This window comes from Arthrobacter sp. efr-133-TYG-118, from assembly GCF_030209755.1.
GTDB lineage: Bacteria > Actinomycetota > Actinomycetes > Actinomycetales > Micrococcaceae > Arthrobacter.
In genome coordinates this window covers 1-57,671 of the sequence record NZ_JARVRH010000030.1, presented here as the reverse complement: position 1 = coordinate 57,671, position 57,671 = coordinate 1, and the positions used below count along the sequence as shown (strand labels likewise).

At 62.5% G+C, this 57,671-nt stretch carries 47 protein-coding genes and 2 pseudogenes (1 of these 49 running past the window's edge); 27 read left to right on the top strand and 22 right to left on the bottom strand.

Translation table 11 applies throughout. From position 1 onward, the window contains the following. On the top strand, window positions 1-2,914 hold the 3' portion of the coding sequence (gene uca / locus QRN59_RS21170; protein ID WP_284984420.1) for an urea carboxylase. It extends 785 nt beyond the left edge of the window; only the last 2,914 of its 3,699 coding nucleotides appear in the window; its start codon lies off the left edge, out of view; its stop codon occupies window positions 2,912-2,914. Next, the gene (gene atzF, locus QRN59_RS21165) at window positions 2,911-4,842 is read left to right on the top strand and encodes an allophanate hydrolase (RefSeq protein ID WP_284984419.1); all 1,932 of its coding nucleotides are present in this window, start codon (window positions 2,911-2,913) and stop codon (window positions 4,840-4,842) included. The genes uca and atzF overlap by 4 nt, the downstream gene beginning before the upstream one ends. 687 nt (window positions 4,843-5,529) lie before the next feature. Here atzF and QRN59_RS21160 read toward each other — a convergent pair. Next, window positions 5,530-6,378, bottom strand: a complete 849-nt coding sequence (locus QRN59_RS21160; protein WP_284984418.1) for a DeoR/GlpR family DNA-binding transcription regulator — start codon at window positions 6,376-6,378, stop codon at window positions 5,530-5,532. Window positions 6,379-6,630: 252 nt separating this feature from the next. On the opposite strand from QRN59_RS21160, the gene QRN59_RS21155 reads away from it, so the two are divergent. The 6 genes from QRN59_RS21155 to QRN59_RS21130 all read left to right on the top strand — a co-directional run bounded on the left by QRN59_RS21155 (window position 6,631) and on the right by QRN59_RS21130 (window position 12,921). Then, complete coding sequence (locus QRN59_RS21155) at window positions 6,631-7,920, top strand: ABC transporter substrate-binding protein (protein WP_284984417.1); 1,290 nt, start codon at window positions 6,631-6,633, stop codon at window positions 7,918-7,920. Window positions 7,921-7,985: 65 nt separating this feature from the next. After that, the gene (locus QRN59_RS21150) at window positions 7,986-8,939 is read left to right on the top strand and encodes a carbohydrate ABC transporter permease (protein ID WP_284984416.1); all 954 of its coding nucleotides are present in this window, start codon (window positions 7,986-7,988) and stop codon (window positions 8,937-8,939) included. A gap of 1 nt (window position 8,940) precedes the next feature. Further along, entirely contained in the window at window positions 8,941-9,834 is an 894-nt protein-coding gene (locus tag QRN59_RS21145; RefSeq protein ID WP_284984415.1) for a carbohydrate ABC transporter permease, read from the top strand. 45 nt (window positions 9,835-9,879) lie between these two features. Continuing rightward, window positions 9,880-10,743: a ketose-bisphosphate aldolase gene (locus tag QRN59_RS21140; protein ID WP_284984414.1), complete on the top strand. Its 864-nt coding sequence runs from the start codon at window positions 9,880-9,882 to the stop codon at window positions 10,741-10,743. Window position 10,744: 1 nt separating this feature from the next. Beyond that, window positions 10,745-11,935 carry an ADP-dependent glucokinase/phosphofructokinase gene (locus tag QRN59_RS21135; RefSeq protein ID WP_284984413.1) on the top strand — a complete coding sequence of 397 codons (1,191 nt, stop codon included), beginning with the start codon at window positions 10,745-10,747 and terminating at the stop codon, window positions 11,933-11,935. Further along, window positions 11,932-12,921: a class I mannose-6-phosphate isomerase gene (locus QRN59_RS21130; protein ID WP_284984412.1), complete on the top strand. Its 990-nt coding sequence runs from the start codon at window positions 11,932-11,934 to the stop codon at window positions 12,919-12,921. Before QRN59_RS21135 ends, QRN59_RS21130 begins: the two co-directional genes overlap by 4 nt. A gap of 107 nt (window positions 12,922-13,028) precedes the next feature. Here the strand turns inward: QRN59_RS21130 and QRN59_RS21125 are convergent, their stop codons facing one another. From QRN59_RS21125 to QRN59_RS21115, 3 genes are all read right to left on the bottom strand, one after another. Next, the gene (locus QRN59_RS21125) at window positions 13,029-17,870 is read right to left on the bottom strand and encodes an NAD-glutamate dehydrogenase (protein WP_284984441.1); all 4,842 of its coding nucleotides are present in this window, start codon (window positions 17,868-17,870) and stop codon (window positions 13,029-13,031) included. A 147-nt stretch (window positions 17,871-18,017) separates the two neighbouring features. Then, window positions 18,018-18,227, bottom strand: coding sequence for a hypothetical protein (locus QRN59_RS21120; protein ID WP_284984411.1), 210 nt, complete (start codon window positions 18,225-18,227; stop codon window positions 18,018-18,020). Window positions 18,228-18,466: 239 nt separating this feature from the next. Beyond that, window positions 18,467-18,937, bottom strand: a complete 471-nt coding sequence (locus QRN59_RS21115) for a hypothetical protein (RefSeq protein ID WP_284984410.1) — start codon at window positions 18,935-18,937, stop codon at window positions 18,467-18,469. Window positions 18,938-20,074: 1,137 nt separating this feature from the next. Between QRN59_RS21115 and QRN59_RS21110 the strand changes: the two genes are divergently transcribed. Further along, on the top strand, window positions 20,075-20,437 hold the full coding sequence (locus QRN59_RS21110) for a hypothetical protein (RefSeq protein ID WP_284984409.1): 363 nt from the start codon (window positions 20,075-20,077) through the stop codon (window positions 20,435-20,437). Window positions 20,438-20,449: 12 nt separating this feature from the next. On the opposite strand, the gene QRN59_RS21105 is transcribed toward QRN59_RS21110, so the two are convergent. After that, entirely contained in the window at window positions 20,450-20,857 is a 408-nt protein-coding gene (locus QRN59_RS21105) for a hypothetical protein (RefSeq protein ID WP_284984408.1), read from the bottom strand. A 318-nt stretch (window positions 20,858-21,175) separates the two neighbouring features. Between QRN59_RS21105 and QRN59_RS21100 the strand changes: the two genes are divergently transcribed. Next, a complete protein-coding gene (locus QRN59_RS21100; RefSeq protein WP_350225253.1) occupies window positions 21,176-23,020 on the top strand; it encodes a zinc-ribbon domain-containing protein in 1,845 nt (614 codons plus the stop codon). Between the two features lie 393 nt (window positions 23,021-23,413). Here QRN59_RS21100 and QRN59_RS21095 read toward each other — a convergent pair whose 3' ends face one another. The 4 genes from QRN59_RS21095 to QRN59_RS21080 form a co-directional block, all read right to left on the bottom strand. Further along, window positions 23,414-24,208 (bottom strand): HNH endonuclease, encoded by a 795-nt coding sequence (locus tag QRN59_RS21095; RefSeq protein WP_284984406.1) that lies wholly within the window; start codon window positions 24,206-24,208, stop codon window positions 23,414-23,416. A 46-nt stretch (window positions 24,209-24,254) separates the two neighbouring features. Next, window positions 24,255-25,733 carry an ATP-dependent nuclease gene (locus QRN59_RS21090; RefSeq protein ID WP_284984405.1) on the bottom strand — a complete coding sequence of 493 codons (1,479 nt, stop codon included), beginning with the start codon at window positions 25,731-25,733 and terminating at the stop codon, window positions 24,255-24,257. After that, window positions 25,730-26,062 (bottom strand): hypothetical protein, encoded by a 333-nt coding sequence (locus tag QRN59_RS21085; RefSeq protein WP_284984404.1) that lies wholly within the window; start codon window positions 26,060-26,062, stop codon window positions 25,730-25,732. Before QRN59_RS21085 ends, QRN59_RS21090 begins: the two co-directional genes overlap by 4 nt. An 80-nt stretch (window positions 26,063-26,142) precedes the next feature. Next, window positions 26,143-26,727 (bottom strand): hypothetical protein, encoded by a 585-nt coding sequence (locus QRN59_RS21080; RefSeq protein ID WP_284984403.1) that lies wholly within the window; start codon window positions 26,725-26,727, stop codon window positions 26,143-26,145. Window positions 26,728-27,230: 503 nt separating this feature from the next. Between QRN59_RS21080 and QRN59_RS21075 the strand changes: the two are divergent. Both QRN59_RS21075 and QRN59_RS21070 read left to right on the top strand, forming a co-directional pair. Further along, window positions 27,231-27,341 (top strand): annotated as a pseudogene (locus tag QRN59_RS21075) (esterase family protein); the annotation flags it as partial. A gap of 78 nt (window positions 27,342-27,419) precedes the next feature. Beyond that, window positions 27,420-27,686 (top strand): alpha/beta hydrolase, encoded by a 267-nt coding sequence (locus tag QRN59_RS21070; protein WP_284984402.1) that lies wholly within the window; start codon window positions 27,420-27,422, stop codon window positions 27,684-27,686. Window positions 27,687-27,727: 41 nt separating this feature from the next. Here the strand turns inward: QRN59_RS21070 and QRN59_RS21065 are convergent, their stop codons facing one another. After that, window positions 27,728-28,504: a DUF6994 family protein gene (locus tag QRN59_RS21065; RefSeq protein ID WP_284984401.1), complete on the bottom strand. Its 777-nt coding sequence runs from the start codon at window positions 28,502-28,504 to the stop codon at window positions 27,728-27,730. Window positions 28,505-28,685: 181 nt separating this feature from the next. Next, complete coding sequence (locus tag QRN59_RS21060; protein WP_284984400.1) at window positions 28,686-29,882, bottom strand: hypothetical protein; 1,197 nt, start codon at window positions 29,880-29,882, stop codon at window positions 28,686-28,688. Window positions 29,883-30,317: 435 nt separating this feature from the next. Between QRN59_RS21060 and QRN59_RS21055 the strand changes: the two genes are divergently transcribed. Both QRN59_RS21055 and QRN59_RS21050 read left to right on the top strand, forming a co-directional pair. After that, a complete protein-coding gene (locus QRN59_RS21055; protein ID WP_284984399.1) occupies window positions 30,318-30,998 on the top strand; it encodes a hypothetical protein in 681 nt (226 codons plus the stop codon). Window positions 30,999-31,482: 484 nt separating this feature from the next. Further along, window positions 31,483-32,802 (top strand): hypothetical protein, encoded by a 1,320-nt coding sequence (locus QRN59_RS21050; protein ID WP_284984398.1) that lies wholly within the window; start codon window positions 31,483-31,485, stop codon window positions 32,800-32,802. A 46-nt stretch (window positions 32,803-32,848) separates the two neighbouring features. On the opposite strand, the gene QRN59_RS21045 is transcribed toward QRN59_RS21050, so the two are convergent. Both QRN59_RS21045 and QRN59_RS21040 read right to left on the bottom strand, forming a co-directional pair. Further along, window positions 32,849-33,763, bottom strand: a complete 915-nt coding sequence (locus QRN59_RS21045) for an S-4TM family putative pore-forming effector (RefSeq protein ID WP_284984397.1) — start codon at window positions 33,761-33,763, stop codon at window positions 32,849-32,851. A 7-nt stretch (window positions 33,764-33,770) separates the two neighbouring features. Then, window positions 33,771-34,595: an SMODS domain-containing nucleotidyltransferase gene (locus QRN59_RS21040; protein ID WP_284984396.1), complete on the bottom strand. Its 825-nt coding sequence runs from the start codon at window positions 34,593-34,595 to the stop codon at window positions 33,771-33,773. 1,206 nt (window positions 34,596-35,801) lie between these two features. Between QRN59_RS21040 and QRN59_RS21035 the strand changes: the two genes are divergently transcribed. From QRN59_RS21035 to QRN59_RS21020, 4 genes are read left to right on the top strand one after another with little or no spacing between them, the layout of a single operon-like run. Continuing rightward, window positions 35,802-37,256 (top strand): DUF3375 domain-containing protein, encoded by a 1,455-nt coding sequence (locus QRN59_RS21035; protein WP_284984395.1) that lies wholly within the window; start codon window positions 35,802-35,804, stop codon window positions 37,254-37,256. Further along, window positions 37,253-37,903 (top strand): DUF4194 domain-containing protein, encoded by a 651-nt coding sequence (locus QRN59_RS21030; RefSeq protein ID WP_284984394.1) that lies wholly within the window; start codon window positions 37,253-37,255, stop codon window positions 37,901-37,903. Before QRN59_RS21035 ends, QRN59_RS21030 begins: the two co-directional genes overlap by 4 nt. After that, window positions 37,900-41,295 (top strand): ATP-binding protein, encoded by a 3,396-nt coding sequence (locus QRN59_RS21025; protein WP_284984393.1) that lies wholly within the window; start codon window positions 37,900-37,902, stop codon window positions 41,293-41,295. The genes QRN59_RS21030 and QRN59_RS21025 overlap by 4 nt, the downstream gene beginning before the upstream one ends. Continuing rightward, window positions 41,292-42,458, top strand: coding sequence for a Wadjet anti-phage system protein JetD domain-containing protein (locus QRN59_RS21020; RefSeq protein ID WP_284984392.1), 1,167 nt, complete (start codon window positions 41,292-41,294; stop codon window positions 42,456-42,458). Before QRN59_RS21025 ends, QRN59_RS21020 begins: the two co-directional genes overlap by 4 nt. A 758-nt stretch (window positions 42,459-43,216) precedes the next feature. Here QRN59_RS21020 and QRN59_RS21015 read toward each other — a convergent pair. From QRN59_RS21015 to QRN59_RS20985, 8 genes and pseudogenes are all read right to left on the bottom strand, one after another. Then, window positions 43,217-43,441 (bottom strand): hypothetical protein, encoded by a 225-nt coding sequence (locus tag QRN59_RS21015; RefSeq protein ID WP_284984391.1) that lies wholly within the window; start codon window positions 43,439-43,441, stop codon window positions 43,217-43,219. 33 nt (window positions 43,442-43,474) lie between these two features. Continuing rightward, complete coding sequence (locus tag QRN59_RS21010; RefSeq protein ID WP_284984390.1) at window positions 43,475-43,759, bottom strand: hypothetical protein; 285 nt, start codon at window positions 43,757-43,759, stop codon at window positions 43,475-43,477. Window positions 43,760-43,915: 156 nt separating this feature from the next. Next, the gene (locus QRN59_RS21005; protein WP_284984389.1) at window positions 43,916-44,638 is read right to left on the bottom strand and encodes a nucleotidyl transferase AbiEii/AbiGii toxin family protein; all 723 of its coding nucleotides are present in this window, start codon (window positions 44,636-44,638) and stop codon (window positions 43,916-43,918) included. Next, a complete protein-coding gene (locus QRN59_RS21000; RefSeq protein WP_284984388.1) occupies window positions 44,617-45,129 on the bottom strand; it encodes a hypothetical protein in 513 nt (170 codons plus the stop codon). Before QRN59_RS21000 ends, QRN59_RS21005 begins: the two co-directional genes overlap by 22 nt. Before the next feature lie 1,351 nt (window positions 45,130-46,480). Further along, entirely contained in the window at window positions 46,481-46,780 is a 300-nt protein-coding gene (locus QRN59_RS20995; protein WP_284984387.1) for a hypothetical protein, read from the bottom strand. A gap of 39 nt (window positions 46,781-46,819) precedes the next feature. Then, window positions 46,820-46,927: pseudogene (locus QRN59_RS24585) on the bottom strand (hypothetical protein); the annotation flags it as partial. Continuing rightward, window positions 46,903-47,103 carry a hypothetical protein gene (locus tag QRN59_RS20990; protein ID WP_284984386.1) on the bottom strand — a complete coding sequence of 67 codons (201 nt, stop codon included), beginning with the start codon at window positions 47,101-47,103 and terminating at the stop codon, window positions 46,903-46,905. The gene QRN59_RS20990 and the pseudogene QRN59_RS24585, both read right to left, overlap by 25 nt. 76 nt (window positions 47,104-47,179) lie before the next feature. Continuing rightward, window positions 47,180-47,446: an MBL fold metallo-hydrolase gene (locus QRN59_RS20985; protein WP_284984385.1), complete on the bottom strand. Its 267-nt coding sequence runs from the start codon at window positions 47,444-47,446 to the stop codon at window positions 47,180-47,182. A 201-nt stretch (window positions 47,447-47,647) separates the two neighbouring features. On the opposite strand from QRN59_RS20985, the gene QRN59_RS20980 reads away from it, so the two are divergent. The 7 genes from QRN59_RS20980 (at window position 47,648) to QRN59_RS20950 (ending at window position 53,900) form a co-directional block, all read left to right on the top strand. Beyond that, on the top strand, window positions 47,648-48,766 hold the full coding sequence (locus QRN59_RS20980; RefSeq protein ID WP_284984384.1) for an amidohydrolase family protein: 1,119 nt from the start codon (window positions 47,648-47,650) through the stop codon (window positions 48,764-48,766). Between the two features lie 30 nt (window positions 48,767-48,796). After that, the gene (locus QRN59_RS20975; RefSeq protein WP_284984383.1) at window positions 48,797-49,810 is read left to right on the top strand and encodes an amidohydrolase family protein; all 1,014 of its coding nucleotides are present in this window, start codon (window positions 48,797-48,799) and stop codon (window positions 49,808-49,810) included. Further along, on the top strand, window positions 49,807-50,289 hold the full coding sequence (locus QRN59_RS20970) for a Rieske (2Fe-2S) protein (RefSeq protein ID WP_284984382.1): 483 nt from the start codon (window positions 49,807-49,809) through the stop codon (window positions 50,287-50,289). The genes QRN59_RS20975 and QRN59_RS20970 overlap by 4 nt, the downstream gene beginning before the upstream one ends. A 3-nt stretch (window positions 50,290-50,292) precedes the next feature. Further along, complete coding sequence (locus QRN59_RS20965; RefSeq protein ID WP_284984381.1) at window positions 50,293-51,144, top strand: HpcH/HpaI aldolase/citrate lyase family protein; 852 nt, start codon at window positions 50,293-50,295, stop codon at window positions 51,142-51,144. After that, on the top strand, window positions 51,141-51,671 hold the full coding sequence (locus QRN59_RS20960) for a MaoC family dehydratase (RefSeq protein ID WP_234754838.1): 531 nt from the start codon (window positions 51,141-51,143) through the stop codon (window positions 51,669-51,671). Before QRN59_RS20965 ends, QRN59_RS20960 begins: the two co-directional genes overlap by 4 nt. Before the next feature lie 62 nt (window positions 51,672-51,733). Beyond that, window positions 51,734-52,936 carry a CaiB/BaiF CoA transferase family protein gene (locus QRN59_RS20955; RefSeq protein ID WP_284984380.1) on the top strand — a complete coding sequence of 401 codons (1,203 nt, stop codon included), beginning with the start codon at window positions 51,734-51,736 and terminating at the stop codon, window positions 52,934-52,936. A 94-nt stretch (window positions 52,937-53,030) separates the two neighbouring features. Next, window positions 53,031-53,900: an SDR family NAD(P)-dependent oxidoreductase gene (locus QRN59_RS20950; RefSeq protein WP_284984379.1), complete on the top strand. Its 870-nt coding sequence runs from the start codon at window positions 53,031-53,033 to the stop codon at window positions 53,898-53,900. Between the two features lie 335 nt (window positions 53,901-54,235). Here the strand turns inward: QRN59_RS20950 and QRN59_RS20945 are convergent, their stop codons facing one another. After that, entirely contained in the window at window positions 54,236-55,600 is a 1,365-nt protein-coding gene (locus tag QRN59_RS20945) for an MmgE/PrpD family protein (protein ID WP_284984378.1), read from the bottom strand. A gap of 107 nt (window positions 55,601-55,707) precedes the next feature. Here QRN59_RS20945 and QRN59_RS20940 point away from each other — a divergent pair, with 107 nt between their 5' ends. Then, window positions 55,708-56,529 (top strand): enoyl-CoA hydratase/isomerase family protein, encoded by an 822-nt coding sequence (locus QRN59_RS20940; protein ID WP_350225252.1) that lies wholly within the window; start codon window positions 55,708-55,710, stop codon window positions 56,527-56,529. Continuing rightward, the gene (locus tag QRN59_RS20935; protein ID WP_284984376.1) at window positions 56,526-57,629 is read left to right on the top strand and encodes a Gfo/Idh/MocA family protein; all 1,104 of its coding nucleotides are present in this window, start codon (window positions 56,526-56,528) and stop codon (window positions 57,627-57,629) included. The genes QRN59_RS20940 and QRN59_RS20935 overlap by 4 nt, the downstream gene beginning before the upstream one ends. The last annotated feature ends 42 nt before the right edge of the window (window positions 57,630-57,671 follow it).

Sequence of the window (57,671 nt, the reverse complement as noted above, 5' to 3'; positions counted from 1 at the left end):
CCGTGCTTTGTGCGCCTCGGTGGGCTACCGCTCGGCGGGGACCGTGGAGTTCGTCTACGATCCCCTCCGGGGGGAGGCATCTTTCCTCGAGGTCAACGCCCGGCTTCAGGTGGAGCACCCGGTAACTGAGGCGATCACCGGCGTTGACCTCGTGGGGTGGATGCTCGACCTGGCCCAAGCACGGCCCGTCCTCGCGGGCGTCCCGGAAAGCGTTCCGGTGACAGGCCATGCGGTGGAAGCCCGCATTTATGCCGAGGACCCTGCCCGCAATTTCCAGCCCAGCGCGGGAACCGTCACCAACGCGCAGTACCCGAGCGCCGACGTCGTGCGTGTTGATGCGTGGGTAGAGACCGGCAGCGAGGTGTCCACCAATTACGACCCCCTGCTGGGCAAACTCATCACCTTCGGCGACAACCGGGATGCGGCGCTTGACACCCTCGCCGAGGCCTTGGCGCAGACCCGCATCGACGGCATCGAAACCAACCTGGGCATGTTGCGCGCAGTGACCGGGCTGGACACGGTCCGGGCTGCGAACCATTCCACAGGAACCCTGGACGCCGTGGGCGATCCCGAACCCCGCATTACGGTGGAGCGCCCGGGCCTCCAGACGAGCGTGCAGGACTGGCCGGGCAGAACCGGACTCTGGAAGGTGGGAGTGCCGCCCAGTGGACCGATGGACGATCTCTCCTTCCGGCTGGGGAATAGGGCGCTGGGCAACGCGGAGGGCGCGCCGGGCCTGGAATTCACGATGGCCGGGCCCGCTCTGCGGTTCACCCACGCCACAACCGTGTGCGTGACCGGAGCCGACGTGGAGCTGACGGTTAACGGTTCCGCGGTGGCCGCTTGGGAGCCTTTGACGGTCCCCGCTGGCGGCCTGCTGGATATTGGCTCCGCCGACGGGGCCGGCTTACGCGGCTATGTCCTGTTCCGAGGCGGACTCGACGTCCCTCACTATCTCGGCAGCGCCTCCACGTTTACCCTCGGCCAGTTTGGCGGCCACGGCGGCCGCGTGCTCCGCGCCGGTGACGTGCTGCGCACCACCAATGAGCCATCGGCGGATGTCCCTTTGCAGACGGTTCCTGCCGAGAGCCGCCCGGCCCTCACGTCCCACTGGGAACTGAGGGTGGTCGAAGGTCCGCACGGCGCCCCGGAATTCTTCCGGCGTGAGGACGTCGACGAACTCTTCGGGACGGATTATGAGGTGCATTTCAACTCGGCCCGCACCGGCGTCAGGCTGATCGGCCCCAAGCCGCGCTGGGCACGTGCCGACGGCGGCCAGGCGGGACTGCACCCCTCCAACATCCACGACACCCCCTATTCCGTGGGCGCCCTGGACTTCACCGGCGACACACCCATCCTGCTCGGCCCTGACGGCCCGAGCCTCGGCGGCTTCGTGTGCCCGGTGACGGTGGTGACCGGCGAACGCTGGAAGCTCGGCCAGCTGCGTCCGGGCGATAAAGTCCGCTTCGTGCCGGTGACGGACGCCCAGGCTCCGTCGGCGAAGGACCTTGGACCGGGACGGCAGTTGATCATGCCGGAGGGCGCCGGCACCCGCCCGGGCGGCCTAGCCGCCGTCGGGCATGCCGGGACACCAAAGGGCGACGGCGACGACGGAGTGCTGAGCCGCGTGCCCGGAAGCGAGGGACGGCCAGCGGTCACATACCGCCGTTCGGGCGATGACAACCTCCTGGTGGAGTTCGGCGAAATGGTGCTGGACCTCGGCCTGCGCGCCCGGGTCCATGCCCTGCACCAGCGCATCGAGCAGCTCCGCGTCCCCGGAGTGGTGGACCTTACACCCGGCATCCGTTCACTGCAGATCAAGGTGGATCCGTCGATTCTGTCCACCCGGCTGCTGCTGGGCTTCGTCCAGGAGATCGTGGCCGCACTGCCCGCGAGTTCCGACCTCGTGGTGCCGAGCCGGACTGTCCGGTTGCCGCTGTCCTGGGACGACCCCGCCACGCGCGAGGCGATCGAACGCTACATGACCGGCGTCCGGGACGACGCTCCGTGGTGCCCGTGGAACATCGAGTTCATTCGCCGCATCAACGGCCTGGATTCGGTGAACGACGTTTTCGACACCGTCTTCGACGCCGAGTACCTGGTCCTGGGCCTTGGCGACGTGTATCTCGGCGCGCCCGTGGCCACGCCGCTTGACCCGCGGCACCGGCTGGTCACCACCAAATACAACCCGGCCAGGACCTGGACGCCGGAGAACGCCGTGGGCATCGGCGGGGCCTACATGTGCATCTACGGCATGGAAGGACCGGGCGGCTACCAGTTTGTCGGCCGTACCACCCAGGTGTGGTCGCGCTACGCCGACTCTGCACCGTTCGAACCCGGCTCGCCCTGGCTGCTGCGCTTCTTCGATCGCATTTCCTGGTACCCCGTCAGCCCCGAAGAGCTGCTGGACCTGCGTGCCGACATGGCCGCCGGCCGCGGCCGGGGCGTAGAGATCGAGGACGGCAGTTTCTCCCTGGCCGAACACGAGGCGTTCCTGGAGGAGAACCGCGAAACGATCGGCGTCTTCAAGGAGCGGCAGGCGGGGGCGTTCGCGGTGGAACGCCAGGCCTGGGCGGATGCCGGCGAGTTTGATCGCGCGGAAGTCGCAGCCGCCGTCGCGGTTCCCGACGTCGGCGAAGTGGTGGTGCCCGACGGCGGAACGCTCGTTTCTGCGCCGTTCGCCGCCAGCGTCTGGAAGGTGGATGTCGCACCTGGAGACCGCGTGATCCAGGGACAGCCACTGGTTTCCCTTGAGGCCATGAAGATGGAAACCGTCCTGTCCGCACCGTGCGACGGCGTGGTGCACCAAGTCCTGCCGACCGCCGGCTCCCAGGTGGTGGCGGGTGAGGCCCTTGTGGTGCTCGCCGGCGCGGACGAACTGAGTGAACCTGAACTGGAAGAGGCAGCAGCATGACCACCCAGGGGACAACGATCAGTACAGCCACTGCCGCCAAACGGGTAAAGGACGCGCTGGCCGCCATTGACGCCGTGGACCGGCCCGAGATCTGGATCGAAATCCGCGGAGAGGAAGAGTTGCTGGCCGAGGCGGCCCGGATCGACGCCGCGGCGGCATCCGGCGCCGTGTTGCCGCTGGCCGGGCTCCTGCTTGCGGTCAAGAACAACGTGGACGTCGCCGGTATCACCACGACCGCGGCCTGCCCCGGGTTCGGGTACGAACCGGCGGAAGACGCGGTGGCCGTGGCACGGCTGCGGAATGCGGGCGCCCTGGTTCTCGGCGCGACGAACCTGGACCAGTTCGCCACAGGGCTGGTCGGTACCCGGAGCCCGTATGGGGCAGTCCGGGACGCACGCCGGCCTGACCGGATTTCCGGCGGTTCCAGCTCCGGCTCTGCTGTGGCTGTGGCGTTGGGACTCGTGGACATCGCCATCGGCACGGACACCGCCGGGTCCGGGCGTGTCCCTGCCGGTTTGCAGGGCATCGTTGGCATCAAACCGACACTGAATGTGGTTTCTACCGCCGGGGTGGTTCCGGCCTGCCGATCCTGGGACACCGCCACCATCCTGGCCCGGGACCTGGACACCGCCGAACTCGCGATGGGCGTCATGGCCGGCGAATCCCGCACGTGGCCCACAGACATCCGATTGGCCGCTCCCTCGAAGCCGCGTGTCGCCTATCCAGCGGCCCTCCCGGCGTTGGCGCCCGCCTGGGCCGCCGAATTCGGCGCCCAGATCGAACGGTTGCGAGCAACCGGCGTGGAGGCCGAGCCGATCGAACTTGACGTCTTCCTGCAGGCGGCACGGCTGCTTTACGACGGTGCACTGGTCGCAGAACGCTACGCCGCCGTCGGCAGCTTCATCGACGGCGCGCTTTCCCGCGATGCCGCCTCCGGCATCGGGCTGGACCCGACCGTGGCGGGCATCGTCAGTGCGGCCGGCCACCTGCCGGCCCACCAGTATGTGGCGGACACTGCGGCGCTCAAGGAGCTGAAGCGCGAGGCGATGTCCCGGCTTGAAGGCTTCGACGCCCTGATCGTGCCAACGGCGCCCTTCCATCCGACGCTCGCGGACGTCGCGGCGGACCCCGTCGGCGTGAACTCCCGCATGGGCACCTACACGAACTTCTGCAACCTGTTCGATCTATGCGCGGTATCCGTTCCGGCCGGCATTGTGGAGGACAGCAGCAGAGCCGACGACGACGGGACGTCGTCGGTCTCGCAGTTCGGCCTGACGCTGGTCGGCCGGACATTCGACGACGCCGTCGTTGTCGACATCGCTCGGCGCATCGAGTACATCCCAACGAGGCCGGAGATCTTCGCGACCGGCGCTTTGCCAGCGCCTGTCTCCTCGCAGCGGGTGGTGCCGTGGCCCGTAGCGGCGGGGGCCGCCGTCGTGCCCTTGGCGGTGGTGGGCGCCCACCGGAAGGGCCAGCCGTTAGCCCCGGAACTGGAACGGCGCGGCGCCTTCTGGAACGGTCCGGTCCGGACGGCGCCCCGGTACCGGATGGTCTCGCTGGACACCCAGCCGCCCAAACCCGGCGTGGTCCGCTCCGACGACGGCGCCGAACTCGCCGCCGAACGATGGCTGCTCTCCGAGGCGGCCCTGGGCTCCTTCCTCGCAGAGCTGCCCGAACCCATGCTGTTGGGGTCTGTGCTGCTGAGCGACGGTTCGAGGGCAGTGGGCTTCGCGTGCGACGCGGTCGCGGCGTCCCGGGGCGAGGACATCACGCACTTTGGAGACTGGCTGGCAGCCCAAGCGGCAAGGTCGGGCTCCACGGCGGACGTCGACGGTACGGCGGAGCTGGAACGGGAACCGGCCTGGAAGGGAGTTTGGCGCGAGGTCGGCCAAGCATTTGTCAGAGGGCTGCAGCGGGGGAGAGCCTAGGAAGAAAGCGAATCCAAAGCCGTACGACCTTTGGCGACTTCTCCCATTGGCGCAGTGGTTCCGTGGCCGCGGGATCCGACTGGAGACGGCGACCTCGGACTGGGTCGTACATCGGACGGACTGGGCCGGATTGGCGATTTTTTCGCGGGTTCCCAGTGTTTGCAAGGCGTTGAATGCAGTTCGAGTCCCACCTCGGGCACGTGTTTCTGCAGGTCAGGGGGCCTTTGGCCCTCTGACTGTGCACAGATCAGCCTTTTTTTGTGGGCCCTTCGGGGCCGTTTTTGTTGCTGGCCGTTAGTGCGGGCGGTTGCCTCTTTCCTTTGTGTTGGGCGGTATGTCTGTGTACTTGCTTCTTCATGGTTTTGGCACGATGGGCCTACGTGACTTGTGCGGACTTTGGCGGCCCGGATTCGGTCGAGGCGGGGTTTGGGGATCCGGACTATGAAGTGAGGGGTTGCAGATGCGGCCCGCCGGGGCGGCCACGCAGCGGCCGGCTTGGTGTGATCGGTTGGCTCCCGGGTCCGAAGGGCTCCGGCCGAACAAATCGTCATGCGGTAACGAACCCGCGAATATCAGATTGACACTGCCAGTCGAAACCGGACTGCCCGGCACCAAGCCCACCACACCCGGACCGACACAAGATGAGCGGCTCCGCGGACCTCAACCCAGGAGCCGCTCATCCAGAGCCTACAGATCACGCTCCGGGGCCGATTCCGGGGTGATGATGCGCACGCCGTTGTCCCGGAATGCTGCTTCAAGCTCCTTGGGCGGGTGGGTATCGGTGACGAAATAGTCTGCGCTATCGAGCAATCCGACTTGGGCGAAGAGCTGTTTGTCGAACTTCGAGGAATCTGCGAGGACGGCTACCCGGCTGGCCCGCGACATCATTTCACTCATCATGGCGGCTTCCCCGACATTGCTTGTGGTGTAACCACCCTGCACTGACACCGCACCGATGGCAATGAGGGCTAAGTCGCAGCGAATGTCCAGATCGGCCCCGCCTGTTGCGATCCGCAGGGTCGTCGGCCCCGTCGTCGCGAGAGTTGTCGAGCGGACGGAGCCGCCGAAGATGTACAGTTCCCGCCAGACTGCCGGGTCCAGCTCCACTGGCACGAGTAAGTTGTTCGTGGCGATGGTCAGGTCCCGGTGATTGTGGAGTGCACGAGCTACCGAAAGCATCGTGGTCCCGCCGTTCATGATGATCCCTGTGTCGTCGCGCACGAGTTGAGCAGCAAGGGCGCCGATCTTTTCCTTCTCCGCGGCCTGTAAGCCAAGGCGAAGGTCCACGGCCTTCTCAACTCGAGAACTCATGGCCACGCTGACCGCGCCTCCGTAGGTGCGCACGAGAAGGCCCTCACCGTCCAGCTGGTCGAGGTCCCTGCGCACAGTGTCGATCGAGACGCCGAAACGATCGGCCAGCGATCCCACGGTCACCTGGCCGACTTCAGTGACGTATGCAACGAGCTGCGCCTTCCTGCCCGCTGGATGTCGGCGCGAACGCCCTTCGTCTATGGTCATGCTGTCTAACTCGCTCACGCTGCGATGCTAGCACCGGAACTGCCTCTCCCGAAGCAGATACAGCAAAGAACTGCAGAAGTGTTGCAAAACGGGGAGATCGACCGCTCGCCACCGCGCATATGTCGATTCTGCGCCATAAGTTGCTGTTCTTGCCACGTTTTATTAGATACTTTGCACTTCTATGCTTGCATTTGCGTCATTGGCAGGACTAGTGTGTCGTATATCACGCAACGAATGCGCATGATCAAGCAATCACACGAAGGAGTGGACATGAGCACGAGGAGAGGCCGCCGCCCGCGGCTGCTCGCAGCGTTAGGCGTAACCGCCGTTGCTGCGCTCACAATGTCAGGTTGTAGTGGCTCGCCCTCCGGTGGTGCCAGTGCCACCGGTGATGTCACCCTCGAGTTCGCCCAATGGTGGGAGCCAGAGCTCCCGCAGGGATCCCTGGCCAACCTGATTGACCAATTCCAGAAGGCGAACCCGCACATCAAGGTGAAGCTCCTCAGCTCACCCTTTTCCTCAGACCAACAGCAGATGGTTGCTGACGCTGCCTCGGGCCAGCTGCCTGACGTCCTCGGCCTCGACGGTGCTTGGGTGAGCGATTTCGCCAAGCAAGGCGCGATCGCCGACCTCTCTCCACTGCTGAAAGCTGACAACTTCTCCGAAGACCAGCTGGCAAGCGAGGTCAAGGTCAATGGCAAGGCCTACATGATCCCAGCGGTCAATTTCGTCTACCCCTTGTTCGTCAACAACGACCTGCTCAAGCAGGCCGGCGTGAACAAGGTGCCGACCACCCGCAGTGAGTTCCTCGACGCAGCCAAGAAGATCAGCGCTCTCGGCGGCAACGTCAAGGGTTGGGCCCTGCCACTCGACACCGCTGTCCCCAACGGCATCCAGAACGACGTCATGTCCTGGGTCTGGGCATCTGGTGGCAGCATGCTCAAAGACGGGGAACCTGACGTCACCAACGCCCAGGTCAAGAGCGGAGTCGACTACGTCAAGAGCCTCTACGACGCAAACGTTCTAGTCCCCGGCGCCCTGACCATGAAGGAACAGGACAAGGTCGAGAAGTTCACCAACGGCCAGGTCGGCATGGTGATCGACTCGCTCGCCCACATCAACCTGATCAAAAAGAACAACCCCAAGCTCGACTTCACGGTGGCAGCGGTCCCGTCCGAGGATGGCTACACCGGCAAACGTGGCATCCCGTACGCATCGTGGGGTGTTGGCATCTCGAACAAGTCCGAGCACAAGGCGGAAGCGGCCAAGCTAGTCGAGTTCCTCATGAGCAAGGACACGAACGCTCAGCTGAGCAATCTTGCGAACGGTTTCCCGGGCAACAAGACGGCAACGCCCGACTTCAGCAAGAGCGATCCGCTGTTCAAGACGGCCTTCGATATCTACCAGGCCGGTTATCCGGCGAATGAGTTCACCGGCCTGCCAAAGGCCGACCAGTTGCAGCGCACGTTCGACGAGCAGCTGCAGCGGACCCTCACCGGCAGCCAGAGCGTGGATCAGACGCTCAGCTCCGTCCAGTCCGCATGGAAATCCATCTTCTGACGTCGAAGATTCGACGGGGTCGTGCCGCCAAGCTCGCGGCACGACCCCACAAGGGAGTTCGAGACATGAATCTGTCCTCTACCAACGTCGAGGGGCCCGGAACGGTACGACCCGCCGTCGGCAAGCGGTCGACTAAGCGGAACACTTCTGCGGTGCGTGCGCGCAAGCTCGCCCCGTTCGCCTTCGTCTCGCCGACGCTGGCCTTGATCACATTGCTCACCGTGGTGCCGATTCTGATGGTCGCCGGGTACTCATTCATGGACAACGTGATCGTCGAACCGAACCCCGTGTTCGTTGGGTTCGCAAACTATGTGAAGGTACTCACCGATCCTGCCTTCCTTGCAGCGCTCGGCAACACCTTCCTCTTCATCACCTTCAGCACCGTCGTGCACTTGGTACTTGGTCTCGTCTTTGCGTTGCTGCTCAACACCTCGCTGCTCGGCAATGTCACCAAGGCAATCTTCCGGGTGGTCTACATCCTCCCGTGGTTGTTCACCATCGCAGTGATCGCCGTCGTCTGGCGTCTCATGCTCGACCCCTCTGGTGTGGTGAACTACATTCTCGGAACGTTTGGCATCCAAGGCGCGAACTGGCTGTCCACACCCGAAACGGCACTGGGCTCCGTGACCTTCATCAACATCTGGTCCGGGTACCCGTTCTTCATGATCAGCCTCCTGGCCGCTCTTCAGGGCGTGCCAACCGTGCTGCACGAGGCTGCACGCGTCGACGGCGCGGGATGGTGGCAGCGGTTCCGGTACGTGACACTGCCTCATATCCGCCCGGTGATTATCAGCATGGCGGTGCTCGACCTCATCTGGACGTCACAGCAGTTCGCTTTGATCTGGATGACGACGGGCGGGGGCCCACTCAACGCCACAGAGGTGATGAGCACGTACACCTACAAGCAGGCCTTCAGCAACTTCGATTTCTCGACGGCCTCCGCGGCCGCGGTCATCGTCCTGCTGCTCACGATGGTCCTCGCCTTCTTCTACGTACGGCAGCAAAGGGTGCGTGATTGATATGAGCAACTTGACTCTTCGGGGACGCAGGGACGAAAAGATCGATGTCCCTGGCGAGCGGCGGGCCGGAAAGAAGACGCTGCTCAAGGTCGGAGCCTTCGCGGCCCTGGTCCTCGGGGCACTGTATGCGGGGCTGCCCGTGTTGTGGATGCTTTCCACCTCGTTCAAAGCGAACGGGGAGGTCTTCGCTCTCCCCCCGAAATTGATCACGTCGGGCTTCTCGCTGGATGCCTACACGACGATCCTCACCGATCCGGCCCGATTGCGGTTCTTCCTGAACAGCTACATAGTGGCCATTGCGGTGACTGTGCTCACTCTTCTGGTCGCGATCCTTGCAGCGTATGGCTTCAGCCGCTACGAGTTCCCTGGCAAGCGGCTGATCAATGTCGTGATCGTCTCCGTGCAGGCAGTTCCGCCGATCACGTTGGTGATTCCCTACTTCGGCCTGATGGTCGCACTCGGCCTCTACAACACCTATCCGGGGCTGATCCTGACCCACATGGTGTTCACGCTCCCTTACGCGATCATCATGATGACCGCGTACTTGAACACCTTGCCTCGCGAACTCGATGAAGCAGCCAAGGTGGACGGTGCCAACGCCTGGACCGCCCTGTGGCGGGTGCTCGTGCCCATCTCGATACCGGGAATCGTGGCAGTCGGGGTGTACACATTCATGATCTCGTGGAACGAGTTCCTCTTCGCGCTGACCTTGACCCGCACAGACGCGATGCGGACCGTGCCGATCGGCATTCAACTGCTGATGGGCCAACATTCCTTTGAGTGGAACCAGATGATGGCGATGAGCATCCTGGGTTCGATCCCGGTGCTCCTGCTCTTCCTTCTGTTCCAGCGGAGCTTCATCGGCGGACTCACCTCCGGCGCAGTCAAAGACTGACTGCCAGAGCCTCGAAACCAAACACCAATAACAAGGAGAAATTCAATGCTTGTCGACGGAAAAACCATTCTGGACGTCGCAAACCAGAACAACTTTGCCATCCCGGCCTTCAACATCAGCGACTGGGCGATGTTTCTTGGCGTCATGGACATCAGCGAGGAGAAGGAAGCCCCCGTCATCATCGCCATCCACCCGGATGAGGTTGCGCATATCACGACCGACCTCATCGCCGCGATCCGTGTGCGCGCTCACCGGTCGAGCGTGCCGGTCGCGATCCACTGGGACCACGGCGGCACTTATGAGCAGATCATCACGGCGATCCAGGCGGGCTTCACCTCGGTGATGATTGATGCGTCGATGCTTCCGTTCGAGGAAAACGTTGCTCTCACTCGCAAGGTTGTCGAGGCGGCGCACGCCGTCGGCATTCAGGTGGAGGGCGAACTCGGCACGATCGGCGCGAACGACAGCTATGGCGAGTCCGGGGCGGCCGAGATCATCTACACCAACGTCGACGACGCGGTGCGTTTTGTCGAGGAAACCGGTGTCGATAGCCTCGCGATCGCGATCGGGACGTCGCACGGCCTGTACCCGGCCGAAAAGAACCCCGAGTTGCGCCACGACCTGCTCGAGCAGATCAAGGCGGCGGTGGGCATCCCGCTCGTGCTGCATGGCGGATCCGGCAACCCCGATGCGGAGTTGGCCCGGGCGGTGTCGCTCGGCATCAATAAGATCAACATCTCCAGCGACATCAAGGTCAGCTACCATAACCGCATGCGCGAGATCCTCGGCACAGACGAGCGTCTCCGTGAGCCGAACAGCATCCAGCCCCCCTGCATCGAGGCCATGAAGATCACAGCGGCTCAGAAGATCGACCTGTTCAACGCAGCCGGCAAGGCAAAGCTGTACTGACATGACTCCTGCGATTGTGCTCGGGCTCGGCAGCAGCGTGGACTATGAAATCGTGTGGTCCTCCCAGCTGATCGAACACCTCGTGCAGCGCTACGGCATCACCGTCGCGGAGCTAACAGGTGCGACGGAGATCACAGACGAGCGCAGCCTCGTGGTCTCGGTGCTCGGACACTTTCGGCTGGGCGTCGGGGGAGAGCGGTATGTCGCTTCCCCCGACGTCCTGGAAGCATTCGCCGCCAAATGCGAGCGCAAAGTCACACTAGGTGGAACGGCAGTCAGGGCAGGCCTTGCCCTGTCCCAGCTGAACGTTCCGGTGACTCTGCACCTTGTCGGAATCAACGACCACTTCCGGGGACTGCTGCCCTCTACATGCGCATGGATCACGAGCGCCGATCACGACTCGACGGAACCTCACCTGATTGTGCAGTGGAACGAGGGCGCCAGGGTCCGCGTTGGCGAGACGGAGCTCATTGCACCTTTCCCGAACCGGCTGATATATGTGAATGACCAGCCCAACGCCGAAATGCTCCTGAGCCCTGACCTTCCTCAGGTTTTGTCGAAGTCCAGCATCTTCCTGATCTCGGGCCTGAACGCGATGCAAGACGCGCGCATCCTGCACCAACGGCTCAAGGAAATCCGCCGGGCAATGGACGCCCTGCCCGAGGAGGCGTTCGTCTACTACGAGGACGCCGGTTTCCACGTTCAGACCTTCAGCGCCCAAGTCCGCGAAGCCCTCCTGGACCGTATCGACGTCTATGGAATGAACGAAGACGAGATGCAAGCGCACCTCGGACGGGAGATCAATCTCCTGGACCCCGATTCCATTCGTCACGCCCTCGAAGACCTCGCCACCATCATTCCCGCCCGGACACTGGTGATCCACACAAAGTACTGGGTACTTGCGTGTGGATTCCAGCCCGAGCACTACGCGTCCGCATTGGAGGGCGGGGTGGCAATGGCCAGCACCCGCTACCGGTACGGAGACAACTTCACCCGCAGTCAGTACGCACAGTCAGCAGAATGGCCCGTAAACCAGGACGGGGCCGCTGTGTCGGCCGCTTTGTCCGGCCCCGGACTGCACGCCATTCCGACCAAGGCGCTGAGTGTGCCAATGCCCACCACCGTAGGGCTCGGGGACTCGTTCGTCGGTGGATTCCTCGGCGCCCTCACCAGAAATGGAGCCAAGGTTTGAATTTGATCGTTTTGCCGTCCAATCGGCCTCCCAACCGCTTCTATCGGGGCGGCCGCCGGATCACCGACTTCCGAGGCGAGCCACCGGCTCCCAGCCATGAACCGGAGGACTGGATCGCTTCCACGACGTCAGTGTTCGGTGAACCGGGCGTTGGCGTGACGGCACTGCCGAACGGCGTCCCCATGCCGACGGCGATTGGCCAGGACCCGGAGGCGTGGCTCGGCAAAGACCACGTCGCCGCCTTCGGGTCTGACACAAAGCTACTAGTCAAGCTTCTCGACGCCGGCCAGCGCCTGCCCGTCCACGCGCACCCAGACGGAGACTTCGCCTCGAAACACTTGGGACATGCGCACGGCAAAGCCGAGGCATGGTACATCCTCAACGGAGGCACGGTGTATCTCGGGCTTCGCCAGGATGTGTCCTCCCTTGAGCTGAGAGGCTTGCTCGAGCGCCAGGATTCCGAGGGACTGCTGGACCTCCTGAACCCTGTGGACGTCTCGCCCGGAGACGTCGTCTACGTTCCGTCAGGGGAGCTGCACGCAATCGGCGAGGGCGTGTTCCTGCTAGAGGTTCAGGAGCCGGAGGACCTGTCCATCCTCTTGGAATGGCGGGACTTCGAGCTGGACGGATTCCGCGACGGTCATCTTGGATTGGGCTTCGATCTGGCGCTGAGAGCCGTCTCGCACCGCGGGCTTGGCAAGAAGGAGCTTGAGGAACTCGCTCTCAGACCTTCGAAGTCGGGATCGGTGCTGCCTCCGGCGGCGGACGAATACTTCCGCGTCGAGAGGATATTTGTTGATGGGCCCCAAGTCATCGATCCAGGTTTCGCGGTCATCGTTGCCGTTCGGGGTGACGTCACAGCAACGGGGACTCCCGTGCCCGCAGGATCCACTGCGATAGCTCCCCATAGCATCGGCCCGCTACCGGTCACAGGCCAAGGTGAGCTCCTCGTGTGCCGGCCCCCGAGGCCAGAGCACCGATCGTAACGCTGGTTGCCGGAGTCGGCGGCTCCGCCGGCCAGGACCACGGCCGCCCCCGACCTGAGTCAGAACGCCGTACCCGTTCGGCGCTGCGTGTGCCGAGCACCGCAAGTTCAGTGGCGCACAAGGATCCTCAGCAGCTTGAGTGCGACGGAGATCGAATGGATGTCCACCGGGCCGGGCTCGGTGACTTCGGCGAAAATGTCCTTGATCCGTGCGAGCTGCTCCTGGTGCCCGCGTTCCCATTCCACGATCCGTTCCGTGGAACCGAGTCGCTCGGGACTGCTGCTGCGTGTTGTCCTCAGAACCGAGATCGTCATGTCGGCCACAGCCGTATACACATCGTCGCGCAGAGCCGCCCTGGCGAGTGTCTCCCATCGGTTCTGCACAGGAAGGTCGGTGATTCTCAGAAGCAACTTCAGGGCCCCGATGCGCTGGAATACGGTGGAATAGAGGTCGGCAATGCGCTCTATGGGCTCATGGATCTGCTCCGCAATGAGCGAGATGTCCAACAAAGTGAAGCTCAGGACTGCCTCAAATGCGCGTCCCGCAATGTCCGGCGGGATCCCGATGGCCTCCCAGTGTGTCAGAAGGTCTTGCCCGAGGTCTATGTCGTCGCCGCGCAAATAGACCGCGGTTCGGTTCCGCCGGAGGTCCATGGCCGGCATGATCCTGCCGAGGGCCTGTTCCACTGGCTGGTCCCGATGATCATGGGTCAGGTACCAGCGCGTCGCCCGGTCCAACATCCTCCGCACATACAGGGCGAGTTCCGCCGCATGCTCGGCCCGAACATTGGGCGGAAGCCCTGCCATCCAGTCCGTGATCCAGTGAATGTCAAAGGCCTCGCGCACCGCCACAAAGGCCCTCGCGAGGGCGGCGGCGCTTCCGGTGGTTTCCTCGATGGCCCGGAAGGCGAAGGTAATCCCGCCCAGATTGATGATGTCGTTGGCGAGCACGGTGCTGATGATCTGCCGGCGCAGGGGATGCGTTTGGAGCTCGGTTCCGAAGCGGTCCGTGATCTGGGGAGGGAAGTAGCTGGAAAGGACTCTCTCGAACCACGGATCCTCGGCGACGTCGCTGTTGTTCAGTTCCTTGGCGAGTGCGATCTTGGCGTAGGCGGCCAGCACGGACAGTTCAGGGGAAGTGAGCCCCTTGCCGGCCTGCAGCCGTGCACGGAGCTGGTCTGTGGTGGGCAATGCCTCGCGGTCCCGGTCCAGGTCGGTGGCTCTTTCGAGCCAGTCCATGGTCCGTTCGAAGCCCGGGCTCCAGTTGACGTCGAAGCCCGGGCTCCAGTTTTGTACCAGGGCGCGGTCGTTGACGAGCAGGACGTTCTGGTCACGGCTGTTCTTGAGCACCAGGCGTGCCACGTCGTCGCTGAGCGAATGCAGGAACCCGGCGCGTTCGCCGGCTGCCATCTTGCCTGCCGCGATCATGCGGTCGATGAAGATCTTGATGTTGACCTCGTGATCGGAGCAGTCCACGCCGGCGGAGTTGTCGACGGCGTCGGTGTTCAGCAGAACTCCGTTCAGCGCCGCCTCCACCCGTCCCCGTTGGGTCATCCCGAGGTTGCCACCTTCTACGACTGTCCTTGCGCGGAGTTCGATGCCGTTGATCCGGATCCCGTCGTTGGCTTTGTCGCCCACCTCCGTGTTGGTTTCGGCGGCGGCCTTGACGTAGGTTCCGATCCCGCCGTTGTAGACCAGATCAACCGGGGCCCGCAGGATCGCCTGGATCAGCTCAGGCGGGGTCGTCGCCGTCGCGGTCGGGGGCAACCCCAAGGCCGAACGCGCCTGCGGGCTGATGGCGATCGATTTGGCGGTGCGCGGGTGCACTCCGCCGCCGGGGCTGATCAACCCCGGGTTGTAGTCGGCCCAGGACGAACGGGGCAGCTTGAAGAGGCGGCGGCGTTCCTCAAAGGAGGATGCCGGGTCGGGGGCGGGGTCAAGGAAAATGTGCCGGTGGTCGAAGGCGGCCACGAGCCGGATGTGGTCCGAGAGGAGCATGCCGTTGCCGAACACGTCCCCGCTCATGTCGCCGATCCCGACGACGGTGAAGTCGTCGCGCTGGGAGTCGATCCCGAGTTCGCTGAGGTGCTGTTTCGCGGAGGCCCAAGCGCCCCGGGCGGTGATGCCCATCTGCTTGTGGTCGTAGCCCACCGACCCGCCCGAGGCGAACGCGTCGCCGAGCCAGAAGCCGTACTCCTTGGCGACCTCGTTGGCGATGTCAGAGAACGCCGCGGTGCCTTTGTCCGCAGCCACCACGAGGTAGTAGTCGTCATCATCGTGCCGAACCACGTTCCGGGGCGGGACGACGCGCCCCACCTGGCCCCGTGCACCGGCGTCAGGGGAGACGACGACGTCGGGCGGGACCAGGTTGTCCGTGACATCGAGGAGCCCGCGGAGGAAGTCCTTGTAGCTCTCGATGCCTTCCGCGAGCCACGCGGCGCGGTCCGCTATGGGATCAGGCAAGTGCTTCGCGTAGAAGCCGCCCTTCGCGCCCGTCGGGACGATCACGGAATTCTTCACGATCTGGACCTTGGCGAGCCCGAGGACTTCGGTACGGAAATCCTCCCGCCGGTCCGACCATCTCAGGCCTCCGCGTGCCACCGGCCCGAAGCGAAGGTGCACTCCTTCGACCCGGGGCGAATAGACCCAGATCTCGAATTTCGGACGTGGGTACGGGGCGCCCGGAAGGCGGGACGGCTGGAGCTTGAAGCTCAGGTACGGCCGGTCGCGGTAGAAGTTGGTCCTCGTCGTCGCCTCAATGAGGCTTAGGAAGGTCCGCAGCAGCCGGTCAGCGTCCAGGGACGCGACGGCGTCGATCGCCCCGGCCACCGACGCGCGTGCGGCCCTGGTATCCCGGAGCCGCCGTGTGATGCCAAGCCCTGGGTGGAAGCGGGCTCGGAAGAGGCTCAGCAGCGCGTCGGTCGCCGTCGCGTTGGCCAGGAGCGAGTCCGCGATGAAGTCGTACGAGTTGGTGGTTCCCAGTTGCTGCAGGTACTTGGCATAGGCCCGGAGGATCGCGACCTGCCGCCACTCCGTGCCTTCCTGCAGGACGAGTGCGTCGAAGCGGTCTGATTCGGTGTCCCCGCGCATGGCCGCTCCGAACGCATCCGCGAGCAGGGAGCTGGTTCGGGATGGATCGACGCCTGCCGGGTAGGTCACGCCCAGGTCGTAGAGAAACAGCGGCAGGGTCTTGCCGCGCAGGACCTCGAAGGGGCGTTGGCTGAGTACCTGGAGGCCCAGGTTGTGGAGGAACGGCAGGAACTGGGTGAGGCTTCGGGCACCGGTGAGGTAGAGGCGGATCCGGGTGTCCTCGACTTCGGCGTGCATGGCATCGGTACGGGCGCGGACGGCCAGTACGGGGTCGTTCAGGGGCCGGCCGCCGGTGCCATCCAGATCGTATTGTTCAAACCTCTCGATGTCTTCAATGGCATCTTCGACCTCGAAATCTGCCCGGTAGCTGGCAGGGAATGCATCGTTCCAGAGCGCGGATAGCCTGGTGGCCTGTTCGGAGGGCATGCGCTCGCGCAGGGCTTCGTCGAGTCCCTCGGCCCATGTCCGGGTGGCATTGATCAGTGTCCGCTCCAGTGCATCCGGGCCGATGGACTCTGGTTTTGCGCCGGCGGGCAGAAGGACGCGGAAGAAGATGCGCGCCATGTACGATTCGGTGAGGCGGATTTCGGACTCAAGGGGTGAGCCCTCCAAGGCATCTTTGAGCGCCTGTTCGATCCTGAGCCGCACGGCGGTGTTGTAGCGGCGCCGCGGAAGGAACATCAGGGCGGTCATGAAAGGTGCGTAGTTGTCGAAGCGTACGAGCAGCCTTGTCTCATGGCTTTCGTGGAGCCGCAGGATGTCGGCCGCCAGCCGGGTCAGTTCGTCTTCCTCGATGTCGAACAGTTCCTCGAGAGGGAGCGAATCCAGCGCGGCGAGCAGTTTCTTCTCTTGGCTTGACCCAGAGGCGAAACCGAGCCTGTCACGCACGCTGGCAGCCTTGTCCCGGACCACCGGAATGCGGCGTACCGACTCATCCGCCGTTCCTTGCGCGAAAACTCCCACAAACCTGCGTTCCCCATCGACGACTCCGGACGTACTGAGCGTCGGGAGACGGATTTCGTCCAGGTAGCAGGGTTCAGGCAGCGAGGATCGACGGCCGGACGTGTACAGCGCGAGAACCTGCGATCCCCTCAACGCGGACTCGTCGGAGTCGAGCGGGGGATTCTGCCTGCGCAAAAGGCCCAAAGCAGTACCTGGACGGAGTCGAAGAGCCGGCCCATCCTCCTCTGCAGTCAACCCATATTCGCAGTATCCCAGAAAAGTGAAGTTCCCCCGGTCCAGCCACAGCAGGAGCTCCCTGAGTTGTCCGGTTGAAGGTACGCAGCCGAGCGGGAAGGCAGTCAAGGAGTCGAGGGCGGCGGCTACTTGTTCCTTCAGGGCAGGGGAGTCCTCGGTGACTGCACGGACATCGGCAAGAACCCCTTGGATATTCGCGATAGCGTCCGCGGCGCTCGAGGATCTCGGGAGCCGGCCAATTTCAACCGCAACCCAGGTCTCCTTGGCGCCGGAATCGGGCAGCTCGGGGCCAAGTCCCGCGCGCTCCGGTGCATGGCGGAGCTCGAGCAGCTCATGGGTTGCAGGATCCCGAAGAACCTGGAACGAGGGATGGACGAGCAGGCGGACGGTCGCTCCTTCGCGGGTGAGCTCCGCGGTCACAGCGTGAACCACCTGCAGTGCGCCTTCAGCCACCACGAACACCACACTGGCATGTGGTTCGTTGAGGACATCCACCCTTGACGTCCCCGGAGGCAGCGCCGAGGCGAGCGCAAGATGGTGCCGTGCACGACTCTCCAAAGTTTCACCCGCGTAGGCGAGGAGCTCCTCAGGATCGACATGCTGGTAATAGTCAGCGAGGAAACGATCGTCCGCCTGGGCCGGACCAGTTGATCCGGAGTGCATCACTGGCACTGATTTACCGGGCATGCCTAACGCCTCCAACGCGCGGGACCGCCTCCATTTACGCCTCAGGAAATGGGATCCTCACGCTTGATTTCATGATGTCCTTCTCTCCTCGCGGAGTCCATAGCGGCGAAACGACCGCATGTTTCAGCCCATGAGGTTCTGAAGAGGAGGGACCGTGATCAGGAGAATCGTGGGCGAGGCCGGCGTGGAGCGCCCTGGTTGCGCGGAGAACCCGCCCAGTGGCCAAGGAGCATCAGCCTGTTCCACATTTTGTCCACCCGCATACCAGTCCTGCTCCGCTTCGCGGACAATCTTCCACTCTCCGTCGCGTGCGTCGGCCTTTCGATGTGCCACCGATGCAGGGGATGGCCTCCGTCGGACGGTCGGCCGTCGGTGCGGGATCGCAGCATTGACTGCCCGGGGGCGCTGCCCCATTCGTGCCATGGAACTACGACCCCGCGCGGCACCTTAACATGCAAGTCCGCGCCTTCTGTTGCACCAACCAATGAGCTGTTGTGCCCGCCGGAGACTGGCGGACTCCGACGCGGAAAGCGCCCCCGGCCATCCCCGGGGGCGCCCGCGCTTGTTCGGGGTTACGGCGCCACCAGCTGGCAGACGTCGGTTACCCTGCCGTTGCCGGAAAACAACGTATTCTCCGACCCGTCAGGATTGAGGGTCCAGCTGACGGTGCCGACCGTGAGGAACAGCCCCGCAGGATGTCCGTTGGCCTCAGGAACCAGAATGACGTTCCGTCCCGTCGCGGTGACGTACTGGCTGCCGTCGGGCAGGATCTGAACGTGGGTCGCCCCGGTGATGACATAGGCCACCGACTTCAGCGTGGGACCCGTGACCGTGAGCCTTAGGTCAGGACCGGTGAAGGTTAGCCGATCACCCGGCAATTCGATGGTTCCGCCCTTGCCAGTGGCGTGAAGCGTGGCATTGAAGCCCGGACAGGGGTAGGTGAACGTTAAGTCGACCGTCGTGGGCGTGGCGGCGGCAACAGCCGGACCGGCGCCTGCGGCGAGTCCTGCTGCGATGGCGATGGGTGCGAGCCAGCGTTTCATGAAAGATCCTCCTTGCTCGTTTGTTGTGCGCGGTTCAACATGGGTTTCGGGATCCACAGACTGACTGCCTGCAAGTTGCGCGGCGTACCAGCGTTGCCGCTGCAGTTCGTGCTCGTGCAGGCGGGCTTGATGCTCTGCAATCTGGTCCTCTGTTGTTCGATCCGAGCCAGAAGCAAAGCCGAAAGTGTCCGTGGCCGCGTTGCGTTGCAAGAGCGTGATGTTGTGGGTTGGGTCTAGCCAGTTCATCAGTGCTGCGACACAGGCCTCCGTGTGTTGACACTGTCAACACTTTTGCCTTCGGACTGGCCCGTACATCGGTCGGACTGCCTCGTACTCGGCATGTTTTCTGGACTTCCCACTGTTTTCAAGGCCCGGAATGCGGTTCGAGTCCCACCTCGGGCACGTGTTTTCCCTGCTCAGAGGCCTATTAGGTCCCTGAGTGTGTACAAATCATACTTATGTGTGTGCACAGGATTATGGAGTTTTGGTGGTGGCCGTTGCCGTGGCCGGCGTCCTCCTTTGTTTTCGGTGGTCCTCTGTTTGGGTGATGATCACTCCTTCATGGGCGGTCCTGGTCCGGGCGACATGACATGAACCGAACAGATTCCGGGTTTGTTTTCTTGGAGTCGTATCGTGCGCATTGGCTTTCTGTTTCCTCGGGGTGGGTTGGCGTTTTTGTGGCTTGCTGTACCTTCATGGCGATTCGGATCTTTGACGACATGACCTGAGCGAAATCGGTCCTGGTTCTCTTCTTGCCGGTCGTATGTTTGTGCATCTAGTCCTTCTTCCTCTGCCGCTGTACAGCGCGGCTTGTGCTCCTTCACTTGTTCATGGTCCGTTCAGCAGGTGGCAACAGGACCGCGGCTGAGTGGGCGCGTGTCGCTTTTTCGTGATCCGCGTTCTGTCCATTGGGTTCTCCGTTTTCTGTGTCTGACGGCCGCGCTTTCGTAGCCTGCTATTCGTTCATCGCGCGTGCGATGGTAGGCAACATGACTTTCAGAAGCAATGCCAGGCTTTTTCCGGGGTGCGGGCCGGATCGTTTGCACTGAGCCTCCTCTTTTCCCTTGTGTGCCACCGTTTGTGGCCTGCTACACGTTCATGGCTGCTCCGTGAGATGGCCGCATGATCGTTTTGGCCATGAGTGCATCTGCCCTGGTAATGACCGGGTCGGTGGGGTCGGGTGCCGTCGCGCTGAGCCTTAGGACAGCGGGCCAGCCATCTCTTCAGCACCGCGATCTCCTCCTCCTTTTGGGAGAGTTTGCGGTGGATGATTGCCGCCTGCTCCGTATACGCCGGCGCGGGCATTCCACGTCCGGCGTCACCCTCTGCCCCTTCGATCGCTTTGTAGCAGAGGACGAGGGCTTCTTCGAGGCGTCCTTCACGTTTCAGCTGCTTGATCGGCTCAATGAGCTCGAGGTAATGGACGCCGTCGACCATGCACCGCTTGAACTGCTGCGCCCTTTCGCCACCGCCTTGCAGGGCTTCGCGGACCATCGCTGATTTCTCGGTGTGCTAGCTGTTGATCCGCTCCCGGGACGTTAGCGCCGGCGGATTCTCCCGTGCGTGTGCCCATTCCGGGTCGCCATCGCCGAGCCAGACGTAGGCCTTGGCCAGCAGCTTCTGATCGCCCAGGATGTGCAGTTGGTAGCGGACCCGCTCGCTGGTACCGGCCGGCAGGGTTAAGTCTTTCGCGGCATAGGACGGAAGGCAGCCGACCTTCTGGCCCTCCACCAAGACGGCCAGGGCCTGAGGATCGACGGGGTTCGCGGTGTCCCGCTGCAGCTGGGCCTGGCCTTCGTAGTAGCCACGTTCTCCAAGTCCCTTGCGGTCGACCAGGGCGGCAACGGCGTCCTTGGCGAAGGTGGTTGTGCCAGCCACTTCCACGCACGGGCTGAACTGCAAAGTAATTCCCAGCGTCATTTTTGGGGGGTTTGGAACTCCCTGCTCAGGAGCCGTTTGCCGAGCATTTTGTTTTCCGATTGCCTTACGAAGCCACGAACCTAGCCCCACTTGTTTCCCTCCCAGGTCGTGCCTAGCTCGAACCGCTGCGGCATGACTTTATCAGGATGCTGGCGCACCAGTGAGCCGTGGCTGGCTGTCGGCTACCTCGGCTGTTCGGTTTCTCAACGGCCGGCTACTTATCTGCTTACCTTGGCCTAGAACCTTCGGACGCCAGCCCTTCCCGACAATTCGTCGGCGCTCTGGAACAATGGCAGTTCAGATCTAAGTGGGGGACTCATGGCAGCACGCGAACAGCTCTGCTCAACTGAAGGCTGCGGCAGGCCGGCAGCCTTCAGGACGACGTCAAAGCCAACATGGTGTGTTGACTGTCTGGACGACATCCTCGCCGGGCTGGGCTTGGAGCCCGCTGTTCCATTCCCGGGGAGAAACGAATACTGGCGCACGCGGTGCCTGACCTGCGGCGCGGAATGCGATTATCGCCTCGAGTACCTCCTTGAGCTAAGTAGCAGGCGCGAACCTTCCTGCCGTCGCTGCTTCTGGGCGGCCCGGGCAACACAGATCGCCTACCCAGGAGGCCCGGTCAGCAGAGAGCGGCTGATCGAGCTATTGGAGGCCAACGGCTTTGAGGCCGTGGAAGAAATAACGCCCCTAGCTAGTCCCGAGTATACGCTCATCACTCGTTGCAAGCGGTGCGGGCGACAAGAAGCAATGCGGCCGGGGGACATCGGCTGGGGCTGCAGTTGCCGGCGCAACGGAAAGTCGGCCAGTACCCCCAGTCCGAGCAAGGGGAAACACAAGGACCTCCTGTGCGAATCCGAGAATGAGGCCCTGCGATGGTGGGACCATGACGCCAACGACGAGATAGACTTCAACACCCTGACAGTGCGAGCCAGACGTGTCTGCCACTGGGTGTGCCCCGAATGCGGACACAAATTCCCCGCCGCAGTTTACGAGATGACGAGCTTTCCGGACTGCCCGCAATGCCGGCAGCGAAGGCATGAGGAGTACGAACGCTACGAGAAGACCCCTGTAAGCGACTTGCCTGAGCTGTTGGCCGCCTGGGACGACGAAGACGAAGCAACGACCGTGATGGTGGCCTCCGGGGACCTCCGAAGGTTCGCCTGCCCCGAGGGACATCACCCCCGGGTGACCCCGCTGACCTACCTCAGGTCGGGCTGTCCGTCATGTCGCCGCAACGCCACCAGACAGAAGGGCGGGCAGACCCTGCGGCAGATGCTGCCCGAAATCGCCAGCCAGTGGCACCCCACGAAGAACGGCCCCAGATGGACCCCCGATAATGTAGGTCCCGATTCCAAGAGAAAAGTCTGGTGGAGAGCTGATTGCTGCGAGTACGAGTGGGAAGACCCCGTCAGGGATCGTGACAAGTACCTTCGCCTGCGCTGCCCGCGCTGTGAAACGATCCTCGGCTCGTTGGCCTGGGTGGATCCAGGCTTGGCCGCTGAGTGGAGCCCGGAGAACCCCTTGAGCGCATGGCACTTCCGCCCTACCGCGTCGACATCATTCACGCCGAAGTGGGTGTGCTCGGTGAACCCCGAACACCTCTGGGAAGCTCCCCTCTCATCCCGGTACGCCGGTGCCGAGTGTCCGGAATGCCGGGAAACCGGAAAATCCAAGGTCGAGCTTGAGCATCTCGCCGAGTGCAAGAAGGTTTTCACCAGAGTGCGGTCCGGCGCGTCCCTGAGGGACCCTGCCTTCGCGACTCGAAAAACCTGGACAGTGGACATCCTCGCCAAGTACGGCGATCGGAAAATCGCGATCGAGTATGACGGCTTCTACTGGCACTCGCCATTGGGGAAGGCAGAGGTGGACCGCCGCAAGTCCGTGGACCTGCTGGCTGCCGGCTACACGGTCGTGCGTCTTCGAGAAGATGAGCTGGCCAGTCTAGGCATAGACGACGAGAACTACCTTGAGATCCGTGTGTACTCCAGAGCGCCACGCCCGGCCCACACCGTCATACAGGTCCTCGCATGGCTTGAAGGAGCCGAAGACCAGGAAGCTAATGAAGAGTCCACCGCACGCAGGAAACCGTCAGCTCGTGCCTATGCGGCCGAAGGAGAGGGGTTCACGACTCGAAACCTGCCCGTTCACCAATGCGAATGAACGAGGCGACATTCCTGGCCCGGTGCCGCTCAACGCCAGATCTGGCCGCACCAGCAGCGGCCATCCTCGTGCTCTTGGATGACCAAGACGCGTTCCTCACGGAGCAAGACGATGTCTTCGTAGCTGAGCATGCGTCCAGTGCAGCATCAGGGGCCGGCTGCCAGAAGGGGCGACCTGGTGTATGTGGAAAACCGACGTGCAGTGGGCGAACTAGGCGGCTGTCTCGATGAACTCGACCGTTCCGGACATGGTTCAGTGTTGGCGAGGACAACTGGCCGTGGCATCGCCCTATCAGTCACCTCGATAAGGAGCCACGTGCGTGCTACCCGGACGGAGTTCGCGCCTCGATCAAGGGGAAGCCAAACTCATGTTTTCTTCATCAAGTCGAGTTCTTCACGCAAGTTTCAGGTAGCTTGAGAGATACCAGTTGCTCTCGCGCATGGCTATGTGCGTTGCTCCTTCCCAGGAATTCACGCGGCCGCCTGACTGTTGTAACGCAGTTATCCGAAGGTGTTCGCGGGCTCGCTGCCGTGTCATGGGTTGGCCATATTCGGTCTTCAGGAGCGTTTCGAAATTGTCCAGAGATTGAGCGGCCCACGTGCCGAACCTTTTCCAGAGCTTGAAAACCGTCATGTGCTGGTTCAGTCGGGCCTCAAGCTCTGGGAATGGCTGGGAGAGGCCCACCTTAAAATCAACGACTGGTGTCCCGACCGGACCGCTGACGACAGTGGCGGTCAACCATGGAAGGTCGAAGGCAGTGTCGAAGTAGGGGTGGAGCACTGCAGGCTTGCCAGGGCCGGGCTTGTACGCACGCTTTTCGAAATTGCAGTCGCTGCAGACGGGCACCAAGTTCGCCGGATGCACGGTCGTCCCAGCAAACTGGGTCTTCGGTAGGTAATGATCTAGTTCTGATGCGTAGCCCTCGCCGCAGTAGGGGCAGAGTGCATTCTTTGCCGCGTTTCTGATGCCATTGCGGATCGCCGCCGTGCCTTGGTTGCGACTAAATTGCTTGTCGTAAAGCTCGACCATTGCCGAGTCAAGGAGCCCTGCGATGTCGAATTTGCTGCTCTCTGCGAGTTCAAACTGACCGTTCGTAGCGAGGACTTCGAAGGCATCGCACTTTGTCTGGACTGTCGGTGAAGCCGCAGTATAGGCCGCGCGAAGCGTCTTCTTTTTGATTGTTTTCACTGCGGCTGAGTAGGCGTCCGCTGCGTTGATTGACGGAGGATTCAAGCTATACAAGGTCTTCGTCCTGGTGGTATTCAAGAGCGCTCAAAACGAAGCGTCCCTCACTGCCCAGATGTCCTCCAAGGGCGTCCATAACCCGAACTGCTGAGCTATTGTTCTGGTCGAGTAGCGTGCGGAGTACATGGTTGTATCCGGTCCGGTTGGCATCAAGATGAAAGACTTCAGAAGTGAGGCGGGAGACTGACTCACCGAACGTCTCTGTGCTAAGCCGGGAGGCACGAAGATCATCCCCGCTCCGCTGTAGCATCCAGACGCACGAGCGCGGCACTTCCTGCAGCACGACTGGTGAATGCGTGGCAATGATTGCGACTCCATTGCGGTCAATCACGAGATCGGAGACCGCTCTGGTCAATGCCGACAAGAGTGGCGGATGGAGGTGCGTCTCGGGCTCGTCGATAAGTATGAGTGAACGCTCCTCAACAAGCTCGACAAGCCGCGTCACCGTCAAAAGGACGATCTTGTGCCCTGAACTCATCGAGGCGAACACTGCTTTAGCATCCTCAGAGCTGATGAGATGGTCGAGGTCTGCATCCGCAAGGATCCCATCCGCAGCTGCGAGCGTCTTAACGGCCGCAAGCCAGCGATCGCGTCGCGGGCCTTTGGAACAGACGACGAGACTTTTGGCGAACTGGGCGTCGAGCGGGTCCCCAGCCCCGCTCGACAAGCCAACTTGATGAACATCCACATCGTCACCGAGTGGCTCCAGATTGTCGCGGTCAAACGCAGAGAAGGCTACGTGCACGACGTTCGCAAACGGCACATCTTGCCCGCCGGCAGAAAAGTCAGACCCCAACTCGTCCTGGAACGTTCCGTCGGCCCCGATTGAACCGCTGGCCGCTTTAAGGAAATCGCGAAGCAAGCGTGACTTGCCCACGCCATTAGTGCCGATGAGAACATGAACATTCGTCGGTGGCATGACGCCGAGATGAACTCCGAACTCGAGCCAGAGAGGTGGAGCGGTCGAGACAGACGAGCGCGAATAACTGAATCGATACGGTGTCAGTGGTGCTCGACCCTCAATGATTCGGTTGAATTGGACGGCCACAGTTTGTTTCGGAACCGAACGGAGAACTGAGGTTTCGAAAGCGGGCTCGTCCTGCACATCGTCGAAGATGGCACGGTTTTCAGCGACGTCACGTAGCGCGCGAAGCGCTGGGCGGCCGATGTCATTTGGGAGGTTCGCGAGCGCTACGTAGTATTCGCGGTCCTGTCCGAGTGAGTAGAACTCGGGGCTGAGCTGTTTGAACGCGCGCGGCAACTTTGTGTGAGGGTCGCCCTCGCTCATTCCTCGAGCCGCGATCTTGACGGCACCGATCTCAATTGTCGAATCTCCCGTGCCGTAATGGAGCGTGTAACTGGTCTTGTAATGGAGGTCGTCCCACATGTCGACGACCAGAGTGAATGTACCGGCTGTCTTGACTGGCCATGCGTCTTTGCTCACAACGACGAAGCGAGGGGTGATCATGCGTCAATAATTGCAGAACACCCCGCCGCTTTCTGGGTTGCTTCTCGTAAATGTTGCACCGAAGCGCCGTAGACGGCGGCAGACTCCGAGGGTAATCTTCCAGGAAGCTGGTTGTCGCTGGATACTAAGGTCCGTGCCAATGCAGACCGCAGGAGCGGGGTCGCGACTTCAAACCAACCCGCGTCGCCAGCGCTGTGGAACGTGGCGAAGTTCCCAGCCGGTTCCGGCTCAAGCCAGATCTGGCCGCACCAGCAGCTGGCGTCGTTGTGTTCCTGGATGACGAGGACTCGTTCCTCTCCGAGCAGGATGATGTCTTCGTAGCTAAGCATTGTGCCAGTCCAGCACAGCGGCAGGAAACCGGTAGGGGAGCCGCGGCGTAGATGGGCCGGCCGGCGTCCGCGGCACCATCCTAGGGAGTGGCTGGGGGCGCGATTGCAAGGTCGATGGCGGACTCGACGGCATCGCGGCCGTCGTCCGTCGATTCGACAAGAAGAGACTGGATGGCTTGGATCAATGCGACAAGTCTGGGCGTTCGGATCGTCGAAAGACGCTTCACTGAAACGGCGAGCGATTCCGTGACGAGGACGTCCACTTGGTCTCCAAGCGACCCCGCGTTGGACCCGTCGGAAGCTACGTAGCTCCTGCCGACTGCGATCTCGCCCAGGAGTACTAACAGTGGTACGCGTACGCCGTCCGGGATATCGCCGGCCGCGACAGCTGCGATGAAGGGCACGGCATGGGCCGTTGCTTGATAAACCGTGCCCTGGTGACAGATGTTCGAATAAAGTCCGTCACCGATTGCCCTGGAAGGATCAGTTCGAAGGGCGGCCAGAGACCGCTTCACGTCGCCTGCGATGGCGAGTGACAGGTCGCCATCAACGCCAAAGGAAACGACGCCCCGTCCGTAGCAGTGCTCCAGCCGGCTCCAGTCGACACGGTCAAGTTCGTCCAAGGCATCGAAACCGGTCCCATGAGGCTGATATGGAATATCCACAAGACAGAGAGTAGCCGGGATTGAATTGCGGAGAGGGCCCCTTAGCGGGGGATGACATCAACCGGCGGTGGAGCATATCCAAGGTCGTCTGGGGGTGCCGTAGTCTTCCAGCGTGATCATTGAAGTGCCATACCTCCCGCTGCCGTGTAGCCAATCCAATATCCGCTACCTCCAGGTCCGGACTCCAAGTGGCAGCCAGGCGTACCTGCCGGCCAAACACTGGAGTTTGAATGGAATGCGAGCGCAATCTATCCCGGGACCTCACGAGAATTCTGGGTGCACGTGCCGGTTCAGTACGATCCCGCAGTACCCGCAGCATTGATGGTCTCTCAAGACGGAAGCCTGTATCTGGATCCGGAAGGGGAATTCCGCGCCGGCATCGTTCTGGATAACCTCATCCACCAAGGCCACATCCCCGTCACAATAGGGGTCTTCGTCGACCCTGGAGTTTCGTTGGTGCTGAGAATCCGAAGGACCGAAACACCGAATACGACGCGTTCGATGACCGCTATGCCACGTTCCTCCTGACCGAAATCATCCCGGAGGTCACCGAACGGTACGCAATTTCGGAAGACCCGGCCGACTGGGGAATCTGCGGCGGTAGCAGCGGCGGCAACTGCGCCTTCACAGCCGCATGGCTGCGCCCCGACAAGTTCCGCCGCGTCATAGGATTCCCGTCCAGCTTCGCGCAAATGCCCGGCGGCAACCCCTACCCCGAGCTACTCCCCACTACACCGGTGAAACCGGTGCGGATCTTCATGCAGGCCGGCCACCGTGACCTGAACTGGAACAAGCCCCAACACAACTGGCTTGCCAACAATCTTGGGGTGGCAGCCGCCCTCGCGGAAGCAGGGTACGACTTCCGATTCGTCCAGGGCGACGGAAACCACAGCCCCAACCACGGGGGCGTCCTCCTTCCCGACGCACTCCGATGGATCTACCGCGCCGACCGAAGCTAACGAGGGCAGCGATAGAGCTCTAGTTCTGAGCCGCGTGCGGCTTACTGCCCGAGCTCCTGCTCGCGTTGTTCGATTGCGCTGCAGACGCTCGTAAGGAACGCTTCCACCTCCGCCATAGTCTGCGGAAGCGGATTAGTCCCAGGCGACAGGTGCCCCGGCCAGAACGGTGCGACTTCGCCGTCAGCGCCGATGTAGGATTCGAGCCGGTTCTGCTCGACGTATTCAGCGAAGCCACCGGGCATCGCTGCAATGTTGAATTGCTGCGCAACCAGGTTGTCACCGAAGAACGAGCTGAGCTCTCCGTTCTTGATTCCTGAGAGGGTGCGATCCCAGTAGTCCTTGATAGTGCCCGACATGCCTCGATGCTGATTCAGGCTCACGTTCCTGCTTGTTTTTGCATCCTTGTAGACGGGTACCAGCATGAAGTTTCCGCGCGTGTGAGTAAGCACAGCAAAGCGAGCGAACAGAACATTTACCTGAGCATGTGCGCCTTCGTCGTAGAGCTTGATAAGGTGCTCAACTTCCGCATCGCCGGTGCCGGTGAATCGGTACTCGTTCAGCTTGAGCGCGGCCTTGTACGTGATGAAGAAGGAGTTGAGCGTTTCAGCCGATGCCAGATGGCCGGCATTTCGAACCTGGGCGAGCTCGTCGGCCAACGCGAGCTTGTCGCAGTCCTGGTTCTTGGCCTTGGCGACCTGGCGATAGCGTAGAAAGTTTCGCACGGGGTGCTCTTCCTGGTACGCATCGTGCAAGATCTCTCGTTTGTAGTCGTAAGCCATGGGTGTTTTCCAATCGTTGGTGGCCTTGAGCAGGTTCATGGAACTGGAGTATGTCGAAGGCAATGTGACCTGCATGTGGTTCCCGGCTTCGACTTTGTAGGAATGACGGACCTGCGAGCGTACACATCGGTGCTTCGCCGCCGATGATCTTTGGAACAGTGACCCGAACCCTAGGACCTGAACCTGCGGCTCTGCGTCAACGAATGACTTCATTCCGCGGCTAATTTCTTGGTAGCTCACCTCGTCGCAGGAAGGCACGTCCGACGGTCAGATTGGCGTGAACGTTAGCCGGGTGTGTGGAGGCCATTTCGTCGTTCCGACGGCGCACGATTGAGAAGAAGTTTCCCTGGGCCTTACCCTCAACGACAGCACCATGAACGAGGAAGGGTTTGTTTTCCTCGCTTTGCGGAGGCACTTCTATTAGAACCAGATCGCTCTCCTCGTGGGCTATTACTTCGACCCGAAGGTTTTCTATCGGCGGGATCACCTTGGTATCCAGGACCTGTACATACTTCCGGCGGACCCCTGGCTGACGGGGCAAGGGCGTGATCCTGGTGATCACGTCGCCGTTGCCTCGGTTTTTCGTGGCCAGTCCCAGAACGACGACTCCGCCCGCGGGTGTGTTTGCAAACTGTGCCACCCATTGGGCCAAGCGGATCTTTCCGATTTCGGAATCAAAGTCAGCGTGCTGGCTTTTCGCCTCAAGCCAGTCACCCTCAGGTTGACCGAGCAAAGCTTTGACGTGTCCGCCTCGTATCAGTTCGGCGACCGTCCTGTGTGTCACGCCGCCGGCCGAAGCCTCGACCAAGGCTTTGACCTCCAGGGCGTCATAGTAGAGATCGGACAACATGCGAGAACGTGGGTTGAATCCGATCTTCACTGAAAGCTGCCAGAAATCGTCGGAGTAGTTGTACGCGTCGACGTCCACGAGTGATAGGCGCTTCCTACTGAGAAGTGGCGCGGTCAGCACTGCTACGTCGAGGCCAGGGGGAGGAGCGTTTAGTGCTGTTATGTGCGGTTGACTGCCCTCGTCGTCACAGCTTGGGATCGATAGATAACAGTCGATCACCAGCAGAATTTCCCCTTCCTCAAGCGAGAATTTCACGTCGGAGGTAGGAAGGTCCGGAAGATCTCGGAGGTCAAACTCTGACGATATCTCTCCCGTGTGGATGACCATATCGGAGAGTGGGTAATCTAGGCCCTGATGTTTCTGAAGTCTCCGATACATCTGTCGCAGGTGTGTAGCGCTGATGTCTTTGAGGTCGCTTTCCACGATGTCGAGCGCGTCGTTCCTATCTCTGCGCTCGACGCCATTCAGCAACCAGCAGTAGCCGTCTTCATCGACTTGGATGTTTCCAAAAGTGAACCGCATGTCCTTAAGCACTGACTGCCACGCCTCTCCTGATCGGTTGGCCATTCTTGACAGCACCTGGTTGGGGTCTGCTGCCCTCTGTGGACCGCCATCTGATGATGCCGATCCTTTCAGGGAGCAACTGTCCCAGAATTCCTACTTCTACGAATTCTGTCATGGTGTGGCTAGCTAAAAGGGACGTCTTCAGTCGCAATACCCACGCTACGGCTGAGCACGATCGCAGTTTCATATTTGCCGCATACAAGTAAGAGAAACGCGAAGCGTTCGCATCTCTGCCGCTTCAGGTTCACCGAAAAAGGTACCTCAAGCTCAATGCGAGGTGGGCGTCCGATTCACGGTGGAACTGAGAGCCATGCGCGACGATCCGACGGCTTCCGCCGTGCTCCCTATTACGGGCGATAAGAAGGCTCGGCACCGTTGAGCGTGCGTAACAGTAGCTCGCCAATACTTCCGTGGTTGAGCCTCGCTATAGTTCAAAGAATGAGCAATCCAACCGGAGCCAAGGCCAGCCGTGGGGAAGAAATCGCGTTCCTCATCATGGAGAATGTCCTTGGCGTTGACATCCATCTCGCGGACGCAGGCGCAGGCAACCAGAAACCTGATGGCGCTTGGGCCAGTACGGGCGCGAAGGCACAGCGCGGCATCGTTGAGATCACTTCGCCTCCGGCCCATAAGCTTTTGAAGAAGTGGGCACAAGCCAAGAGAGATGGCGAACCACAGTCAGAAAGCGGCTCCGGTCCACTGCGCTTGAACGAGCTCGATCAGCTCTGCACAGAATTGCTGGCGGAAGACTGGGCGCTGGAAAACATCGAGAAGCTCCAAGCTGAACCAGCGGATGAGCGGCACCTCTTCCTCTTTGGCCGGAGCCACAAGGTCCAACACTACTTCTACCGGCTCTCGGATGAATTCGACAACGGCCAGGCCGAGCCCGTTGGTGACCTGGTTCTCCCCGAAGGACTCACCTCGGTTTGGTTCCGGGGAAGGGCAGTGCGCCGCCCTGAGTGGGGCTGGCGAGTCTGGGCGGCAAGGTTTGAAACGGGATCAGGATGGCACCGCCACGCAGTCGATATAGACGAACGGCACTTGCCGTCGCCTAACCCAGGCATGGTCGATGACAAGGTCCCGTCAGAGCTCCGAACCCCGAAGGATAGATCCCACTAGACCAACGGTGCGGATTCTTTCCGATCTTCAGTTCGTGCCTACGCAGCCCGAAAGTTCACGACTCGAATCCTTGCCCGGTCACCAACGCGATTAAACGTGACGACGTTCTTTGCCAGATGCCGCTTAACGCCAGACCTGGCCGCACCGGCAATGGCCATCCTTGTTTTCCTGGATGACCACGACGCGTTCCTCGCCTAGCAAGATGATGTCTTCGTAGCTGAGCATTGGTCCAGCGGAGCACCATAGGTGGCCAGGTGGGGGCCTGGCGTATGTGGAAAACCGACGGGACTGCCGACGTGGGAACCCCGCCGGCCACATCGGCGGATCGGCTCGATTGGAACTTTCGTCCGCTGACCCGGCTATTGCTCGGCCCAGCTGATTCGATCGTCGTAACATGTCGAACAGGCAGAACATCGCGCACTATGAGCAGGCCGTTGCAGTCCCACGATTGGGTTCCTGAAGCCCCCGATAGAAAGCGATACCGTTGGTACTTTCCAAGGACAAGACAGTTATCGTCCACCTGAACGAGGATGATTGGCGGGAACTTGCCTGGATTGCCAATGGGTTTGGGAAAAATGTCTTCACCATCAACCTACGCGACCCCGATTTCACGACACCTGTTCAACGAATTGCCGTCATCGCAGTCAGGGGAGATGTTGTCGCGCTTAGCTTAGGACGCAGCCTAGGACGGTCAGGTGACCTCGATACGCGGGTCAAGTTTTCCCACGTCCACGTCCTACAGCCTGCTGCCCTGGAAGCCGTTATCGAGAAGATGAAGCTCAATTCATACAGCTCCATGGTCGATACCATTGAAACGGGGGGACTCCTCCCTCAGGCGACTGGTCGGAAATTCTTCGACGCTCTGTCCGAATTGAGCCCAGAGTCCTCAAGGATAGTGGAAAAACTTCGAGCCCTTCAGCTTCAGCACACCAGCGAGATGACCGACCACCACCGGTTGCTGGAGGAGCAACGTGACGCTGTTGCAGTAAGTCTTGAAGTGGCCGGCATCGACAGTAGAAGCGCTCTCCAGAACTGGGAAGTTCCTCCGGCTAATGCACCGTTCTTGGCCGGTCTTAACCCCGGCGGAACGTCAGAGGCATCGCTCATCCGTCACGATGCTACTCAATTTGAAAACTGGCTCCGAATTGAGGGGCAGATCTACGACGTAGTTGAATTTGTCGACCCCCATGACCCTAGCCGCAAGGTGACGATCGCCTACGCAGACAAGGAGCCATTGGAGCGCGTCACGGGCACTGACCTCATCTACTTTCGACACCAAAACCCCGGCTACGTTCTCGTGCAGTACAAGCGCATGATGCAACGGTCCGGGGAGGGGTCGCCATTGCAGTGGCTGTACAGGCCGGATGGCCAACTCACAGAAGAGATCAGGCGAATGCGCCAGATTTCGGTTAGTGGCACCAGCCAAGGGGTGGGCCAATGGAGGCTGTCCCAGGAACCGTTCTACATCAAGTTGTGTGAGGATCTTATGGACCGGCCGGGGGGTAGGAAGCTGACTAAGGGCATGTATTTTCCCCTGGGCTTGTTCGAGGAAATCCTAGAATCACCAAAGATTCTTGGGCCCAAAGGCGGCAAAGGAATCGGTTGGCATAACGCTCAGCGCTGGCTAAGCAATACCGGGTTCATCGAACTAAGGCGAGAAGGTTGGATTGGATCTGTTGGGGACGTCACTAGCCAGATCACGGCTCTTGTGCAACGGGCACTTGAGGGCGATCGAGGTGTAATCCTCGCGCGGGACGATTCCCAATTCACGGAACGTAGGCGCATTGGGACCCGGAGAGCTTAAGCAGCTGAGTGCTGCGGCTATGCTGGCCGGATCTTCCCTTGGAGGGTCAGTTGTCAGCTTGGCGACTAAGTTGCGTCGCGGTTCGATTCATAGCGCTCTCGTTTTTTCGGCGGGTGAGCTGGTACAGCCAATTCGGCACCTGAGGGGTCGTGCGCCGAAGGTCGAAGAGGCGTTCCTGCCAGACGAGTAGGTCCTGTGGCTCGATGGACTGATCGCGCCGCATGAGCCGTTTGGTGATGGTGGAAGCCAAGTCCGCCCTGTCGCGTGCCGCTTTCCGGGTGTTCAGGACGTATTCGGCAACGTCGAGGAACGCCGGCAGTACAGGGAAAAGGGCCCCCAAGAGGAAATTACTCAAGGTGATGCCGCTAAGGCTCGCCCAAGTGACGAGGGCGATGAGCCAAAAACACGCGGCGAAGGCCCATACAGTAACCGTCGTACGGATGAGTCTGTCAGTGTAAGAAGCGTTGCTGCGCTGGGCAATGGCAACGGTCGTGACGCCTGAGCTTGCAATGTCGACGGTGTACCAGTCGATTACCTTCTCCGCCTCCGCTACCTCTCTCAAGGGCCTTTTGTCGTCGGCAAGAAGGGCGATGTCCTCGAGCGATGGTCGTTCCGAACGGTCGATTGTTTCCGGCATCCCGAACAGGTACTGGTCGAGTTCCTCTTGGACGCATGCAGCTTTGACCATGGTGCGGGCTTCGAGCCAGGAAAGAATGGTGCGGCCAGCGAAGAGCCACACGCCACTGATCGCGCCGATCGCTACGGCAGCAGGTGGAGCGAGCAGCGATATGAACGGCCCTCCAACGCCAATGACAAGGAGGCCGAGCCACCGCAGTCCCTGCCACCGCTTAGCGTGGTTGTAAAGCCGGCGTTGCGCGACAAGCAGCCTTAGGGCATGGTCATCATTCTGTCTTCTACGTATCGTTTCGCTTGACGGTGGCTGGTAGTCCTGGCTTTTCATGGCGGGCTCAGAAGTTGAAGAGCAGTTTCAGTTGCTCGATGGCTTTCTCGTGGTTGCCTTCCTGCTCGAAGTCCCGCGCCTTGCGAGCTCGAGACACGGCGGTTACCAACTTCGACAGGGCATCTACCTTCTTGGTTTCGGAGGATGTGGCGGTGAAGCGGGAACCCAGGCCTGTGGGGTCATTCATGGCAGCAAGATCGGCATCGAGAATTTTTTTCAACGCTAGATGCAGATCGATCACCGGCGCATATGTTGACTCGCCCGCGAGGTGCTTCGCAGCTCGCATCTCGAGGTAGCAGGAGGAGACCGGAACCGTTCGCCGGTATTTCCAGATCTTCATCTGGCGCGCCAACTTCTTAGCGGCACCGTCGTGTTTCTTGTTGACGTCATTGACGTACTCGTTGTGATTCGTGGGGAAAGTCTTCATCCACCCGCCCGTCGGGTCGGGAATCCAGTAACCGCTGTCGGAGTAGAAGCCCGGGACCACCTCGACGTCACCGTCGCTGAAACGGCAGACCACGGCTGGCTGACGGACAACGATCGTCGTGCCCGGATACCGCGCCTGCAAGGCGGCCTTCACGTTGTTTAAGGTGGTCCACTGTGACTCGGGTCGTGTCCCCTTGAGCGACACCAGGTAGTCGGCGTCGCTAAAAGTCCAGATGCCGGTGCCGTGACGAAGCGAACCGATCTCGAACATGCCAAAGATCCCCAAGGCAGCATCCAGTTTCGCTTCTATTGCTTCCCGATGCTTGCGAGCTCCGCTGAACTGGGTTGCAGAAGGTGCCCAATTAGCCGTCGTCGTGTTCAGCCAAGCGGTGGCAGTTTGGGGCATGACGCTCTCTTCCTTGTTGCGCGGGGGCGACGGTCACTGTCAAAGCTTACGTGCAATCACTGTCTCCGGCCCGGCGGCAGCGTAAATCCCGTACCGGTTGTCGCGGAACGCGACTGAGCCCCGGACAGCTGGGAATCAGCAAAGATGGGAGTTTCTGCCTAAGGAGACCCACCTCCTAAGTTAACTTTCACTGGTGCAAACTGAGGCGGGTGCGCCTAGGCAACACGCCTCGATTTTGCATAGGCAAAGGGCTCTTTGAGTTGGTGTTTCCCCCACCCACTACCGCGTTAAAGAGTTGGGACTCCTCTGCTGCGAGCTAAGACTATGGCCAGCACGTTGGGCTGGGGGATTGGTCATTGTTCCGAGCTCTTCCACGTTGTTCTCTCACTAAACTCCACTGACGCGGCGTTCCTGGGGGTGCGAGATGAACAGCATCCTGGGTGCTGCTGGGAGCGGGTGCTGTCATAGGGCGTCGTCGCGCCAAGCTTCATGCGGCTATGTGCTTGATGAGGAGCGTCTCGAGCACCTGCGCGGCCCGTCGGAAGGTCTTGCCCCATGATTACGGTGCGATAGACGGCGGGGGAGACCTTCTTGCCCTGCTCGTCGAGGTCCACCGAAGCCTAGCCTCTTCTCCGCGCTCGGTCGCTTCCTCGGCCTCGGCCTCGCGATCCCCCATCGCAGAGAAGCTATCCGAGTGGTGGTCCTGAGAGCCAGCCACCGGGACGCCGTAGTGGTCGGAGTCGCCCACAGAACCCCGCGAGGTCCTGGCCGAAGACGAACGCCTCCATGTATTTACTCGCATGGAGAACCCGTGGGTCTTCGCTTCGGCCCCTCCAGCCCTTCCTCCACGTCGGTTCTCCAGGACCGTTGGTCACTCAGGACCGAGCCGTGAGCTTTGGCGAAGGTTCTTTGCTCGTCGCAGCCGAAAGCGGCTTTCTCGCAGCAGGACTCTGTGTTCCACGCCCGGACATCAGGCTGGTTCGGGGGCTTCATCGGCGCCGTCGCGCAGGCGCCGGCTCCAGCCAGAAGGAGATTCGGCCTGTTTCTCCGGCCGTCGCGGGCCAGCGCTGGCGCTCGCATTGATGGCCATATCGCGCTCGGAATCCAATCACAGACCTCGCCACTTGGGTGGTCGCTGCCGAGTTTTCCGGACCGCATCGCGGCCTTGCCGTCAAGAATGTCGGTGCCACGCGAGACAATACCAGTGTGTCAGCTCTCGCCTCCGCGCTTGCCTACAAGCGCCTCCTCGATGACAACGCGACGCTCAGAATGCTTCGCGCCGATCATGTGGCGGTCTCGGCTGCCCTCCTTTCGGCGCATCTTGGGTCCCCGGGCATCCGTCCGACTTCGGAGGACCTGTATGAGGTGATCGATGCCGATCTCGAGGAGCTTCGCCCGCACTTCGATCTGCCCAAGACCGCCAAGGCGTACTGTGACGACTGGCGGAATGCGTCATTTCTCATCCGGCGTCCGGCGACTGAAGCGCGCGGAGAGACGTACGAGCTCTCCTCGGATGCCTTGAGCGCGATTCGCGTCCTGGAACAGCTCGAAACTCCTCGATCAACGCTCACAGAGTCGCGGCTGGTTAGCTTGGCAGCTGGCTTACGACAGCTCGCCGTCGACACCGACCCCGACGCCACACGGCGGCTCGAGGCGCTTCGCCAGGAACGCGAGCGCATAGACGCCGAAATCGCACGCATCCACGATGGAGAGTTCGACGTCCTCGATGAGCGGCGCGCGCTCGAACGCGTCACCGACATCCTGCTGCAAGCTCAGGATCTGCCTGCCGATTTCGCCCGGGTGCGTGCCCGATTCGAGGACCTCAACCATGAGTTGAGGGTCAGCATCGTCAACACCGACGACACACAGAGCACCGTGCTCGACGATGTCTTCCGAGGTGTCGACCTGATTGAGTCGTCCGACGAAGGCCGCACCTTCACTGCGTTCTCAGCCCTCATTCGTGACCCCGAGCGTTCTGCAGCGTTCGACACGGATGTTGCGGCTGTCCTCGATCGCGACTTCGCGGATCGGCTCGCCCCGGAGGCACGACGGGCATTGCGCACGCTCGTCCGCGAGCTGAAGGCGGGCAGTCGCGAGGTGCACGGGGTGCTCACTGAGTTCGCGCGCGGGCTGCGGCGCTACGTTCACTCACAGGAGTTCCAGCGCGATCGAGCGCTCCGCGGGGTGCTGCAGGAGGCGCTGGCCGCGGCGGTCGCCGCGAGCAAGAGGATCCGCCCGTACGCCGACACCGGTATCGAGGTTGAGCTCTCGACCATGCGGCTCTTCAGCGTGGGCGAAATGATCGCCGACGACCCCTCCGAATTCGATACCGGGGCGAGGCTCGCCGACGACGAACCCGGCATCATCGACTTCGAAAAGCTGGCGGCCATTGCCCGTGAGAGCGAGATCGACTTCGCTGAGCTGATACGCAATGTGAACGAGCTTGTGGCAGAGTCGGCGCCCATGACCGTTTCCGAGATCCTTGCCTCCCGCCCGGCCACACAGGGGCTTGCGAGCATCATCGGCCTGCTCTCACTCGCCACCCGGCACGGACAGGTGCGGCTCGGCGAAACCGAGCCCCTGACATGGCAAGGGGTCGACGGGATACGGCGCCACGCCGACGTCGACACGCACATTTTCACTGAGAGGATCGAAGGGTGACCATCGAGCAGGAGTATGGTTCTCAAGAAGTTGGGCTGTGGAGCGGTGACATCGGAACGCTTCACGAGCAAACCCGCCGTGCCCTGCTGGAGATCCTCAAGGGTCCCTATTTATCGGGCCGCCAACGCCCACAGCTATGGGCCGCTCTGATCGCTGACGAACATGCAGTACGATCCCAGCTGCACAATCTGTTCCTTGAGCTTGTTATCGATCGGGTCGACGAATTCGCTTTCGCCCGCAAAGTGCGCACGACCGAGGTTGACGTTCCGAGCGCGCTGCGCACCGAGCGACTGACTTTCCTCGACACAGCCATGCTGCTGGTGCTGCGCCAGCTGCTGCTGGCAGCGCCGGGCGAGCGCCGCGTGATCGTCGGGCAGGACGAGGTCTACGAGCGCCTCGCGGTCTATCGTGACGGCGACGAGGGGGCGTACTTGCGCAACCTCAACGGCGCCTGGGGGCGGATGAGGGACAAGTTCCGCGTCCTCCACGTCGTTGGCGACGACCGGGCCGAGATTTCGCCGGTGGTCAAGTTCATCATCGACGAGGAACAGGTGCACGCACTCGCCGATGTCTACCGGCGTGTGGCAGGTGCCGATGACGCGGAGACAGCAGCGACGTCCCTCACCGACGAGACGGTTACCCCATGAGCGAGACTTCATCTGCCACTCCCGAAGTTACGGGGGCCGTCGCTGCCGGACAGTGGCGCCTCGCCGAGGTGCAGCTGGCCAATTGGGGCACCTTCGACGGGGCGATTTATCGTGTCCCGATCGCCCGCAAGGGACACCTGATGACAGGCCCGTCCGGTTCCGGCAAGTCCTCCCTGCTCGACGCCATCGCTGCGGTGCCCACGCCCGACAAGTGGCTGCGTCTGAACCAGGCGGCGCAAGGCGACGGAACCCGCACCGACCAGCGCACCATCGTCAGCTACGTGCGCGGGGCGTGGTCTCGCACTACCGACGAGAACGAGGATCGCGTCGTCAGCGCATACCTGCGGCCGGGCGCGACCTGGAGCGGCATCGTGCTGCGGTACGAGAACGGCGTCGATCGGCCCGTATCACTCTGCCGCCTGTTCTTCCTCCGCGGCACTGCGATGGCCTCCGCCGACGTCGCGGACCTCTGCCTCCTCGAACGCTCGGCGGTCGACCTGCGAGACCTCGAGCCCTTCGCGCGCTCGGGCATCGAAACGCGCAAGGTGCAGGCGAACTGGCCCGAGGCCGTCGTCACGTCGAACAGAAGCCATGGCCGGTTCTACGCCCGCATGCGCTCGCTGTTCGGCATCGCCCACGAGAGCGCCCTGCAACTGCTGCACAAGACGCAGTCGGCGAAGAGCATCGACAGCCTCGACCAGCTATTCCGTGACTACATGCTGGAACGGCCCGCCACCTACGACCTGGCCGATACCGCCGTTGCCCAGTTCGGCGAGCTGCGAGACGCCCACGAACACGTAGTGCAGCTGCGGCAGCAGCGCGACCACCTCATCGAGCTGCGCACACACTCCGATGCGTACGACAAGGCGAACAACGCCGCCGATGCCGCCCGCTCCACGGCCGACTCGGTGGTCCCCTACCAGAAGCACCAGCGCCTCCGCCTTGCCGTGGCCGAACACGGTGGAGTTGGCGAGCAACTCGTGAGCCTGAGGGCCGATGCCGAGCGGGCGGACGGCTCGTACCGACGTGCCGACGAGGACGCAGACCTCGCCCAGCGGCGCGCCCTCGAGCTCGGCGGCGGCGAGGCCGAACACCTCCAGCACCGTATCCAGACAGCGCAGGATGCGGAACGGGCGACCAGACAGCGGTGGGACGCCCTCCAAGGCCAGCTCACCGAAGCCGGGGTCGCGCACACACCGGCAACCGCGGCGGAGTTCGCCGAGCTCATGGCCGAGATCGACCGCACCCTGGAGTCTCCCTCCACCTCGGCCGGACCGAGCCACGCGCAGCAGGAGCGCTTCTTCATCGCGAAAGCCGCGAAGGAGCGCATCGAGACGGCGATCCGGACGTTGCGCATGAGCGGAACGACCGTGCCTGACAACCTCATCGGCATCCGCCGAGCAATCTCCACCGCGACGGGGCTGCCGGTCGCGGCTCTCCCCTTCGCCGCCGAGATCATCGAGGTGCGACCCGCGTTCGCCGAATGGACCGGAGCGATCGAGCGGGTGCTGCGCCCGTTCGCCCTCACGATGCTCGCGCGCAGCGAGCACCTCCCTGCCGTGCGACGGTGGGTAGAAGTGCACCGCGTCAACGCACGCCTCGTCTTCGAGGAAGTCTCCTCGGAGATTCCCCCGCCACGGCCAGCGCGAAGCAGCCTGTCCCTCGTGAACCGGATCTCCGTCGCACCTGGGCCGTTCGCCGAGTGGGTCGAAGGCCAGCTGTCAGAGCGGTTCGACTATGCGTGCGTCGACGGCCCCGACGAGCTTGACGACCATACCCGAGCGGTCACGGTCAACGGCCAGGTCAAGTCCTCCCGCACCCGCTACGAAAAAGACGACCGGGTCAAGATCGACGAGCGAGGCCATTGGGTGCTTGGCGACCGCGAGTCAAAGCTCGAGGCACTCATCGAGCAGCTGCGCGGCGCGGAACGCGAGTATTCCCAGGCTGAGACCGACGTCGGTCGCGCCGAGAAGGAACGCAATAGCGATCTGGAGCGCCGAGCAACGCTCAAGGCAGTGCGGGGGCAGATGTGGCCCGACATTGACCGGGACGCTGCGGCGGCGGCGATCGCCGACCTCCAGCGGCGCCTCGACGACCTGACCCGCGAAGACGGCCAACTGCGCGATGCCGTCGGTGCGGCGCAGACCGCACGGGAAGCTCGCGAGGCTGCCGCGAAGGCCCTTCAGGACGCCCAGCTCAGGCTCCGCCAGGCCGCGGCGAAGCACGAAGAACTCGGCACAGCCATCCGGGAGCTGGAAGAAGCCATCGCCACAGGGGGCGTCCCGGATCTCGACGAGCACACCACCGCCGCGCTTGACCGCCGATTCCGCGAGGTCCAGCGCAGCATCACGCGGCAGAACATCACCGAGGTCGGCCAGGAGGTCATCCGCCGACTGCAGCAACAGCGGGACAAGGATCTGGAGGCTGCGCGCACCTCCGGCAACGACGTGGCACGCCTGGCCGCCCAGTTCAACGAACGGTGGTCCGCGGCAGCGGCAGCGGCAGACCTGTCGCCGACGACAGCTGACCGCCGCGCCTACCTCGAGGTGCTGGACGGCATCGTCGCCCACGGCCTGCCCGAGCACGAGTCCAACTTCCTGCGCCTGCTGAGAGAACGGTCCCGCGACATGATCGGAGAGCTCGTCAGTGACATTCTGGGGGCGCCGCGGGAGATCGAGGAACGCGTCGCGCCTGTGAACACGTCCCTTAAACGGTCAGAATTCGACGAGAGTCGCTACCTGAAGCTGCGCGTCAAAGTGCGGCGCAGCGAGACCGTCACCCGCTTCATCGCCGACCTGCGGTCCATCTCGGAAGGCGGATGGGCGGACAACGACCTCGAATCCGCCGAAGAACGCTTCGCCACCCTCGCCGACATCATGCGGCGCCTCGCCTCGAGCGACCACGTCGACCGCAGCTGGAAGCGCCAGTGCCTCGACACGCGGCAGCACGTGACCTTCCTGGCCGAAGAGATCGACGCCCACGGGAGGGTGCACGCCACCTACGATTCGGGAGCGGCGATGTCGGGCGGCCAGCAGCAGAAACTCGTCATCTTCTGCCTCGCGGCAGCCCTGCGGTACCAGCTCGCCGACCCCGACGATGAGTTCCCCCGCTACGGAACGATCGTGCTCGATGAGGCGTTCGACAAAGCCGACACACGCTACACCCGAATGGCCCTGGACATATTCGTCGAGTTCGGCTTCCAACTTATACTCGCGACCCCGCAAAAGCTCCTCCAGACCGTCGAGCCATACGTCGGTGCCGCGACCTCCATCGAGAACCCGACCCGCCGACGGACAGCCATCGCGAACGTGCCGTGGCGCCAGGACGCCGCAAGCGACGTCACAACCGCCGGAAACGCGGACGGCGAGGCACCCTCAGAGGCCACCCAATGATCACCATCGCCCAGGCACGCGATACAGCTCGTGCGCGACTGCAGGCCAAGCTCGGCGAATGGGGATCAGCCGGCGACCCAACGTCAACCGGGGCGCTCCTGTCTATCGCGCTGAAACCGCCGACCGAACGGGAGATGCTCAATGACGAGGCCGCGGCGGAGAACTGGGCCAGGGACTGGGCTGTCCTTCCACTCGGCAACGGCGCCACCCTCGACTGGGAGGTGCGCGCCTGGCGCAGCATCGGCCGGCAGCGCGTGCCGGTACGGCTTCGGCTGGTCACCCCCGACGATGTCGCCGACTTCGCCGGCGGGGATCCCGCGCGAGCATGGTCGCGACTGCGCACCCGCGCAGCAATCCTGCGCGAGCGGTTCGGCGACACCGATCCGATCAACGCGGTGATCCGCCGACACACCGAGACCCTGATCCAGTTCGACGAGGCCCGCTTTGCCACCGTGGTCGACGCTGTCGGATGGTTGGTCCGCCATCCGGTCACGGGCCTTCGACCCCGTCAGCTGCCGATCCGCGGCGTCGACACCAAATGGTTCACCGCACATCGCAGCATCGTCTCGTCCCTCTACGCGGCCACGACCGACTCCACCGACCTCGGCATCGTCGACACCGACAAGCTCGTCCGGGTCAGGGTCCTCGACGAGACGCTGGCGATCGGCGGCATCATCGACTTCGCCGCTCCCGTGTCCCAGCTCAACCTGCTGTTGTTCTCTCCCGCTGCAGTCCTCGTGTACGAGAACCTCGAGACCATCCTCGCGATGCCGCTGTGGCCGGGTGCCATCGCCGTCCACGGTTCCGGCTACGCCGTCGATGTCGTCGGCCGACTGCCTTGGGTGCAGCAATCGCCGGTCCTCTACTGGGGCGACCTTGACTCGAATGGCTTCGCCATCCTGCACCGCCTGCGATCGTCGCATCAGGACGTAACTTCCGTCCTGATGGACGAGAGCACCCTGCTCGACCATCGAGACCTCTGGGTACAAGAACCGACGCCGAACCGCGGAACATTCGACACACTGACCGGCGGCGAGCAGCGAGCCCTCAAACGCCTGCGTGACGAAGGCGATGTGCGGCTGGAGCAGGAACGCATTCCGTGGCAGACCGCGCTGAAATCACTGCAGACTGCATGGGAAATGATCGCTGAGCGAAGCCAGTAGAAAAACACTCCGATTGAGGTCGAACTTTCCGGTCATGAGGGCGTGCTTGTAGTGGGTCTCGGCGGCGTCCACCACTTCGGAGAAGGCCGTGCTGGGGCGGAACGCGATGGGGTGTCGATGAGCTTGCCGTCAGAGTCCAAGGTCAAGGTCTTGATGGACATGGGGTGGACGGTTCCGCAGGGTCCGACGACGGTCTGCTCGACGAGGTGGTTTTGCTCTTCTGTTACGACGTTCCCACCGAGTGCGCAGGGTGAGGGTGTAGTTTTCGGTGGTGTCCTGCACCGGAACTTGGAGGCCCGCGGTCTCCCTTATCGTGTGACAGCGGCGCGCAATGTGTTGATAGGCGTGCTTTCAGGCTGGTTCCGGAGTGGGCGCGTAGCCAGGGCGTTGCATCGAGCTCGACGCCGGGTGGACCCTCTGCGGGCCCCTGCGCACACTTGGGGCTGCAGGACTCCGCACCCCGACATGGGGGCCATCCCAGCGCCGGCGAGCAAGGCAATCCAGAGCGTGCCCCGATTACGCGTGATCCGCATGCTATTCCAGCAAAAGGACCGCAGCCCGGCTGACGGACGGGGACGTGACGCGGCCATCTTGCGCAAACGATCGATCTAGTCCTCAATCGGTGGCACTCCACGACTGACCGCGGGTGCCTATTGTTTCGTTCGCCAGGCGTTCCAGCCCGGGACCTCGGCATCCATCCTGTTGCGGCGCTAGTCAGCGATCAGGGCTTTGGAGGTTCCTTGGTGCTGCAGGTGAAGCTAGGTGCCGAGCAGCCGTTGGGTCTCATCCGCCGGATTCTTCCACTTCGGCAGCGAGTTGTTCGATGAGCGGAACGAAACGAGTTGGAGGAGCCGACGTTGCCAGCGTTCCTCGTCGCGGGTCGCTTGGAAGGAACGCCGCCAGGAATCAACCCGGTCAAGTTCGGCCAGCCGGTCCTGGGCCAGTTCACCGCGGGCATCTGCTGCCCGCTGCGGCGGACCCAACCGAGGAGCTGGAACTTCCCCTCTACTGTTGCCCTACTGTCGCCGTTTGATTTTGGCGGCCGCCCTGTGTTCGGCGAGGAAGAACTCGAATTGCCGCAGTCGCTGCTGCCATCCGGGAGTCAGGGTGTTCATGGGAACCGCCGTGGCGTTGCGTTTGTGCTCTTCTTTCAGACCCGGATCAACGAGAGACCGTCGGCTAATGGTCCAGTTCACCGTGCGCACCGGAACATTGCACAGCTCCGCGATCTTGCCGTTGCTCATGCCCCGGCGGTACATGAGCTCCCACTCGTCCCGGCTGGCGAAGGAGCGTTCCGTCATTCTGCGGCAGCACTCTCGCCCCGTTGATTGTCGTTCTGGGACAGGGCAATTGTGGCGGTGTCTCGACAGTAAAAACCTGCGGTGATACCTGCTGGCTAGGATTCGGCCGCAATCGCGGACCGGTGGGGTGGCTTTCACGACTGAGCGCGCAGAGGCTTAGTGAAGGTCGATTCCGGGATCGGGGGTCCCCGGGCCGGCCGGGTCAGCGGGCGGTGCTGTCGTGGTGGTGTTTGTTTCGTTGTGCTGGATTGTTCGGGCAAAGGCGTCGAGGGTGTTGGCCAGGGTGGTGAGCTCGCTGGCTGGGAGTCCGTATTTGGTGTATTCGAGGGTTGGGTATTCGCGGTAGCGGGTGATTGATGTTGCGAAGATGCCAAGGTCAAGGTGCGGGTCCCTGCGGTGGCACAGGGCGATCAATTGTTGGTGGGTGAAGCGTCCGCTGGTGAGGATGGAGTAGGCGTCCAGGTAGTCGCGGGCGTAGCCGCGTGAGTACACGGCGATGAGTTTTGCCGCGACGGAGTCGTCGAGGGAGAGCACAGGGCCGAAATCGACGATGGCGGGCTTGTTTTCCCACCAGTCCAGACCGAGGTCCATCACGACGGTCGTGCCGTCCTTATCGACAGTGAGGCTGGCGAATTCCTGGTATTGGCGGGTGATTTCCACGGTGTATCCGGCGGTTTCCAGCGCGGTGGTCATCTTGCGCACGGAGGCGGCGAACGTTTCGGGGGTGTGTTGGCGGTGCAAGGCGAAGAGGTCGACGTCCTTGGACACGCGGTCGGTGACGCCGTGTTCCGCCAGTGCCTGGCCGCCGGCGAGGATGAATCCGTCCTTGGAAAGCACGGAGAGGGCTATTTCGGTCGCTACACGTTGAGCGTGGTCCATGAAGGGTGTTCCTTGGTTTCGCGTTGTGTGGGCAGCTGGGGGAATGCATTTTCCCATTCCTGCCTGCACCGCGGGGCGAGCCGCAACGATGGCCACAGGGCGGTGAGCCGGTCCGCGTTGACGATTCTGCTGATTTCCTCGGTTGACCCGGAGTTCTGCAGTGTCAGCTGGTAGAGAGTGCTGCAGCTATCGTGATCTTCGACGCGGTAGCGGGTGTCAGGACCCCAGTCCAGGTGGATCGGAAGTTCCACCACCCCGGCTGCGGGACCGCGGAGCTCCTCCAGGGCGCGGGGGACCACGTAGACCAGTGAGTCCGGCAGGGTGTGCCGGGCTGGAACATCCGTCGAAGCGGCCGTGCGGGAAACATAGTCGCGCAATCCTGCGCGGATGAGTTCGGAGACGGTCGTGCCATGGCTTGTTGCCCTGGCGTGTGCTTCTTTCCAGAGCTGGTCTTCGATGCGGATCGTGTGCCGTGTGGTGCCGGCTGACATGCTGGACTCCTGAGGTGTTCGTCGTCCACACCAGTCTACGAGTGTCATGACACCCATAAAAGACAGCGCTGTCGTGGGAGCCGGGACCGGCGGGAATCCGGGATTTTCAATGACTGCGCGCGCTGGATCTCACGTTGTGCGCACTGGCCTAGATTCCTTCCGGCTAACGTGGCTTTGTCTGTGGGCTCCGGTCATGTGGTTTTTCGCGCGTTTGTCCATGAGATGTTCAGAAAGGAGGCAGGAGCGCCCTTGACCCGCATCGAATCCACCGCATTGAACCGGCTCGTTGGCTCAACCTCGACCGCGGGCTACGCATGCCATGCCCCCGTCCAGCCTGCATGTCTCGGTGCTCTTCTTCACCGAGACGACCCCGCGCGCACGAGGGAGCTGCTGTGCGCTTTGACTGGCGCGGTGGCCACATCGATAGTGAGCGCGGATGGCACGAAAAGAAGGTGTGTACAACGTACACACCTTGGGGTGCCGGACTGGGCCGTACATCGGCCGAACTGGCTCGTATTGGCTATGTTTTCGGGGGAGGGGCGGATTATCAAGGGAGGGAATGCGGTTCGAGTCCCACCTCGGGCACAGCATTCCCCCTCGTCAGAGGGGGTTTTTGCTTTAGTGTGTACAAAGCTTTGATCAGGTCCCTCTGACGCTGGTTCTCGGCTGTGGCCTGGCCGCCGCGGTGGCCTGTTCAGGTGCGTGGGTGGCGGGTTCAGGGTCCTGGCTGGTGGGCCCTCGGCCTGCTGTGGGGTGGGGTTATGCGGTTCCTCGTTCCGGTTCTGTCTAGTTGGTCGTGGATGGCCAACACCAGTTCATGGTTCAGGATTCCGGGTACAACATGATGAAACCGAACTTGGTGCGGACGTTTCTTTGGAAGTAACTCCCGGTCGTATCGGGGTGCTGTGCCTGTCCGTTTGTCCTGCCAAAGGGGGCGTGGACGGTGTCAACACTTACGTTTGCTTTATGGAAGTGCCCATGGCGGTCCGCGCCTGAGTCTTCGACGTGCATGCCTTCAATGCACGTGCGGGCTCGGAGTTACGTGAGGGACTTCCCGGGTTTTGTTGACTTCTCGACCTAGCGAGCGGATGCTCGTGGAAGGTTTCTGACGAGACCCGCGGCTTACGGTGCGGTTATTGATGTGGCCCGACGAAGGGGCCTCTCTCGACAGTGGTCTTCTTCGACTCCAGGGTGACCCAGGTGTCGGCCGGTGCCGAGAAGGGCTGCCGGACAAGTCAAATCGGGTCCAGCGACCAAATCCCCGGCTCTCGGAGACCCAATAGATGTATCGGGCTGTCGGGGCGACCAAAGATCCAGCCGCGTTGAGGTAGCTGATGCCGGCAAGAAGGGGTCACCGAAGCTCAACCGGGTGAGGTTCTGTGACGGGCACGTCGATTTCGTGGCCCTGTGAGCGCAGGTACACCACGTCGCTGGCAGTTTCGGAGACCGCCAGGCGAAGGCAGACGGCCTGCAGGGACTCCCAGCCACGCGACCAGGTCAGGAGGCTCGCGATGTCCCATGCGGTTTCGGGCCGGTGCCTGTCGAGCACCCGGAGGACTTCGGCGGAGCGTTTGCCGTTGTGTTCGATTAGCTGTGCGACCCGCCGCTGCAGGCCGCTGAACCGGTACTCGTGGGCGGGGCTGACTTCCATCTCATCTTCGAACGCGATCAGGTCCAGGGATTCGTAGTAGTCCGCAGCAGGGTTTGCCGGGCCGGGCGGCTCGAGTGCTATGTGCGGAGAGATGCGCGGCAGGACATGGTCCCCACTGAATATCAGGCCATGTGTCCCGTCGACCAGGCAGATATGCCCTGGTGAATGGCCGGGGTGGTGACCACCCGCAGGTCCATCCCTTTGGCGGGCACCAGGCCGCCGTCTGTGAGTCGCAGGTCCGGATCCGCGAGGTCCTGCAAATGGGCGAGGGTGGGTTTGTCCATGGCCACTTCGGCAAGCTTGTGTGCGCGGGGACGCCCCACGACGTCATCTCATCGCGGTCCTTGAAGGACAAGGTCAAGATCCTCGCCGGCGTACTTCCCGGTCGTCCAGTGCAACCTAGGCTCTCGATGCCGCGCGCAGACGGGCAGCCATGCCTAAATGGTCTGAGTGGTAGTGGGTGACCACGATGCTGGTCAGATTGAGGCCAAGGCCGGCATGCCGTAGACCGGCGGTCAGGTGGTCCAGACCGGCATCACTGTCCCAGCCCGGATCGATCAGCACCACGTCACCGTCCCCCACGAGCAGGTAACTCAGGGTATAGCGCGTCGGATTACCTGGGAACGGAACCGGGTCGGACCACACGTCCTCACGGATCTGTTCCACGGGAGCACCTGTTCTGCCACGCTTCTTTTCGGGCGTGACCGGTGAGAGTGATCGACGGCAGGCTCATCAGTTCCTTCTTTCAGATAGCGAGCATGATCCCCACACGAGACCGTTCGCCGTCGGACGAACATCTCAGGTGATTGCAAATCACCACCGTTTGAATATAATCATGATCATAGACTAATCACGGAGGTTGAGATCATGACAACGGCGTTGAATCCACCCGGCAGGGATCCCATCGTGGACTGTGACGTGCATCCGATGGCACGCACCACCGAAGACTTCTATCCGTATTTGACCGCGCATTGGCGTCGACACTTCGAGGAGCGTGGCGTACGTACCTACGCCCGGGCACGCGACCGGTACAACCATCCGGCCGACACGCAGCGGCTGGACGCTTACCCCGCCGATGGGGGTCCCGCGGGGTCAGACCCGGAACTCGTCATTGAACGGCATCTGGACCCGTATGGCATCACCACGGCGCTCCTGCTCCCGCAACAGCCGTATGGCACCACCGCGTGGGGTGACATTGATGCCGCGAACGCCTTTGTTAACGCCACCAATGACTACTTCGTTGAGACCTGGGTCGACCGTGACCCCCGCTTCGGCCTCGCCATCACTGTTTCACCTCACGATCCTGCCCAGGCCGCAGGGGAAATCCGCCGCCACGCTGGCACGCCTGGCGTAGTCGCCGTGCAGCTGCTCGTCATGGAGCGGATGCTGGGGGATTCCTGGTACAACCCGATTTACGAGGCGGCCGTCGAAGCCGGGCTGCCCATCGCCGTCCACCAGAGCGGGTCCGAGGGCTGCTACACGTTCTCCCAGGGACCTGCCGGCGGCGTGCCGCGTTCGTATGGTGAGCGTCACTCGGTGCTCACCCAGGTTGGTGCGGCCAACGTTGCTGACCTCATCGTCAACGGAACATTCGAGGCGTTTCCCAGCCTCAAGGTGGTCTTTGTGGAGTGGGGCTTCAGCTGGCTGCCTTCTTTGATGAACCGCCTCGACCTTTTTTGGGAGCGTGACCCGGGCGCCGCTCTGCGGATCAAGAAGAAGCCGAGCGAATACATTCGCGAACACATCACCTTCACCACCCAGCCTCTTGATGAGGTTGAGACGCAGGCTGAGCTGGATGCCCTCTTCTCGCCCGCCGGGGTCTCGGACGTGTTGCTTTTCAGCTCCGACTATCCCCACTACGACACCGACGACCCCTTCTTCGTATTGCACAACAAGATCCCCGAAAGGTTGCGTCGCGCCGTGTGCTACGAAAACGCACTTGGTGTGTTCGGCGACAAGATCTTCCGTACCCCGGTCACGCTCTGAGCCATGACATTGCAGGAAAGACAGTCAACCATGATCATCGACACCGACAGGCACGTCGCCGTCACCGACTATCGCGACGTGCTCGCGTACTTGGACAAGTCCTGGCAAAAGCACTTCGAGCGCAAAGAGTTCCTTGGCTCCGTGACCGAGGCGAGCAATCACATACGCGTGTCAAGCAGGTTCGGCGACGAACCCGTCTCTGCCGCCGCACTGCCCGAGGCGGACAAGGTTCTCCTGATGCCGCACCAGGCGCTCACCGTGAACGGGTGGGCCGACGGAGTCGCCGCCACCGAATTCTTGTCCGGTTTCAACTCATTAGCCCGCGACAAATGGTCGTCAGGCAACAACGTACCGGTCATCGTGGTTCAGCCAGGGGATCCGGGGTGGTCTGCGGCGGAAATCCGGCGCCGCGCTGCCGAGCAGGTATTTGGTGCCATCGCTCTCCCTCTCGGGGCCGGCCTGCTTGGAACGAGTCACTACGACCCGATCTACGAGGCGGCTGCCGAGACCGGACTCGCCATCATCGTGCATTTCAGCGGTGTCGAGGGCCTGTACGCCGGCGCCCAGCCGCTTGGCGGCGGCGTCCATTACAGCGCACTCAGCCGTCAGGTGCTCATGTCGCAGCTCGCTGAATCCAACATCACCAGCCTTGCCTTCGAGGGCACCCTCGAGAAGTTCCCCGCGGTCCGGTTCCTCTTCTCAGGTTTCGGTTTCAGCTGGCTGCCATCGCTGTTGTGGCGGATCGACCGCGAATGGCGCACGTTCCGATACGACGTTCCATGGGTGAAACATGCGCCCAGCAAATATGTACTCGAACAGGTGTGGCTGAACACCTGGCCCCTGAAAGAAGCAACCATGGACGGCGACTGGGCGCGCCACTTCACGACCGACGCACTCCGGAGCCGCATCGTGTTTGGCTCGCATAGTCCCTTCGACGGCGATGCTCCCGGGGACGTCGTCAAGCAACTAGGCCCGGACGACGGCGCCCTCATTCTCTCCAACGGTGCCGCTTTGCTTCCCCGCGTTGAAGCGGTGACGTCATGAGCGAATCCCAGCCCGGCACACTCGCCGCCTTGCGTCGAACGGACCCGGCCACCGGCCCCTCGTCAGAGGACTTCGAGTATGTGTGCGATTACGACGACATGGTCCTGGATGAGTTCCGGAGCGTCGAGATCGGCGGCCGCGAGGTGTGCGTGGTGCGCACCCTCGCCGGGGTCTTCGCGATCGGTTCGACGTGCCCGCACCAGGCCGCAAACATGTGCGCTGGTGCCATCAAAGGCACGATGGAGCCGTCGGAGCGCAACGAGTACCGCTTCGCACAAGAAGGCGAGATCGTCACCTGCCCCTGGCATGGATACGAGTTCAGCCTGCGAACAGGTGCCAGCGTGGGCGGCGCGCTCAAAGGCCGGCTGGGCGCCTACCAGGTTGAAGTCCGCGACGGTGCGGTGTATTGCAGTCCGCGCCGCGTCCGCCCGGAAAGGCCCGTGCGCGCGGAGCGTCCAACCCGAAAGGCCGGGGAGTAGCTCATGCAAGAGGGTCTGTGCACGCTGCTGTTCGTCCCGGCCGACGACGCACGCAAGGTGAACAAGGCGCTCGAAAGTGGCGCCGACGCCGTCGTCCTCGACCTCGAAGACGCGATCGCCCCCCAAGCGAAAGATGACGCCCGTCGTCGTGCCCGCGGGATCCTGGACGCCCGCACCAAAGGTGGCCCGGCGATCATCGTCCGGATCAACGCGCCCGACACCGGGTGGGGAGTCTCCGACTTGGAGGTCCTTGGCGGCGCAGCCCTGGACGCCATCATGGTCCCGAAAGCGACCCCGCGCATGCTGTGCCTCCTGCCGGGGAGGTGCCCGCCGGTGATCGGGCTGGTCGAGACTGCCCAAGGGGTTGAGGAGGCCGCCGGTGTCGCCGCTGACCCTCGCGTCGTACGCCTCATGCTCGGTTCAGCCGACCTTGCGGCCGATGTCGGAAGCGAGCTGCGCGCCGACGAACTCGACCTGCTCTACCCCCGGTCGCGGGTGGCGATGGCTTCCGCTGCCGCCGGGATCGAGGGACCGATCGACGTCGTGCATCTGGACATCACCGACGACGACGGCCTTGTTGCCGCCTCGGGGCGGTCACGCAGCCTGGGTTTCACCGCGAAAGCCTGCATCCACCCGCGGCAACTCGGCCCCGTCAAGGACACCTTCAGACCAGGTGAGGATGACATTGTGCGCGCCCTGGCCGTCGTCGAGGCCTACGAGCAGGCCCAGATAAACGGCCACGGGGTCGCGACAGTGGGAACGAAACTTGTCGACCTGCCAGTGCTGCGCAGGGCTCAACGCACCCTGACCATCTCGGGCATCTCCGCCCGTCCACTTACTAAGGAGAACCTATGAGCACCGATACCGTCATGGCACCCAAACAGTGGCGTGGCCGCTTCTTCGAAGACATGGAGGTGGGAGACGTCTACCGGAGCCGTCTGGGGCGCACCATCGAGCAAACGGACAACACGTGGTTCACCCTGCTCACCATGAACACCAACCAGGTGCATTTCAACAGTGAGTTCGCCGCGAAGACAGAGTTCAAGGCCCCGCTCGTCAACTCGTGCCTGACCCTGTCGATCGTGGTGGGGCTCTCCGTGTCAGACACGAGCGAGAACGCCATGGCGAACCTCGCCTGGGACAAAATCTCCATGCCCAACCCTGTCTTCGCCGGTGACACCCTGTGGGCCGAAAGCGAAGTGACCTCCAAACGCGAATCGAAGTCGCGCCCGAATCAGGGCATCATCGGGATCCGCACCCGGGGCATCAACCAGCACGGCCAGACCGTCGTCGAATACCAGCGCACGTTCATGATGTATCGCAAACATGCCCCCCAGGCGGTCGAACAGTTTCCCGAACCGACCTCGGAATGGAACGTCTAGCCACAACACCAAGGCCGGCGCACCGACGCGTCGGCCACAAGCAACAAGGAGCAGCATTCACCATGTCTCACATTGATAAGCGAGCGCTCAGCGGCCTGAAAGTCGTAGAGTTCGCCCACGTCATCGCCGGCCCCCTCGCCGGAACACTTCTCGCCGACCTGGGCGCGGACATCGTGCACGTCGAGGATCCGGGGCGCGGGGACCCGCAGCGCAACGCCGGACCAGCCAAAGACGGAGTGCATTTGTGGTGGAAGGTGGCGGCCCGCAACAAGCGCTCCGTCACCCTCAACCTGCGCACCGAGGAAGGCCGCGACCTCGCACGCAAACTTGCAGTATGGGCGGACGTCGTGATCTGCAACTTCCGCGTGGAAACCCTGGAGAAATGGGAGCTTGACTTCACCTCGCTTAACAAGATCAACCCCAAGTTGATCATGCTGCAGGTCACTGGCTTCGGAAACTCGTCTTCCAAGCGGAACTCGCCGGGCTTTGGCAAAGTGGGCGAGGCGATGAGCGGGGTGGTCAACATCACCGGATTCCCCGACGGACCACCAGTGCACACAGGCTTCTCCCACGGCGACTCGGTCACCGGGTTGATGGGGGCGTACGCGATTCTGGCGGCCGCCTACCGCAAGAACAATGACCCGGACTTCCAGGGTGAGTGGATCGATCTCGCGCTCTACGACGGACTCTTCCGCCTGGTCGAATGGCAGGTCATCTTCTACGACCAGCTGGGCGAGAACCCGACCCGGGCCGGCAACCAGCTCGCGGCCGCCCCCGCCGCCGTCATCAACACCTACATGACAAAGGACGACCGCTGGATTACGGTCACCTCGGGCACGCCCCGATCGGTGCAGAACGTGGCCACCCTGGTGGGCGAACCCCTGGAGGACTACGCCACACCGGCCATGCAGGTGCAGCACCGTGAGCGGCTCGATGAGCTGGTGCGCCAGTGGATCAAAGCACACACCCTCGATGAATGCGTAGCCGAAATGGACCGTCTTGAAGTGGTCGCCTCCCCGATCTACACGGTCGAGGACATCCTCAAAGACGAAACGTACCGGGAACGCGAGAACGTGATTGAGATCGAGGACCCCGACCTCGGCCCCGTGCGCATGCAGAATGTTTTCCCGCGCCTCACCAACCACACGGGCAAGGTATGGCGGACCGCCCCGTCGCTTGGTGAGCACAACGACAGTTTCTACGCCGAGGACCTCGGCATCAGCCAGGACGGCATCGCAGAACTACGCGCCGCCGGCACCATCTAACAAAGCGACAACTTCTGCGCCGCCGGTGTTTACCTCGCGGCGGCGCAGATGCTTGCCCTTCGTATTGAAGTGTTGAACTCAAAGGAGAGCCCGAATGAACACCACAGGCCAGACCCCTAACAGCGATAGCCTCGAGATTCCCGAATTGCCGGGGGACCGGCGACTAGAGGGACGGACAGCGATCGTCACTGGAGCGGGCTCGGCCGGAACCATGGGCGGCACCGGGTCGGACATCGCTCTGTTGTTGGCATCGCAGGGGGCGAACGTCGTTGTATTGGACGTCTCGGAAGACCGTGCACGACACACGCTCGAAGCCATCGAGCGAATCGGTGGGCGCGCCTACGTTCACACTGCAGACATCACCGTCAAGGCGAACTGCGAAGCGGTGGCGGCCCGTGCCCTCGACGAGTTCGGCGGAATCGACATCCTGGTCAACAATGCAGCCATTGCGCCCGGTGAGCAGGAGAACCTCGAGTCGGTGTGGGATGCCATCATCGCCCTCAACCTGAAGGCCCCCAAGCTCATGTCGGACGCCGTGCTTCCGCACATGAAGGCGGCCGGCGGCGGCTCCATCATCCACATTTCGTCCATCGCCGGCTTTCGCGCCGGGGGCGGCATCGGCTACTCGGCGGCGAAAGGCGGCCTGATTGCCATGGCCAAGGCGCAGGCATTCGAGTACGGCCAAAGCGCGATCCGGGTCAACACCGTCGCACCCGGGCATGTCGCGATTCCCATGGGCCTGGGGTTCAAAGGCTGGGACGGGGGCGGCACGGACCGCATGCGCTCCCGACGCGCGAAGGCCACCATGCTTGGCACAGAAGGCACAGGCTGGGACGTCGCTTTCGCGGTTCTCTATCTGGCCGGCGACGAGTCGCGCTATGTGACGGGGCACACGATCCCAGTCGACGGCGGCACGACTGCGACGATGCCGATCATGTTGGCCGCGCAAATCGAGTCCGCGTAGGTCACCGACAGTGCGAGGAAATCGTTGATGAGTGCCGCCGGGCAAAAGTCGGCCCCGTCACTGTGCCCGGTGAGCGCCATCGGCCTCGTTCCTGACACGGACTGAGCTTGGCCAGACGGTCATCGAGGGACGATATCGACCGTCCCCTTATGCCTCGGAGCAATACATTCAGGGGCTAAATCGATGCCGGACATGGAAGGCCCCGGAAGGTTCAGACCTTCCGGGGCCTTTTTGACGCCCATGAGGGGGTCTGCTTTGCACTACTGCAGGGCCACGCTCGTCATATGTTGGGTGACTATTCGCCCTTGCTATCCTTCGCCGGTTTGAACGTCGTCTCAGCCGCGCAACGCGTTTGTGATAACTGCGGCGTCTGGGACTGAAGAGATGGAGCGGATGTCGCACAGTATTCGTTCGGCCAACTCTGCGTTGAGAACCTTGCCGGCTCGTTCGAGGAAGAGTTCATCAATGCGGCCCGAGCCTGGCCGGAGGATTTCGGGGCGCCGGCCCGCGATTCGCAGCTCCCGCCCGTCGTCGAGCCGGGCTACGATTTCGACGGCGTCCGCTTCGTTTTGACGCAGGCTCACCAAGGCTGCCAGGTCGGCCGCCTGGGCATCCGCGCCTGCCTCGTTGAAGTAGCGGGGATCGGTAACCGGTCGGCCAAGCAGCGCTGCGGCGAGCGTGAAACGTGCGGACATCTGACGTTTCAGCATGGTTTCGAAGGTTCCTTCTGCGCCTACCCCAGCGCTACCGGTGCCGTTGGCCGGGGTGTTAGGCCGGGAAAGCACCAACTCGCGGATCGTCGCACCGGTTAGCGCCGGGGCCAATTCGCCGGCCAGTTCAAGGGTTTCCTGATTCTGCAAGCAGACGGCAAACTTCTTGCTGCCCAGGCGCGTGATGGCCGGCTCCTCGGAGCGGAGGCCCAGACCCGCGACGGTTGGCTGTTCACCCGCATACACTGCGAAGAAGCCGTATGGACCCTCCAGCGCATTCGGACTTGCCGCGGCGCCGGCCATCGCGAGCTTAGCTGCAAGCAAGCCGTTTCTCGCACCAAGACCGGCATGGGCAAGGGGCTCAATGGTGCCGCTGACAAAGCCCTGATTGCTGCCGGCCGCGGAGTTGCTGGCGATGCTCAAAGCCGTGGCAAGCTGATTGGCGTCTGCGCCGAAAATGTACGCCGCGGCCGTCGCTGCACCGAATGGACCCATGATCCCGCTGGGACGGTACTTACGGGCGCTCAAGCCGCCCGGAACGATCTCCCCGAGGATACTGACGGCCTCGTAGCCTGCGATCACGCCGCGAGCGAAGCGCTCACCGCTTACGCCAGCCGCATCAACGGCCGCCAAGGCGGCCGGAATGATGTAGGTGCCTGGATGGCTTCCCTCGACGTAACCGCCGGGACCGCAATCTTCCTGCAAGCACGAGTGTGCGGCAATGGCGTTGACGAAGGCCGCTGCTGCGGGGGAGAGCCGGTTGCGCCGACCCAATACCGTGGAGGCGCCCGATTCGGAGGAGACGGCTCGTAAACCCGCAGCAAAGGCCTCGAACTCGGTCCCGGTCAGCGCCACCCCGATACCGTGCAAAAGCCGGTCACTGACGGCGGTGGAGAGGGAGGTGTCGAGGGGGCTGTCCGCGACGTCGAGGACCGCCTCTGCGACTTGGCCCGACAGACCGGTGCGGGTGAGAGAGTGGGGCATGGTCATATTCGGCTCCTATGCATTTGCCAGCCGGCATCGATGTCGAGAATATGGAATCAAAACCGTCTAATGATGACTATGAATATAATCAAGGGTAGCAGTTTGGGACGCTGATGCCTATATTGGGAGCAAAAGACCGGCATGGAGAGGCAGGATCAATGACCTTCGAGCACCCACACTGGGAACGAATCAGCATCACTCACGACAATGGCGTCACCGAAATGCAGTTTCACACAAACGGCGGATCCTTCGTCTGGGATGCCCAAGCCCACACTGAGCTCACCGAGGCTTTCGATTGGGTCGGCAAGAACCATGCCACGAAGGTGCTCATCCTGACGGGCACCGGCGAGGCGTACTGCACTGAACTGGATGTGACGAGTTTTACCCGGCACAGCTGGGACTACATCTGGTGGGAGGGGCGCCGGATGTTGCGGAACCTGAACGACGTCGAAATCCCGATCATCGGAGCCGTCAACGGCCCGGCCCTCATCCATTCCGAGATCCCCGTGATGGGCGACATCGTCCTCGCTGCCGAGCACGCCGAGTTTGCCGACAAGGCACACTTTCCCCTGCGTGACACCATCCCGGGCGACGGGGTGAACCTCGTGTGGGGCGAACTGCTCGGGCCCACCCGCGTCAAGTACTGGCTGCTCACCGGGTCCGTCATCGGCGCCGAGGAGGGAAAGCAGATCGGGTTCATCAACGAGGTACTGCCCGCAGAGAAGCTCATGGACCGCGCCTGGGAGATTGCCAGGGATCTGGCGCGCCGAGACGTGGCGATGCTGCGCTACGCCAAGGCCGCGGCATCCATCGGGTTCCGGCGCAATTTCAACGAGGGCCTCAGCCATGGTCTCGGCGTCGAGGGCAGCGGTCACTGGTATATGGGTGGGCTGAAGGCTGGCCAGCTGTCGGGTCACGAAACGCCCCGCCCGTGACTGGCGACCTCGGTGTCGGAATTGTCGGTGCCAGCATCAGCGGCGGATGGGCCCAGGAATCGCACATTCCAGCCGTTCTGGCGACGCCGGGAGTGGCGCTTCGCGCGGTGTCAACAACGCGACGCGCTACTGCCGACGCCTCGGCCGAACAATTTGGTGCACGACGCGCCCATACGAGTGCCACCGCTCTCGCCACTGATACCGACGTTGACCTCGTTACGGTCGCGGTGAAAGTCACAGAGCACTTTGAGTCCGTCACGGCCGCCGTGGCAGCCCGGAAAGACGTCTACTGCGAGTGGCCTCTCGGGGTGAATACCCAGCAAGCCAAGATCCTGCGGGATCACGCGGTGCTGGCCGGCGTCCGCCACATCATCGGCCTGCAGTCGCGGCAGCAACCCGCAGTTCAGCTACTTCGCGAGTTGGTCGACGGCGGCCGGATCGGCCGGGTGCTGGCAGTGCATGTCTTGTCAGTCGGCATGGGTCATGGCGCGCCGGTGCTGGCACGCGGCAAGGAATGGGTTGCCGACGAGCGAAACGGTCTGTCAGCCCTGACCGTGCGTACCGCCCACACCCTTGATGCCGTGCAGTTCGCAGTCGGGAGGCTCGCCGGGCTATCTGCGAAGGTTGGCGTGGCCACGCCGAAGGTGGCAATCGAGGGCGAGAATCGTTGGATAACCAAGACCGCGGCCGACCAGGTGGCCATCGAAGGAGCGCTCGCAGGCGGGGCGACATTGTCGGGACTGTTTGTCTTGGGAGTGCATGCGACCGGGATGCCCCTGATGACGGTCTATGGCTCGGAGGGCACACTGGAGATAGTGCCGGATAGCCCCGACGGCCAGATACAGATGGCACGGTTGAGCCTGGTCGAGACGCGCAGTTCGGGGGAGCGGTCGGTCCTGCCGGCCCCCGAGGAACCGCCCGGCGCTGACGGCGAGCCGCTGGCCGGGCCCGCTGCCAGCGTGCGGCGGATGTACCGGGCGATAGCGGCCGGGACCTCAGACGGTGACGTCCCCGACTTTGACGACGCAGTGCGGTTGCACGAGCTGCTTGATGTCATCAGGCGTGCTGCCGCTTCGGGGTGTTGGCGGGGTGTGGTCTGAAGGGGTGACAAATATCCGATTCATACATATAGTTAGGATGGA

Bases quoted from the DNA above. Each gene is read 5' to 3' on its own strand.
- atzF (WP_284984419.1), top strand. From the start codon at position 2,911: ATGACCACCCAGGGGACAACGATCAGTACAGCCACTGCCGCCAAACGG.
- QRN59_RS21155 (WP_284984417.1), top strand. From the start codon at position 6,631: ATGAGCACGAGGAGAGGCCGCCGCCCGCGGCTGCTCGCAGCGTTAGGC.
- QRN59_RS21150 (WP_284984416.1), top strand. From the start codon at position 7,986: ATGAATCTGTCCTCTACCAACGTCGAGGGGCCCGGAACGGTACGACCC.
- QRN59_RS21145 (WP_284984415.1), top strand. From the start codon at position 8,941: ATGAGCAACTTGACTCTTCGGGGACGCAGGGACGAAAAGATCGATGTC.
- QRN59_RS21140 (WP_284984414.1), top strand. From the start codon at position 9,880: ATGCTTGTCGACGGAAAAACCATTCTGGACGTCGCAAACCAGAACAAC.
- QRN59_RS21135 (WP_284984413.1), top strand. From the start codon at position 10,745: ATGACTCCTGCGATTGTGCTCGGGCTCGGCAGCAGCGTGGACTATGAA.
- QRN59_RS21125 (WP_284984441.1), bottom strand. From the start codon at position 17,870: ATGCACTCCGGATCAACTGGTCCGGCCCAGGCGGACGATCGTTTCCTC.
- QRN59_RS21115 (WP_284984410.1), bottom strand. From the start codon at position 18,937: ATGAAACGCTGGCTCGCACCCATCGCCATCGCAGCAGGACTCGCCGCA.
- QRN59_RS21110 (WP_284984409.1), top strand. From the start codon at position 20,075: ATGAGTGCATCTGCCCTGGTAATGACCGGGTCGGTGGGGTCGGGTGCC.
- QRN59_RS21105 (WP_284984408.1), bottom strand. From the start codon at position 20,857: ATGACGCTGGGAATTACTTTGCAGTTCAGCCCGTGCGTGGAAGTGGCT.
- QRN59_RS21100 (WP_350225253.1), top strand. From the start codon at position 21,176: ATGGCAGCACGCGAACAGCTCTGCTCAACTGAAGGCTGCGGCAGGCCG.
- QRN59_RS21090 (WP_284984405.1), bottom strand. From the start codon at position 25,733: ATGATCACCCCTCGCTTCGTCGTTGTGAGCAAAGACGCATGGCCAGTC.
- QRN59_RS21085 (WP_284984404.1), bottom strand. From the start codon at position 26,062: ATGCTTAGCTACGAAGACATCATCCTGCTCGGAGAGGAACGAGTCCTC.
- QRN59_RS21070 (WP_284984402.1), top strand. From the start codon at position 27,420: ATGCCCGGCGGCAACCCCTACCCCGAGCTACTCCCCACTACACCGGTG.
- QRN59_RS21065 (WP_284984401.1), bottom strand. From the start codon at position 28,504: ATGAACCTGCTCAAGGCCACCAACGATTGGAAAACACCCATGGCTTAC.
- QRN59_RS21060 (WP_284984400.1), bottom strand. From the start codon at position 29,882: ATGGCCAACCGATCAGGAGAGGCGTGGCAGTCAGTGCTTAAGGACATG.
- QRN59_RS21055 (WP_284984399.1), top strand. From the start codon at position 30,318: ATGAGCAATCCAACCGGAGCCAAGGCCAGCCGTGGGGAAGAAATCGCG.
- QRN59_RS21045 (WP_284984397.1), bottom strand. From the start codon at position 33,763: ATGAAAAGCCAGGACTACCAGCCACCGTCAAGCGAAACGATACGTAGA.
- QRN59_RS21040 (WP_284984396.1), bottom strand. From the start codon at position 34,595: ATGCCCCAAACTGCCACCGCTTGGCTGAACACGACGACGGCTAATTGG.
- QRN59_RS21025 (WP_284984393.1), top strand. From the start codon at position 37,900: ATGAGCGAGACTTCATCTGCCACTCCCGAAGTTACGGGGGCCGTCGCT.
- QRN59_RS21020 (WP_284984392.1), top strand. From the start codon at position 41,292: ATGATCACCATCGCCCAGGCACGCGATACAGCTCGTGCGCGACTGCAG.
- QRN59_RS21010 (WP_284984390.1), bottom strand. From the start codon at position 43,759: ATGACGGAACGCTCCTTCGCCAGCCGGGACGAGTGGGAGCTCATGTAC.
- QRN59_RS21005 (WP_284984389.1), bottom strand. From the start codon at position 44,638: ATGGACCACGCTCAACGTGTAGCGACCGAAATAGCCCTCTCCGTGCTT.
- QRN59_RS21000 (WP_284984388.1), bottom strand. From the start codon at position 45,129: ATGTCAGCCGGCACCACACGGCACACGATCCGCATCGAAGACCAGCTC.
- QRN59_RS20995 (WP_284984387.1), bottom strand. From the start codon at position 46,780: ATGGAAGTCAGCCCCGCCCACGAGTACCGGTTCAGCGGCCTGCAGCGG.
- QRN59_RS20980 (WP_284984384.1), top strand. From the start codon at position 47,648: ATGACAACGGCGTTGAATCCACCCGGCAGGGATCCCATCGTGGACTGT.
- QRN59_RS20975 (WP_284984383.1), top strand. From the start codon at position 48,797: ATGATCATCGACACCGACAGGCACGTCGCCGTCACCGACTATCGCGAC.
- QRN59_RS20970 (WP_284984382.1), top strand. From the start codon at position 49,807: ATGAGCGAATCCCAGCCCGGCACACTCGCCGCCTTGCGTCGAACGGAC.
- QRN59_RS20965 (WP_284984381.1), top strand. From the start codon at position 50,293: ATGCAAGAGGGTCTGTGCACGCTGCTGTTCGTCCCGGCCGACGACGCA.
- QRN59_RS20960 (WP_234754838.1), top strand. From the start codon at position 51,141: ATGAGCACCGATACCGTCATGGCACCCAAACAGTGGCGTGGCCGCTTC.
- QRN59_RS20955 (WP_284984380.1), top strand. From the start codon at position 51,734: ATGTCTCACATTGATAAGCGAGCGCTCAGCGGCCTGAAAGTCGTAGAG.
- QRN59_RS20950 (WP_284984379.1), top strand. From the start codon at position 53,031: ATGAACACCACAGGCCAGACCCCTAACAGCGATAGCCTCGAGATTCCC.
- QRN59_RS20945 (WP_284984378.1), bottom strand. From the start codon at position 55,600: ATGACCATGCCCCACTCTCTCACCCGCACCGGTCTGTCGGGCCAAGTC.
- QRN59_RS20940 (WP_350225252.1), top strand. From the start codon at position 55,708: ATGCCTATATTGGGAGCAAAAGACCGGCATGGAGAGGCAGGATCAATG.